The following is a 57,671-nucleotide window of genomic DNA, read 5'->3' as shown; positions in this document are numbered from 1 at the left end:
AAGCAAATCTAGTAGTCGTGGACCAAGATCAACAAAACCAGTCCGCTACTTTAGCGATTAAAACTTCCGACTTAAAGGCTACAACAATTGAAGGAGCCATTATTCCGAAACTAATCGACGAGTTGCCAATTATTGCCTTACTAGCTACTCAAGCAACGGGGACCACGCGAATCAAAGATGCAGAAGAATTGAAAGTGAAAGAGACCAATCGAATTGACGCTACCGCAGAAGAATTGCAAAAAATGGGTGCAGATATTACACCAACAGCAGACGGATTGATTATTAAAGGTCCAACACCACTTCACGGAGCAAAGGTGGACTCAAGAGGAGATCATCGCATTGGGATGATGCTGGCTGTGGCGAGTTTAATTGCTCAAGGAGATACAGAATTAGTTCGCGCAGAAGCAATCAACGTGTCTTATCCAGGATTCTTTGCTGATTTGGAAAGTCTTGTAGCTGGTGAGACGTCATGAGTATTTTACTAATCGGTTTTATGGGTGCAGGAAAAAGCACTGTAGGAAAGGCATTGGGAGAAGCAGTTGGAAAACCTTTTTGTGACTTGGATCAATTGATTGAAGAATCTTGCCAAATGACCATTCCCGAATTGTTTAACCAAAAAGGAGAATCTGCCTTTCGTCAAGCGGAGACCAAAGTTTTAAAAAAAGTCTTACAAAACGATTTAGTGATTGCCTGTGGTGGCGGTATTGTCTTAGAAAGTGTGAACCAGGAACTATTGGTGAATCATCCTAAGGTAGTGTACTTACAGGCGAAACCAGAAGCATTGTTTCACCGCATTCAACAAGATGAAAAAAACATCCGACCTTTGGCAGATGAGAAATCCATTGAAGAATTACAAACAATTTTAAAATCACGATTGCCATTGTACGAATCAGCAGCTTCTATTCAAGTGGACACCAGTGGTAAAAGCCCTGAGAGAATTACCGCAGAAATATTGGAAAGGTTGGGGGCATTATGAAAGTTGGTTATTTAGGTCCAGAGAATTCTTTTACCTATCAAGCAGCGACAACACGTTTTAAGCCCCAGGAATTAATAGCCTATCCTTCTATTCCTAATTGCTTAAAAGCGTTGGAAGCAGGGAATTTGGATTATGGCGTAGTGCCTTTGGAAAACTCCTTGGAAGGATCAGTTCATGCGACCATCGATTCTTTGTTTCATCGCCCTGGCTTACAAGTCAATGAAGAAATCATCTTGCCTATTAAGCAACAATTGTTAACGAAAGGCGAACGCTCCTTAAAACAAATCAAAAAAGTACTTTCTCATCCCCAAGCTTTAGCCCAATGTCAGGCCTTTTTAGAAGAAAGATTGCCAGATGTTTTGTTAGAGGCGGTTTCTTCTACGACTTATGCGGCGGAATATGTCCAACAACATCCTGAAGAGGCCATTGCGGCCATTGCTTCTAGAAAAGCTGCCAGACATTATGGATTGGAAATTGCCCAACAGGACATCCAAGACAACGCGGGGAACCAAACTCGCTTTTGGGTGGTGGCAAGACCAGAACAAAAAAGAGTAAATACTAAAGCTGTTGCAAAACAAACTCTCTTGATTACATTGCCGTCCAATCAACCAGGAGCATTGCATCAAGTATTGCAAGCTTTTGGCTGGCGGAATATTGATTTGAGTAAAATTGAATCCCGCCCATTAAAAACGAGTCTAGGAGAGTATTTCTTTGTGGTGGATTTGGTTTGTGACAAAGAAAGTTTGCTAATCCAAAACGCTATGGAAGAAATCCAATTATTAGGGGCCAAAGTGCGTAATCTTGGCGCTTATCCTATCACTCTTGTGGCGGAAGAGGGCGGTCTCTAAAAAAAGAGTAAAGTTTTTGTGATTCTAGCTTTTTTGATCAATCCTTAAGGTATCCTTAGAGCAATGATGATAAAGGAGCCAGCCCATGACCACTCGTAAAGAACGGAACAAACAGTTGCATGAAGAGCTTGCCAGAGAGTCTAAAGGAACCCTTTTTGCACGACGAAAATTAAACGATAATCCCCAAACTAATGAAGAAAACAGCTATCAGGAAACTAAGTATCAAGGAAATTCTCAGGAAAACCTTGATCGAAATTCCTATCAGCAGTCTTATGATTCCAATCAAATTCCTCATCCCGGAGATTATCAGCACTCAGGAAACCAGAAAAGTGGGTGGAATCGTTTTGGAAATGGTGGGGGAAATCAACCACCTAGAAATTTTTCAAATAATTCCTCTGTCTTTAAACCTAAAAAAGGAAAAAAAGCCAAAAAGAAAAAACGACATCCTATTTTAAGTGTCTTATTAAAGGTACTCGTTGTTTTAATTGTTTATTGTGTTGGGGCCTTTACACTAGGAAAAGTCACCGCGGATCAGCAAACGGTATTGTCTGAACAAGAAGCCAAGGCTTTTAATGGTGTTACTTCCAGCGATGGCTCCCATAACATTTTACTCTTAGGCAGTGATAGCCGAGAAGGTGAAACTGCACGAGCTGATACGATTATGGTGTTAAATCTAGATGGCCCTAGTCATAAACCAAAACTCGTCTCTTTTATGCGGGATACTTTGGTGGATATTCCTGGTTATGGCCAGACGAAGTTAAATGCAGCCTATGCCTATGGTGGAGCCGAACTGGTACGCCAAACATTGAGTCAAAATTTTGGCGTGGATTGTAAGTATTACACCATTGTGGATTTTCTTTCCTTTGAAAGCGTCATTGATACGCTATTTCCTAAAGGGGTAGAAATCGATGCAGAAAAAGATATGAGCGCTTATATTGATGTGGCCATTACAGCAGGAAATCAAATGATGGACGGCCATACGTTGTTAAACTACGCTCGTTTCCGGATGGACGAAGAAGGAGACTTTGGCCGCGTGCGTCGCCAACAACAAGTGATGAATGCCATTTTTTCCGGTATGAAAAATCCAGTAACTTTAGCTAAATTGCCTTATGCGGCCGGAAAAGTCATGGGAGAAGCGGCTACGGATTTACCAGTGACCTTCCTTTTGAAAAATACATTCTCCCTTGTAAAAGGCGTTGGCGGAGTCGATCGCTTGTCAGTACCAATTGATGATTCATGGAGTTATGGTACAGATGATTACGGTGGGAGCGTCTTAGTAGTTGACCAAGAACAAAACCAACAAGCAGTAGCAAGTTTTTTAAGTGAATAATTTCATGGGACGTTTTCTTAATTCTCTGAGAAAACGTCTTTTTGCGTACCTGTCTAAGAGAGATTTTGGCAGGGTTATTTCCAATCGCTATGCTTTGTGCTATATTTAATAATATGCTTTTAGCTGGAGTCCCAATTGTTAGGGCGACTTCAGGAAATCTTGAAACGAGGTTTTATTCCCAATGAAATTAGCAATAGTTACCGATAGCTCAGCGGTTTTACCTGAAGAAATCAAAAATCATCCTGATTTGTTTGTAATTCCGATTCCTGTGATTATTGACGGTCAGAGTTATAGTGAAGGGCAAGACATAGAAGCAGATGCGTTTTATGCTATGCTCAATACAAGTAAGGAATTTCCTAAAACTTCTCAGCCGGTGCTAGGAGAGGTTTTAGCATTATATGACAATTTGCAAAAACAAGGTTACGATACCATTATTAGCATTCATTTGTCGGCGGGAATTTCTGGATTTGTCAGCACTTTAGAAGCCATTAAAAATGAATTTCCCGGTCTAACCATTTTGCCTTTTGATTCTAAAATTACTTCCATGCCCATGGGAAATATGGTGAAGGCAGCTTTGGAGATGAATGATAAAAAAGCGAGTTTGGACGAAATCAAAACCCGCTTGGCATTTATTCGTGATAACGTGTACGCCTACTTAATTGTGGATGATTTAAACAATCTAGTTCGAGGGGGACGTTTGACCAATGGGGCGGCATTACTGGGTAGCTTATTGAAAATCAAACCCATCTTAACCTTTGTAGACGGAAAAATTGTTTTATTTGAAAAAATTCGTTCCAGTAAAAAAGCCTTTACTCGGGCGGAAAATATCGTAGGCGAACGAGCTGCCGCAATTGATCAGCCAGTGCAATTCTTTGTGATTCATGCAAATAATTTAGCGGTAGCCAAAGAAGAGCAAGCGAAACTACAAGAAAAGTACCCTGATGCCCAAGTCACTATTGGTCATTTCGGTCCGGTCATTGGTACTCATTTAGGGGAAAAAGCAATTGGCATTGCAATTTCACCTTATTAACTCAATTAAAGAGACAAAAAGAGGATGTTTATTGCATCTTCTTTTTCTTTTTTTGCCTGGGCTAAACGAATTTTCTTGTCTAAAAGTCCTTAAAAGACTGATTGTTTGGCACTTTTGAGAACTCTCGCTATAATTTAGATAACATGATTAAAGGATGACGTGAAATGAAGAATGATAAAGCACAAAAACCTGTTTTAATTGCCAAGGATTACCAAAAAATAGATGGACGACAAGCCCAAAGCTCACCTGAAAAAGCTCTGGTTCTGGGATTGTCATCAGATCATGAAGAGTTGTTGGGAAATTTATTACAAAAAAAAGAAGATCAATGGGAAACCCTAGATAGCCAATCGTTTACCCGAATTTTGGACATGGCGATTTTACTAGCTCAAGGAAATTTATACTTTCAAGAAGCTTACCGCTATGAAAAATTTTACAATCCAAAAGACCCTCAAGTGGAGATTATCGGCCTCCAAGGGGATCGGATGACCGTGGCAGTAGACACAGATAATCCCAATATTGATGAAGACATCCTCGCTTTTCATGATTTAATGCAAAAAGACGGGGAAATATTAGGCCAACGCTTTCGGACGTTAAAACGTCTTTTAGATGAAGCAGGCTATTAAGGAGGGCCTATGAAAACACCTTATGAAGTAACAGGCAATCGCCATTTTAGCAAATTAGAACGCATGATGATCTGGGAAAAACCTGCTAGTCACCAAACGGGAGAAGTCGAATTACGAGTAGCCAGTGAGATTAAAAACAATTGGGATGACCCGGAATTGAAGATTTTTAACGTACTCTTAGAAGGGGACGCGGGGTCAGGGAAAACCGAATTGGCAAAATCATTATCTTATCAATTGCAACTGCCTTATACTAAAGTGACTTGCTTTGCGGATATGGACAAATCAGATGTCTTTGGTGCCTTATTGCCTGTGACTGAAAATCGAGAAGAAGATGGCGAACTTTTAGAAGCTATCTACCAAACAGATAGTTTACAAGCTGTATTAGATTTAATCGCGGAGCATTTTTCATTACCTCCGTCCAGTGCAAAAGAAAAATTAGCTCAGTTGGTGGAACGAATTGAAAAAGAGCAAGGGACTTCTGTACAGTATCGCTTTTATCCTTCTGAAATACTGAGGGCCTTGGAAAAAGGCTATTTATTAGAAATTCAAGAACCTACCGTAATTCGAGATGCTTCTGTTATGGTGGCGTTAAACTCAGCGTTGGAAGTCAATGGGATGCTAAACACCCCTACAGGATTGGTTCGGCGCCATCCTGATTGTGTAGTAGTCATTACCACTAATCGGAATTACCAAGGAACCCGTCCGTTAAATGAATCGTTGCGGGATCGTATGCAGCACGCGGAAAAAATGAATTTACCTCCATTAGCTGTAATGATGGAGCGAGCGGCAGCAAAAACCGGCTTTACGGAAGAAGAACCTTTAGAAATCATGGCCAAAAGCATCCGTCTTTTAGAAGACACTGCCAAAGCTAATGCCATTAAAGGCGTAGCGGGGATGCGCTCTTACTTTTATTGGACCAATAGTTTGAAACAAGGTCAAAATCCTTTAGAAACGTTATATCCTAAAGTACTGTATAAGTTAACCACGGAACCAAATGAATTAAGTCTTTTAGAAGATGCTTTAGAAACCAGTGGTCTCTTAAAAGACTTAGCCAGTTGGTTTTATAGCAGGCCTCTACAAACCTTTAAAGAAGGACGTCACATAAGCCAAGAAGAAGCCGATGCTAGAAATATTACCACTGAAGCTGAAAATTTGGTTTTAGCTAGCAGTGAAAAAGAAGCACCAGTGGAAAAAGATTCTGAGAGTGAAGCAGCTACAGAGTTAAAACGTAATGAGGAAGAGAAAAAACCAGCCTCTGATTTACCAGAAATTGATAAACGAAATGATGCAGTTTCTCAAACAGACACCGGTACAGAAGCTGATGACAAAGGCGATTCGTTGCCGACTACAGGGGCTACAGCAGCCGAACTAGAAAAAGAAAAGCAAGAAAAGCGACAGCTCAACCAAGCTGCCCGGAAACTTTTTAAAGATACTATTCATGCTAAGGAAGGGTTGATCATTCACCGACCAAAGGCTACGGAGGCAAATCAAAAATTAGCCTACACATTACTGCAAGAAATCCGTCCCAAGGTAGCGCCGGTGGTTAAAAAGCTGAAGGAAATTTTGGAAAATGAAGAAAGCGTCAATTTTCGACGAGGCCAGTATACGGGAACTCGTTTTGATGCTAGCCGGGTGGCTTATGAGGATTTTCGGACTTTTGAAAAGAAAAATCCCCCTCAGGATGCGCCTAGTTTGGCGATTGCCTTGCGTATTGATGAGTCTGGTTCCATGGTTCGCCAAGGACGTTTAGAGGCAGCGCGTAAAGCTAGTTTAGCGGTTTTGGAGTTTTCAAAAGAATTGAACTTACCTTTAATGGTTTATGGGGATACGGCAGATCTTTCCAGTCGAGAGAAGACTTCTATTTATTCTTATAAAGAGTTTTCTGATGATTACCAAGGAGTGGCTGGAAAGTTGGCCGGGATAAAACCGCGACAAAATAACCGGGATGGGGTACCACTACGAATTTTAGCTGATAGTTTAAGTAAAGAAGCGGCAACTACAAAAGTTTTGTTCTCCATTTCCGATGGTCAGCCCAAAGCCATGCCGGATTATACGGGCAAAAAAGCAAAAGAAGACATTCAACAAGTAATTGCCGACTATGAACGTCAAGGAATCATCTTTTTAGCCGCAGCAATTGGGGAAGACCAAGAAATTATTCGAGAGATTTATGGCGAACACCGCTTTTTGGATATTACCGATTTACAGCGATTTCCAGAGGAGCTGGTAGGGTTGTTGGCCCGTTATTTGGATTAACTAATCCATAATTATATTATGTAAACTTGATAGCTTTTTTTGTAAATGTCAAGTCTTGTATTTGTTTTTTTATTCCGCTAGAGTTAATGTAGCGGAATAATTCTGAAAAGAGACGAGGGAGTAGTCCTGTCGTCTCTTTGATTTGTTCTCATAGGAATTTAGAAAAGAAAGGAAGAGATGTATGCTAAAAACCCTTTTAGCAAATGTGGGCAGTTACAAAAAAGACACCCTGCTCACGCCGTTATTTGTCACCGGGGAAGTCATCATGGATGTGATTATGCCGTTGATTATGGCAGCGATGATTGACCAAGGAATCGCCCAAAGTGACACAGGGTCCATTCTCAAGTATGGCGCTTTACTCTTTGTCTGTGGGCTTTTTGCATTATTTTGTGGCACTATGGGGGCTCGTCGGGCGGCGGTAGCTTCAGCTGGTTTTGCCCGGAATTTACGCCATAATATTTTTGCTCGGATTCAAGGTTTTTCTTTTGCCAATATTGATCGTTTTTCCACTTCCGGCTTAATTACCCGAATGACCACCGATGTGACCAACGTTCAAAATGCTTTTCAAATGATTATCCGTATGTTGGTGAGAAGTCCTTTGATTTTAATCTTCTCATTAACTATGGTGGGCTTTATTAATCCTCGGTTGATTTTGATCTATTTGGCTGTGGTGCCTTTTTTGGCCATTGGTTTAGCTTTGGTGATTCATTTTGCCCATCCTTTATTTATCAAGGTTTTTCGCACGTATGATCGTTTAAACAACGTCGTGCAAGAAAATTTACAAGGAATTCGGGTGGTGAAATCCTTTGTTCGGGAAAAACACCAAGAAAAACAATTTGGTGAAGTTTCCAACGAAGTATACAAAGACTTTACTCTGGCTCAACGCATTGTCGCTTTTAACATGCCCTTATTGCAGTTTGCTGTTTATACTTGTATGTTGCTTTTGTCTTGGTTTGGTGCCAAGTTAATCGTGGTGGAAGGTAGTTTGACTACTGGAGAGTTGGTTTCAATGTTCAATTACACCATGCAAATCTTAATGAGTTTAATGATGATCTCCATGGCCTTTGTGCAAATTCTCATTGCCCGAACTTCCGCCGATCGAATCGTGGAAGTCTTTAATGAGGAAAGTCAAATTACCAATCCTAAAAAGCCACGAATGACCGTTCCTGATGGTAGTATTCAATTTAAAGATGTCTGCTTTAGTTATGCTGACGATATGAATAAATTGGTGTTGGAAAATATTAATTTAGAGATCAAATCTGGCCAAGTTGTGGGAATTATCGGGGGGACTGGTAGTTCCAAGTCCACTTTTGTCCAACTGATTCCAAGACTTTATGACGTAACAAAAGGTGCCGTTATCGTAGGAGGACACGATGTGCGGGAATACGATATAGAGACGTTGCGTGACCAAGTCTCTATGGTGTTACAAAACAATGTCCTCTTTTCTGGTACGATTAAAGAAAATTTACGTTGGGGTAACGAAAATGCCAGCGATGAAGAAATTATCGCTGCTGCCAAAATTGCCCAAGCAGATTCTTTTGTCCAAGAATTTCCTGATAAGTACGATACCATGATTGCCCAAGGGGGGACCAATGTTTCCGGGGGACAAAAACAACGCTTGACTATTGCTCGAGCCCTGTTGAAGAAACCTAAAATTTTGATTTTGGATGATTCAACCAGTGCGGTAGATACGCGCACCGACCAAGAAATTCGCGCTGGATTAAAAGAAGCGATTCCCGGAACGACGACATTAATTATCTCTCAACGGGTGACTTCCATTCAAGATGCAGATTTAATCATTGTTTTAGATGATGGTAAGATTAATGGTTTAGGGACTCACGAAGAACTTTTGGCAAATAACCAGATTTATCAAGAAGTCTACGAATCACAAGAGAAAGGATTTGGTGAACATGTCGACTAATCCAGGAATCAATACTGCTTCACCAATCAGAACGTTAAAACGGCTCTTAAAACTGATGTTTAGTGATTATAAATTGCAGCTGGTTATGGTTTTTGTGATGATTGTGCTTTCGGCTTTTGCAAATGTTAGAGGCTCGTTGTTCATCCAAACCGTAATTGACCAGCACATTACACCAATGTTGGGTCAAAGCAATCCTGATTTTGCGGGGCTCTTACAAGCAATTATGCAAATGGCGCTGATTTATATCGTGGGGGTTGCGGCAGGGCTGATTTATAACTTTACGATGGTAAAAATCAGTGAAGGAACCCAAAAGAAAATTCGCGATCAAATGTTTACTCATATGGAGACACTTCCTATTCGCTATTTTGACAGCCATCCCCACGGGGACATTATGAGTCACTTTACGAACGATACGGATACTTTGCGTCAGATGATTTCTCAAAGTATTCCCAATTTAATGTCGGCGTTGATTACGTTTGTGTCTGTCTTTATTGCGATGTTTACCTTAAGCTTGCCATTGACCATCTTCGTCATGGTTTCGGTCTTTTTGATGCTCAATGTGGTTCGTTTTATCTCTAAACGCAGCGGGCGCTTCTTCGGTGCGCAACAACGAGATTTAGGGATTGTCAACGGCTATATTGAAGAAATGATGCACGGTCAAAAAGTGGTGAAAGTCTTTAATCATGAAGAAAAAGCCATGGCAGATTTTGATAAAGTCAATGATGCTCTGCAAAATAGCGCCACCCAAGCCAACGTAAATGCTAACCAATTGATGCCGATTATGATGAATTTGTTAAATGTGCAATATATTTTAATTGCGATTATCGGCGGTCTCTTTGCCATTAATGGAGTTAGTGGCTTAACAGTGGGGATGATTGCTTCCTTTCTTCAACTGAGCCGTTCGTTAAATGGCCCCATTAGCCAGATTTCTCAACAGATTAATTTTGTCATTATGGCTTTAGCAGGAGCAAATCGGATTTTTGATCTCCTTGATGAAAAACCAGAAGTCGATGAAGGATATGTGACGTTAATCAATGCCAAAGAAGAAAATGGTGTAATTACCGAATCTTCTGAACGCACCGGTTTGTGGGCTTGGAAACATCCCCATGCTGATGGTACTACCACTTATACGAAATTAACCGGAGACGTGGTCTTTGAAGATGTTGATTTTGGTTATGTACCGGAACATATCGTCTTACATGACATCAATATTTATGCCAATCCAGGACAAAAAGTCGCTTTTGTCGGTGCCACTGGTGCCGGAAAAACGACCATTACGAATTTAATCAATCGTTTTTACGACATTCAAGAAGGGAAAATTCGTTACGATGGCATTAACATTCAAAAGATTAAAAAAGACTCGCTACGTCATTCATTAGGAATTGTTTTGCAAGATACTCATTTGTTTACAGGAAGTATCGCGGAAAATATTCGTTTTGGAAAGTTAACCGCTACTGATGACGAAGTAGTGGCCGCAGCGAAACTGGCCAATGCGGACAGTTTTATCAACCACTTACCAGAAGGCTATGACACAGTAATTACGGGAGACGGTGAGGGACTTTCCCAAGGACAGCGGCAACTTTTAGCCATTGCCCGGGCAGCCATTGCCAATCCACCGGTGATGATTTTAGATGAAGCTACCTCTAGTATTGACACCCGGACAGAAAAAATCGTTCAAGAAGGGATGGATAAACTGATGCAAGGACGCACCGTCTTTGTGATTGCTCACCGCTTGTCCACCATTCAAAATGCTGATGTGATTATGGTATTAGACCACGGACGAATCATTGAACGGGGGGATCATAATTCTCTGTTAGCGGAAAAAGGCCTTTATTACCAACTTTACACCGGGAAAATCGAATTGGATTAACAAAAAGTTTCTGACTGAGGAATTGGTCAGAAACTTTTTTATACTCTGTTCAGCTTTTCCTATGCAAAATGTTATCCCTTTCAAAAAAAGAATTGCCGAAACCTCTTTGCCATGCTATGCTGAATATAAGAGCAAGTAAGGGAGGGATGACTTTATGGTTCGGATGACAAAAATAACAGAACAAGCAGATCAATTGAAATTGGCAATCTGTTTTTGTCATGCCATTACTTTCAAATAAAGCACGAATGGGGAAGTCTACCCAATTTTACGCTTTATTTTGAAAATAATAACTGACCATGAAGCAATCTCGCTGATGAAGAAATTCAATAGATAACGAGGTCATGGGATGCCATGGCCTTTTTTAATTGGCTAGTACTCCTCGGTCAGACAGGAGGAATTTATGTATATTCAAGGAAACCAATTCACCAAAAACTTTGGGACCACCCCAGTCTTTGATAAAATAGATCTTACATTACAAGTTGGAGACAAAATCGGATTAGTCGGACACAATGGCTGTGGAAAAAGCACGCTCTTACGGATTTTAACGGGAGAAGAAGGAGTAACCAGTGGCACTGTGGCTCGCCAAAAAGGTTTGAGCATTGGCTATGTACCTCAAAAATTAACGAGTTCTTCCATGCTTGTGAAAGATTATTTGCTCAATTCATTTCCAGAAATTGAAAATTTAAAGCAAGAATTAAATCGTTTAGAACAAGCTATGACAAAAACCGATGTTGACTTGGATCGTCTTTTAGCCCACTACGGTCGCTTACAAAGTCAATATGAAGACGCAGGAGGTTATACCTTAGAAGATCGGATCAGTAGCACTATGAAAGGTTTAGGACTGGAAGATAAATTGGAACAAGCCATGGACTCATTAAGTGGGGGACAACGAGTGCGAGTGGAATTGGCCCGGGTTTTAACCAATAATGCTCACGTCTTATTACTTGACGAGCCCACCAATCATTTAGATTTAGCGGGGATTGATTGGCTGGAAAGCTATTTGGCTCATACGAAACAAGCTTATTTAGTAATTTCCCACGATCGACAATTTTTGGACAATGTGACCAATCGTATCTTGGAAATTGAGGGAGAAGAGTTAATCAGCTATCCAGGAAATTATAGTCGCTATGTGTCTTTGAAAAAGGAACGCTTAGCAGCTCTTCAAAAGAATTTTGACTTGCAACAAAAAGAAATTCAGCGTTTGAAATTGATGATTCGCCGCTACCGCCAATGGGCTCAAGAAGGGGATAACGATGCCTTTTTCAAAAAAGCCAAAGAGTTGTCCCGTAGAGTTGAGAAACTGCAAGCACAGCTTAAGGCTCCCCCAAAAGAACCGAAAAAGCGCTTAGGTAATTTGCAACAGGCGACACGCTCTGGTAATGAAGCGTTGATTGCTAGAAATTTAGGCAAGATCTTAGGAGAACAAATCCTTTTTAGTGAGGCTAGCTTTACTTTATATCGCCAAGAGAGAGTTGCTTTAGCGGGGGATAATGGGAGTGGCAAGACCACCTTATTGCGCTGTTTGGTAGGTGAGTTACCATTAGACGAAGGAACACTTAAGCTAGGAGCCCAGGTGAAACTTGGTTATTTACCGCAAAAACTGGTCTTTTCAAAACCAAGCCAACAAATTTTGGAGTTTGTGCAAGAATTTCTGCCTCAAGACAGAGCCCGTCATATTTTGGCCCGCCATGGATTTTATGCTGAAGATGTTACCAAGCGGATTCAAGACCTCTCCGGTGGGGAACAAATGCGTTTGTATCTTTTGAAGCTCTTACAAGAACAAGTCAATTTTTTAATTCTCGATGAACCTACCAATCACTTAGATATTTACGGCAAAGAAGAATTGGAAGAAGTTTTAAGTGACTATCAGGAAACATTACTAGTCGTTTCCCATGATCGTTATTTTCTCAATAAGCTTTGTACAAAACACTTGGTAATTGAAAATGGCCAGATTCACAAGAAAGACTAAACAAACTGGATTAGCTTATCTCAGTCGATAAAGAAAACTATTGCTAGTTTAAGAGAAATGGTACAATTAAAAGTAACACATGCCTTGGAGGAAACAAGATGCAATCACGTTTTAAAAATTCCAAACTATTTTTCTGGACCGCCGAATGGGTGCTGATTATTATCGGAAGCTTTTTCTTACTTCAAATGCGAAGTTTTTTAAAACCCGTAATCACCATGGCTTCCACCATTATCTTACCCTTATTTGTAGCAGGGTTTTTGTACTATATGTTTGATCCTTTAGTTCGCTGGTTAGAAAAAAGAAGCTTGTCTCGCATGGTGAGCTTTTTAATCGTTTTTGCGACGGTGGTAATCTTTCTGGTCCTTTTAATTATGAATGTAGTGCCTCAACTGGTGAGTCAAGCTGTGCAATTGACGCAATCTTTACCTACTTATGCCGAAGAAGCCAATAACTGGTTGGTAGAAGTGGGGCAGAAAGAAGAATTTCGCAATTTCAATATTGAGCAACAGCTAGAGAGTATGAATCTTACGCTGAACAATATTATTAATTGGTTGATTACCAGCGTGACCAATAGTTTAAGTCATATTTTGTCTGTTTTGACGAAGTTTTTTGTTTTACTATTCACCGTTCCTTTTATTTTGATTTTTATGTTTAAAGACGGCTACCGCTTTATGGATAGTCTGGATGTATTCTTTCCCCAAAGCTTGCGCAGCGAATTACGAGCAACCGTTAAAGATTTGAATAATACGTTATCCGCCTATATCAGTAGTACCATGTTGGATGCTTTAATGATTGGGGGATTGAGTTTTATTGCTATGACGATTTTCCAACAACCCTATAGTTTATTGTTGGCTTTTATCTGCGGTTTAACCAATATCATTCCTTACGTGGGACCCTTTATCGGGGCTGTACCGGCGGTGATTGTGGGGTTGTTTGTTTCTCCTTGGCAAGCTTTGTATATGGCGATTTCCATTCTTGTAATTCAGCAATTGGATGGCAATTTAATCAAACCGTTGCTCTTTGGGAAGACTTTAAATATTCATCCCATTACGATTATTTTAGTATTGCTAGGTGCCGGCAGTGTCTTTGGAATTTTCGGCATGTTGGTGTGTATCCCGGTTTATGCGGTGATTAAGACCTTGATTATCAATGGTCATAAAATCTATCGGTTGAGAAAGCAAGAAAATACCATTTTAAATGATTCAATGGAAGAATAAAGTCATTTGGCACTATAAAAGAGCAGTCCGATTTCCTAATTACAGGAAGTAGGATTGCTCTTTTTGACTAGGACAAAAACTTTATTAAAATCATAGTAATAACACAGGTGCTTCCTTTTTTATCAGCCTAATACTCCATGGCGTTCGTAATGACAGGTTTTAGTAATCTTATTTTCTTCATCTACTAAAATTACTTGGGGGCGGTGTGTCGCTGCTTCTTTTGAAGTCAAAATCCCATAGGCCATAATGATAATTTTATCTTGTACTGCGACTTTTCTCGCAGCGGCACCGTTTAGACAAATTACACCAGAATTAGCAGGGCCCGCGATAACGTAGGTTTCAAATCGCTCCCCGTTATTGCAATCGACAATTTGGACTTTTTCATACTCTAAAAGACCACTTGCTTTTATTAGCGTTTCATCAATGGTAATACTCCCAACATAATCCAACTGAGCTTCCGTAACAGTAGCCCGGTGAATTTTACACTTTAACATGGTGATGTTCATTTTTTCTCTCCCTTGTTGGTAATAGTGAAGCGGGCATTGTCTATTAGGCGAGTTTGACCAATGTAGACAGCTAATAAAATCAAGCACTCTTTTTCAATCTCTTTGATTTCTTGTAACGTTTGCGGGTTGACGATTTTAAGATAGTCAATGACGGCTAAAGGGGACTCTTCTATTTTGGCGGTCATTGCCTGGTGAATTTTCGCTACCGGTTGCCGAGTATTGATCATCCTTTCAGCGAGCTTTAGACTTTGAGATAAAACCAGTGCTTCTCTCTTTTCCTGAACACTTAAATATTGATTGCGCGAGCTTTTTGCTAAGCCTGATGCTTCTCGAATAATCGGACAACTGTAAATGGTAACAGGTAGATTTAAATCCCTCACCATTTGTTCGATTACCGCTACTTGCTGAGCGTCTTTTTGACCGAAAAAGGCAATATCTGGAGTCACAATCCCAAAGAGTTTGGTCACTACGGTAGCCACACCTTTAAAATGAGTGGGACGGCTGTGACCTTCTAGCATTTGTGTAACGCCAAAACATTCCACATAGCTATTAAAACCTGCCGGATACATTTCGACTTCACTAGGACAAAAAAGCAGGTTACATCCTGCAGCCGCTGCTTTAATTTGGTCGGTGGGCAAATCGCGAGGGTAGCAAGCTAAGTCTTCTTCTGGAGAAAATTGGAGCGGGTTAACGAAAATACTGAGGACTACTTTGTCACATTGCTGACGAGCCGTTGTAATCAAACTTTGATGTCCCTCATGTAAAGCACCCATGGTAGGAACGAGCCCAATTGTTTTGCCTGCTTTTTTCCAAGTGCTGACAATTTGCCGAACTTCTACAATAGTGGTGACAGTCTGCATTTATCGTTCCTCCTGTTTCAGTATTTCGATGATTTTTTGATCAATGGGAAAAGTATGGGCGGCACTTGGAAATGCTCCAGTGGCGATTTCTTCTTGGTAAGTGGTAAAAGCTGCTTTATAAAGCGTACCAGCTTCTCCAAAACGTTTCACAAATTTCGGTTGTAAGTCTCCATACATTCCCAAAGCATCTTGGTAAACTAAAACTTGTCCATCCGTTTTATTGCCAGCGCCAATCCCAATAGTGGGGATGCTCAAACGCTGGGTAATGTAGTCAGCCAAATCACCAGGAATCCCTTCTAATACCACTGCAAAAGCTCCCGCTGCTTCTACGGCGAAAGCGTCTGCCACAATTTGCCGAGCTGCAGCTAGGGTTTTTCCTTGAATTTTAAATCCGCCAAAAGCATTAATGGATTGAGGCGTTAAACCAATATGTCCCATAACCGGAATTTGTGCTTTGACAATGGCCGCAATTACTTCGGCAAAAGCTACACCGCCTTCTAATTTCACCGCTTCTGCTTGGCCTTCTTTCACTAGGCGACCAGCATTTAAGACCGCTTGCTCCACTGAGACATGATAGGAGAGAAAGGGCAGGTCGGTGACAACGAGGGCTTTTTTTGCCCCCCGGCGTACCGCTTTCGAATGGTGAATCATATCCTCCATGGTCACTTGTAAGGTATCCTCATAGCCCAACATGACCATTCCTAATGAATCACCGACTAATAGTGCGTCGATATCAGCGTCATCCATGAGCTTTGCGGTGGTGTAATCATAGGCAGTTAACATACTGATTTTTTCTTGCTGGGCTTTTTTCTGAGCCAGTGTCATCACGGTTTTTTTCAAGAGTATAAAATCCTTTCCATAGTTGAATAGTCGGTTTCGGGATGCTTAATTTGAGCCAAGGTCAGTAGTTCTCGGGACAATAGGCAGTAAAGCAGGCTTTGTTGGTCATTTAACACTTCTAAATGACGCGTCACCGTCTGTACATCATTTCGCTCAATAGGCCCCGTCAAGGCTTTTGTGGCACCAACTGAAGCCAGTTGATTTATGTTTTGTTGTAATAATGTATGACTAGCACCGAAGACAAAACTTTCTGGCAAACCGCAATCTTTTAAAAGCGTGGTACCAGTTTGAGCTAAGGCGATGACCAAGTTACTTAAAAACACACAGCCGGCGTGGTAGCGAACTTTTTCTTTAGACGCTAGCGTATGAATCGGATTTTTCAAGCAGCTGAGTTCAGGTAAAATGTTCGCTACGTCCAGACCTTCTAAGGTAAAGGCAGCTTGGCTTAAACTTTGGAAAGACTGTGTGTTTCCAATTGCTAGCATGGGATGAAAAGAGTAGTAAAGAACGCCTGTAATTTTGGGTGTGAAGATTTCACAAGTTAGAGCACCGCTGCAATGAAAAACAACGTGTCCTGACGTTAAAAACGGCGCTATTTCCAGATAAACCGAGGAAATTTTGTCATCTGGCACAGTGAGAAACAGCCAATCACAGTCTTTAACCAATTCCTTTTTATCGCAATAGGATCTTGTATTCCAAGCACTTGCAGCTTTTTTTGCTGAAAGCAAAGTGCGAGAAGCATAGCCTTGTAGTGTAAAACCGTGCCGAGCCAAATAACCACCTAAAACATGTCCCACTTTACCAGCACCGATAAAACCGATTCTTTTCATTTCATCACCTCTGTTTTGTTTCCAGAATATCTTACCACAATTCTGTCAAGACACTAGCTGATTCTTCAATTTTGTTAAAAAAACCTAGCTATTTTGATGTAAAATCTCAAGAATAGCCGGTGCTTTTGACAATGTATGAAAGCCGTGCTATTCTTTTCATGATAAATGAAAAGGACTGGCTAAGTTGGATACGCAATAAAAGCTGTAGGCGGCAGTAGCGTCTACAGCTTTTTTAACGGTCACTAGAAATGAGGACACAATGTTAACCTTAGAAAATATTACCCAACAATTTGGGGATAAAATACTTTATGAAAATATCAGTGCACAAATTAATCGGGGAGAACATGTGGGGTTAATTGGTCGCAACGGAGCCGGAAAGAGTACACTAATTAAAATCATCACCGGAGAGCTTTTGCCAGATGAGGGTCGGGTGGTGTTTCCTAAAAACTTGCATTTAGGCTATTTGGACCAGTATGTCAATGTAGCAGAAGGCTTGACCATCCAAGGCTTTTTAGAAACAGCTTTTGCTGGGGATTTCGCCAAAGAAGCCCGCATTGGAGAGCTTTACACACAATATGGTGAAAGCTTAGACGATCGTCTGTTAGAACAAGCTGGTCAGTTGCAAAACGAGCTGGACCAAGGGGAATTTTACCAAATGCAGACGATTATTGATGAACTGGCTACAGGTCTGGGCATTACTATTCTCGGTATGGACACAAAGATGAGCAATCTAAGCGGTGGCCAACGCTCGAAGATTATCTTGGCGAAGATGCTCTTAGAAAAGCCGGATTTATTAATTCTCGACGAACCAACGAACCATTTAGATGATAATCACGTTACATGGTTAACTCAATTTCTAAAAGAATTTACAGGGACCTTTTTGGTAGTTTCTCATGACCGCGCCTTTTTAAATGAAATTACCACCCATATTTTGGATATCGAATTTGGTAAATTAAGCAAATACACTGGGAATCTAACGAGAGCTTTAAAACAAAAAGAATTGCAACAAGAAACTTACTTGCGGCAATACGAAGCTCAAAAAGAACACATTAAGAAAACCGAAGCTTATATTCGCAAATACAAAGCCGGCTCCCGTTCGACCATGGCTAAAAGCCGGGAAAAACAACTAGCCAAAATCGAACGGCTCACACCACCTAGTGATGCGCCAAAACCTCATTTAGCCTTTGATTATGCGCCAATCGTCACCACGTTAGCCTTGGAAACAGATCAACTGGTAATTGGCTATGAAAAGACCCGTCCGCTTTTAGCGCCGATTAATTTAACCATTCGCTATGGAGAAAAAATCGCGATTCGAGGGTTTAATGGCATCGGGAAATCCACATTGATTAAAACTCTCTTAGGGATGATTCCGTCTTTAGAAGGGGAGTTTCATTATCCGGAAAAAACTTCATTTAACTATTTTTCCCAAGAATTAGACTGGCAAAACCCATTGCAGACCCCATTACAGTTTATGAGCGATCGTTTTCCAAAAGCTTCAATAAAAGAATTACGCCAACACTTATCCCGGGCTGGTTTAACCGCAGAATTAGTCCAAGAGTCTTTAAAATATTTAAGTGGTGGCGAACAAACCAAGGTCAAATTAGCAGAAATGACCATGAAAAAAAGTAATTTCTTAATTCTCGATGAACCTACCAACCACATTGACCAGGAATCGAAAGAAAACTTACAAGAGACTTTACAAGCTTTCCCCGGGACAGTTTTGGTAGTTTCCCATGAAAATGGCTTTTATGAAGACTTTGTGGACCGAGTAATCGAATTAAGCGCATAAAGAGGAGGATCATTTATGAAAAACATTCAATTTATCGCCACCGATATGGATCATACTTTACTAACCAGCACAGGGGAACTACCCCCTGGTTTAATCGAAACCGTAAGAGAGTTAAAACAAAAAGGCATCACTTTTGCTGCGGCTAGTGGGCGACCGTTGTATACATTACTGGATACATTTCAAGAATTGCGTCATGATATGAGTTTTATTGCCGACAATGGAGGACTGATTCTCCATGAAGACAAAGTTATTTTCAATAGTGAGCTGCCTCAAAAAGATTACCAAAAAATGGTTGCCTTTGCCCAAGAATCTTCGGGAATTCCTGTCATTTGTGGTATGAATGCAGCTTATATTGAAAGCAAGTATCAAAATTACGAGGCTGTTTTCCGCACATTTTACACTCAAATTGAGTTTGTGGAAGATTTAAGTCAAGTGGAAGTTACCGCTGATAAATTCACCCTCTATTTCCCAGAGCAAAACAGTCAAGACAACTTTGCTGCTATTTTTGAGCCAACTTTTGGTGGAGATTATTCTGTAGTAGTTAGCGGACCGGAATGGATCGACATTATGAATAAAGGTGTGGATAAAGGTAGTGCTATGGAGATTATGAGTCAAAAACTAGCCATACCTTTTGATAATATGATGGCGTTTGGTGACACCTACAATGATGTGGGGATGCTAAAACAAGTGGGACACAGCTATATTATGGCCAATGGAACCCCGGAAGTTGCGAAATTTGCGAAATACACCGCGCCATCAAATGACGAGTATGGCGTGTTGCAAGTATTAAAAGAAGTACTTACTAGTAAACAGTAGAATTGATTTTAAAAAGAGTGATTCGTCAAAAATCGGCGGATTGCTCTTTTTGTTTTTTTGCAGTGGTTTTTGGGAATTGCTTTACAAGTATCTGACTCACTTGGATTTTGATTCCCGTTAGTGGCCATATCGAAGCAGGAGGGTCATCTAGTGACTTGAAAGCCGGTTTGATGGCGTATTTGCGAGAATAGTAGCAACTGAATTAGCACTACATTAAGAAAGTACCACTAGGCTAGCAAATCTTTCGCAAAAAAGTTATACTTGTACTAACAGGAGGTGTGAATTATGGAAGTGAAAGTCAAAAAAATTGGCAACTCAGTAGGGATTATTTTTCCTAAGGTTGCTCGGATGCAAGCAGGAGAGGAATTCACATTGCGCATGAGCAAAAGTGGCTACATACTCACACCTAAAATCAAGGATATTTACCATACCGATGAATTTTGGGGAGATGTCCGCAGTGAGTTAACAGCAGAAGATCGCGCTTGGGATGAAATGAAAAGCCTTGAGACTGAGGTCGAAGAATAATGAAAATTCCTCAGCAAAGAGACATCATTTTCATTGATTTTGACCCTTCTTTAGGAAAAGAAATCCAAAAACGTCGTCCGGGCATTGTGGTAACCAATAATGAATTCAACAAACGCACGGGCTTTTGTTATGTGTGTCCTATTTCCTCAACGAAAAGAAAAGCACCATTGTATGTAGATTTGATTGTAGAAGGGGAGACTAGTGGAATTAGCGGTCAAATTTCTGTCCATCAAATGCGTTCAATGGATTATACGAAACGTAAATTCCAAAAAGTCGCAGTTTGTGATTTGGCGACTTTCTCTGCTGTGTTAGAAAGAATTGAAGCTTTCGTTTCTTTAGAAAATTAATACACAATATACTAAAAATGCACTCAGGATACTGTCCGAGTGCATTTTTAGCATGTCATTTGAGTAAAAACGTCCATAAGTAACCAACTAGAATTTACCCTAAGCCACTGAGTAGCCGCCAAATAAAATAAATCAACAATAAGACAAAAGGGAGATTAATCCACCAGACCGCACTGGAGCCGATTTTATGAAGCACTCGATCAAGACGTGTGTTCCGTTGTACCTTAGTACCGGATTTCACTTGGGAAAAGGCTGGAATACTAGCCTTAATGCGACAATATTCCTGATAATCCTCTTTGTTTAAGGCTTCAAAAAAAACATTTGCTTCTGATTGGAAGTCGAGAAAGTAACAGCTGAAATTCTGACGGTGCATTTTTTCATCAAAATATCGTCGCTGATATTTTTCTACATAAATTGATTGAATACTTTCATAGGGATAACTAAAATATTGCTTTTCTTCCAAAAACTCTACAACTACTAAAAAGAGAATTCTTCTTTTCGTAAAAATCATCAGTCGGTTGCCACGGGTATCATGAAAAGTGTTCACGTAATCTCTTGCTTTTTTGGTGCGGGCGTAGGAGAGACCGTTGATACCAGTATTCATAAAGGCAGTATTATCAGTATTTGTTAAAGGCAAATAAGCTAAAATCTCTTCGTCTTTTGGTAGTTCCGGACGTAGTTTTTCAGAGATTTCTTTCATCAGGATGTAGTACTTGCTTCGTTGGTAGAGGGTCTTGGCATCATCTTGGGCTAATACATTCCCCAACCGCTTATTTTCTTCAAAAACCACTTCTTTAAATCCCATGAAGATCACTCCTTTCTGATAAAACTTCTTTTAACTTGCTGCGTCCTCGTGAAAGTCGATTGTAAATTACTCCTTGATTAATCCCTAGTAAATCAGCAATATCAGCAGGGGATTCTTGATAAAAATAATAAAGCAAAAAGATATGCTGATCTTCTTTTGATAAACAATCCACTAATTCCAAAAATTCCTCTTGGGCCAAAGGATCAGCAACAGCATAAGCGATTTGTCTAATGCTTTGATTACTGAGCTCATCATTTTTTAAATCTCGCTGCAACATACGTTTTTTATCAATGGCTTTACTACGGGCAATCATCAATACCCACGTAGTAAAAGACGCTTTCTTGGAATCATAGGTGTTAATTTTTTCCCAGATTCCGTAAAAGACTTCATTTTCCACCATTTCCCACTCGTTTTGTTCATGACTCTCCCTAAGAATCGCGTGAATCGTCCGCAAAATTGCCTGTCCATATTCCGCAACCAGATTTTCAAGTCCAGCAAAATCACGCTTTTTCAACTGAGTAACCAACTCATCCTCCATATCGACACCTCCCATTACGCGATAGCAATCCTTTAATCTATTCATTTATTATACGTTGGAAAAACTCTTTTTCTATCAGCAAAAGAGTTTTTTTATAATGTTTCTTCTTAACATCCTAAAAAGAAGGGAAAAGGAGTGTTTTCATGAGGTTAAACACAAGTAAGCAACAAAAGCGGGGGAGATATGGTATACCTAAAAAATGGACTTTCTGATGTTTATTGTTTGTGTAATCGCTTGCGATTAAGTTATATAGGACTACATATTAAGCAATACAGTAAATAATTACGGTTAATGCCAACTATCGTGGATACTAGAAGCCGATTGTTCTAAAAAATGATTTATGCGTTTGATCACTAACGTAGTTATGCCTATAGTAATTAGATAAATTTCCGTTTTTCATCAGCAGTATTTATTAATCACATAACCTGTAATGCTTTAATTTTTATACTTGCTGCAACAAGTAGCTTATCAGCTACAAAAATACGATTAGAAAAGAAATGAATACTGAGAACAGATTATTTTTATTGTTTAACAATTATCCATGGGAAGATTTTGAAAATAATGGAGGGATTGTAATAGATTTTAGTGGATATAATGAGTTGAAAATAAAGTTAAGCTGGATTTATTGAAGCTTGCTACTTCGTTTAATATATATTATGTTAACTAAAATGTTAAATTTTTGCTTTAGTGATTGGAATTAGGATTTTCTATCACTCCCCTGTTTGCAGACCTCCTGTTGGCAATTTGGATGCTAACAACTCGAATTGAGTACAAAAAATACATTTTAACAGTAATTTTTATTGTTTTCCCTACTGATACGGTTAAAAATTAATCTTTTAGATCAATTAAATCGAGATAATTATTCAATGATATAAATATTTGGAATTGATTCTTCAGCATCCTTTTCATAATTAACAATTAACTCAATAATTAGCCCAGTTATGCGTTTGGGATTATCTATAAGTTAATCTGCATAAATTACAAGATTCTTTCATAATTTGCTACATAAACTTGCTGAACTTTAAAAATCATCCATCCTTAAACACCTAATAACTGCACTGATGAGTGTATAGAAAGCTTTGTCAGCTTAAAATCATCTTTCAAGAAACAGATAAGTCTGAACTTCAGAATCATTTAATAAAATCAGTTATTTGCTGTTAGTTCCATTCATTAGTAAATTGCGATTAAATAGCGGTTCTTCTATTTATAAAAGTCCACGATTACTCTACTAGTAACTTCCCCATAATCTCTAGATGGTGCATGATAACACTTTTTCTCATGACACCCATTCCAGGGAAATGCCCTGCTTGATACGCTTTTAGCAAAAGATTTAACCCTAATGTTTCCGGTAAGCGTCCAGATTTTGTCCAAGTATCGACCTCAACAAGCATCTGTAAAAATTTCTCTTTTTGAGACAAGGCTGTTTCCTCAGGGTCTTGAGGTGAGACGAAATGATGCACTCGCAGTTCTCTACCATCTCCAGGATAGACCAGATGTAAGCACAAATCGCGATCAGGGTAACCTTGCTCGTAATAAATGCGGCTGTCCAATGAAAAATCACCAAATCCGCTAAATCCTTGTTTTCTATAGGTTAAATGGCTCCGAGTAAAAACTTCATCTTGATACTCACGATAATAACTGTTTCGAGGTAGCCGAGTAAAGGGGTCTTGTAACGAAATCACCCCACCAGTTTTTGTTAATTGGCGCAAAATCCTCATTTCAAAAGGAGCCGCAAATTGCCCCTTGAGATACTTCTCTGGTAGTTCCTTCACCCCTTGAGCGGAATTAGCAAAGTACAAATCATCTGGATGAAAATGAAATTCTGCTGGATTAGCTGTTATAATATGACCCCGGTGTCCCTGGGATAAGTCTTGTAACAGGGCAAGGCCTGTTTCTGTCAAGAAATCGCCCGCTTGAGGATTGTCGATTAAATAAAAAGGATGATTCTTTTGACGGAAGACTTCTAAGGTTTGTAGTAAAGTTTTAGACTGTTTCACCGGCTCAATAACGGGAATGACAGTTTTGGCAAGACGATCTTCTTTTACCAATTCTTTTAAGGCTAGAAGATCAAACTGTTTTCCTCGTAAATACGGATAGTACATCGTTATTCCCCTTCTTCTAATCGAGCCAACAGTTCCTTGTAAGCTTCTTGGTAGGCGTCCAGCTCTTCTTTTAATGCTTCGACAGCTTGATCTTGGGTATCTGCTAGAAAACGATCGTAGTAATTTACCCCGCCACCATAAAGATCGTACTCCGGCTGACGGCGTTTTAACTCCTTGTAAAGTTGGTCTGTGCTGAAAACCCGCACTCCCCGTTCGGTTTGTTTGGCCTTGCTTACTTCTCTGGCCTGGGCATTCATTAAACGATACATTAATTCATTTTCGTTTACTTGCAGTTCTTGGTAGCGAGCTTTTTTTGCTGAAACGAGATAACCTGGCAAACCTTGTTCTTCTGGATTGGCATAGCCATGGTAAACTAAGACGCCTACATGCTCAGGAATCTCTTTTTCCACTTGAAGATAGAGGCTTTCTGGTAAGACGAAGTAATTGTAATGGCCCACAAAAGACAGTTTCGCATGGGAGCGAAAATCCCCTTTGGAAACTTTCAATTCAAAGCAACGCCACTCATACTCTTTATCGGAAAGCAAGCGCAGACTTAACGTGTCCACAATCCCTAAATCATCCGGCATGACCACTTCTTCAACTACGACTTCCCCTTTTTCTCGGCAATAAGCGTATAAAGTCTCTTCTAAAGCTAGGGTTAATGGGGTCTTCATCAGATTCCTCCTAGGATATACTCGTTTATTTATCATAGAACAAACATTCGTATTTTGCTAGAAGAGTGTATGATTTTTAGTAATTTCTAAGGAATACTAATCTCAATAAAAAATTTTACACCTTAACTAAATGGGATTACTCGCTAAATAGTGACTTTCTTGATAAAATGCCAATGAGAAATGAGGGATTTTAATGACTAGAAAAAATCAGCGACGCCGTCAAAGTCACCAGCAGCTTCCAGAAGACAGTGCTGCTTACGAAAAACACCAAAAAGAATTTGCTAAAATTCAAATTAAAGAAGAGGAACGTTTAAAAGGCCATTTAGAAACGTTTAATGATGGAGTCATTGCCATTATTATTACGATTATGGTCTTGGAAGTCCCCCTCCCCTCTGATTCGGGAGTAGATTATTGGACGTTCATTCGTTCTATTGTGATTTTTTTGATTAGCTTTTTCATTGTGGCTAATTTTTGGTATCAGCACCATCGTAGTTTTGGAATGATTACGCGGGCTCGACGGAATATTTTATTAACGAACTTTTTATTTTTAGCGGCATTATCCATCCTACCGCTGATGACCAAATGGATTATGCAAGAACAAAGTAGTTTTGCTATTATGAATTTCGGGATTGTTTATTTCGTGGTTAGTCTGACGGAATTATTGCTTTACCGCTTTGCCTTTGTCAATCATTACGGAAAATCCGATACCGCTTTTCATTTTTCCAATCGGATTACGCTGATTCGAATTTGGGGGCAATTGTTACTAAATCTAGCCCTTATTTTAATTGCCATTCCGTGGCCAGATGTGACCATGGTTTTGTATCTCAGCTTGCCAATTTTGGCCTTTTTCTTTCCCGACCAGTTCACTCAACGGCGGCAGAAAAAAGTCCGCTTAAAAGCCAGTTTAAAAGAAGGACAACCAGTAAAGCGGGAACAGTCAGAGTAAGACTGCTCCCGCTTTACTGGTTGTTATTGCGAAAATGACTCGTTGTTCTTGTAAAACATGGCATTTACAAAGTTTTACGAGCTTTTTCCTTTTATAAACCTAACTGTGTTTATCTACCACGTCAAAGATATGATCAATCAGTTCCATAACTTTTAGCACTTCTTCATTTTTAACGATAGGTGCCGCATTTTTTACAACTACATCGTAGAAATTTTGATAGAAGCTTTGAGTAAGAGTGACACCTTTTGGCAAGTTTTGAGTAACTGTAGCTTCTTCTGATGGTGGTGCCATGGTTTTGGTGAGGCCAACTCCTGCTTGGATTGGCTTAGGTGCCGCTACTTCCGCATTTGTTGCTACTACCATTTTACCGGAAAGATCCCAATCACTGATTTCTGCTGTTCCTTTAGTCCCTTTAAGATACCAACGAGGCAATTTAATATAATTAGTCGTCCCTACTTCGGTAATCACTTTTAAGCCATTTTCAAAGGTCAAATAGGTGATATAGCCATCATCGCACTCTTCCCCTAAAATATAGCTAAAATCGGCCTCGATGTTTTTCAATGGACTGTCCACCAGCCAAAGAATTTGATCCAATAAGTGAATTCCCCAGTCTAAGAGCATCCCTCCACCGTGTTTTTTGACACGCCGCCAGTCACCGGGAATGCCATTTGCCCCGTGAACCCGGGACTCAATTTGAAAGATATCCCCGATTTCTCCAGAATTCACTAATTCTTTCACAATCAAATAATCTGGGTCCCAACGGCGGTTTTGATGAACCATAAAGACTTTGTTACATTTTTTTGCTACTTCCATGATTTCTCGCAATTCTTGGGCATTCATAGTGACCGGCTTTTCGCAAACTACGTGCTTACCTGCTTGTAAAGCGGCAATGGCGATTTCTTTGTGACTATCATTAGGAGTCGCAATTAAAATACAGTCCACAGCAGCATCATTTACTAGTTCTGCTTGGCTCTTGTAGGTTTTCAAGCCAGCTGTAGCAGCTAACTCTTGACGATCAGCTTTAAGATCATAGACTCCAACAAGTTCAAATAAATCACGCTCTGCAGGTAAAATTTGATTAAAATGGTAAGAACCCATACCGCCATAACCAATGACTGCAATCCTTAATTTTTTCATTTTGTTCACTCTTTTTCTGTTAAATTTTTAGGTTCGTTGGATAAAACAACTCAAATTAAGTCCACCACATTTCAGAAGGTTGTTCTTTGATCATAATGGAGCGCAAATTGGTAATTGCTCGATTCAAGCCTTCATCCACGGACATAATTGGATCTTCATGCTCAATGCTTAAAACATAATCATAGCCATAAATTCGCAAGGCGCTAATCATATCAGACCACACCTTCAAATCATGACCACAGCCCACGGAGCGGAATGTCCAAGCCCGGGTTTTGACATTGCTATAAGGCTGCATATCCGTTAAGCCATGCATATTGATATTGTCTTGATCCAAATAGGTATCTTTGGCGTGGAAGTGATGAATCGCCCCTGCTTCTCCTAAAATCTTCACCGCAGCTACCGGGTCAATTCCTTGCCACCACAAGTGAGAAGGATCTAAATTACAACCGATAGCTTTCCCGCAGGCGTCTCGAAGTTTTAACATGGTGTAAGGCGTATGGGCCAAAAAGCCACCGTGAAGTTCAATCCCGATTTTTACACCCGCGGCTTGGGCTTCGGTATTGACGGTTTGCCAATAAGGAATCAATTTTTGTTCCCATTGGTAGTTGTAATTGTCATCGTATTCCGTGGGCCATGGCAATGTAGGCCAGTTAACTTGAGTGTCAGTAGGATTGCCACCAGAAACGCCCGAAAAACCATTGACCACTTCTACATTCATTAAACTCGCCAACTTGATGGTTTTTTTTAACAATTCATCGGCTTCTTGAGCGGTTTTGGCAATTGGTGAGATTGGATTATGGTGACAGCTTAATGCTGAGATTGACAATCCTTTATCGGCTAATTTTGCCAAATATTCTTTCCGGGCTTCAGAAGATGCTAGCAGTTTGTCAATGTTTAAATGGGCATCCCCGGGAGAACCACCGGTACCAATTTCTACCATTTCTAAACCTTTTTTGGCTACCACCTCAATCATTTCTTCAAAAGACAGTTGGTTAAACAAGGGGGTGAATACACCTAGTTTCATAAGTTAAGACTCCTTTTTTTTATTATTTTTCCAAAGCGTCAAAGTGACCGTAAGCAGGCTGAATATTATCAGTAGCTTTTGCCCAGTTGACTGCGTTTATTATGACTTGTTGGACTTTTTTGTTGTAATAGCTGTTATAGGTTTCGTGACCGGGTTGGAAATAAAAGATTTTCCCATTGCCTCGGCTAAAGGTACAACCACTGCGAAAGACTTCGCCACCGGGAAACCAGCTGACAAAGATTAATTCGTCTGGCGCGGGAATATCAAAGTGTTCCCCATACATCTCTTCTTGTTCCAGTTCAATACATTCCCCAATCCCTGCTACAATCGGATGACTAGGATTGACATTCCAGATTCGGGCATGGCGATCATCTTCCCGCCATTTCAAATCACAGCTAGTCCCCATTAACTTTTTAAAGATTTTGGAGAAGTGACCGGAATGGAGCACGATCAATCCCATACCCTCTAAAACTTTTTGATGTACTCTTTCAACGATTTCGTCTGCTACTTCTTCATGGGCTTTATGCCCCCACCATATTAAGACATCTGTTTTTTCTAACACTTCCGCGGTTAAACCGTGTTCTGCTTCATCCAAGGTGGCAGTGGTCACTTCAAAGCCGGCTGCTGTCAAAAATTGGCTAATTTGTCCGTGAATGCCATCTGGATACATGGCTTGGACTTTGGCATCGGTTTTTTCATGGCGAAATTCATTCCAAACGGTTACTCTGGTCATTGTTTTCCCTCGTTTCTATTTTCCGAAATTATTTAAAAAAGTAAGGTTGTCCTGTTTTAGAAGATTCGTAAATTCCTTCTAAAATTTGAGTTACAACGAGAGCTTCTTCTGGTTTTACCACTAGTTCGGTATCGTGAAGAATGGCATCAATCCACATTTTTGCTTCCACTTCGGCAGGATCAGAGCCGGTGCCATCGTAAAAATCAACGCCACCGGTTTCTAACTCAATGGCATTGTTAAATAAATGTCCCCGCTTTTCGCCGTTTAAGGTTAGACCATCGTTCATATCCGCCCCGCCTTTTGTCCCACAAAGCGTAGTTTTGGCTTCTTTAACGTCAAGAGAATTTAGCGCCCAAGCTGATTCTAAAAAGATACTGGCGCCGTTTTCCATCATAATAAACCCAAAGGCCGAGTCTTCCACGGTGAATTTTTCCGGATCCCAAGGGCCCCAAGCGTTTGCTGCATCTTTCGTGTCAGCAAGCTTACGATAGGCTTTCCCCACTACATATTTTGGCTGGTAGTTACCCATCATCCATAAAGTCAGATCCAAAGCATGAGTGCCAATATCAATTAATGGACCGCCCCCTTGCGCTTCTTCATCTAGGAAAACGCCCCATGTAGGCACTGCCCGACGGCGAATTGCGTGTCCTTTGGCAAAGTAAATTTCCCCTAAGTCCCCATCTTGGCAAGCTTCATGAAGATACATTGAATCTGGTCGATAACGATTTTGATAGCCAATGGTCAACTTTTTACCAGTACGTTTGGCTGCTTCAATCATTAATTGAGCTTCTGCTGTGGTTTTGGCCATGGGTTTTTCACACATTACATGACAGTCAGCTTCTAAAGCTGCCACAGTGATTGCGCTGTGGGAAGAATTGGGCGTACACACGTGAATCACATCTAACGCTTCATTAGCTAACATTTCTTGGTAATCTGTATAAACACTGGCCTCTGCCCCACCGTATTCCACCGCAGCTTTTTCTGCCCGTTCTTCAATCAAATCACAAAAAGCAACCATTTCAACGTCTGGGATGGTTTTTAATGCCGGCATATGCTTACCGTTAGCGATTCCGCCACACCCGATGATTCCAATTTTTAATGTCATAATTTCTGTACCTCCTAGTTTTACAATCACTTTCTTAACGAAGTCCTGTTTTCTCCATTGTTGAAAGCGTTATTTTCTTTGTTGCTTTTATTATAGTGAGGCAAGTGGCAAAATTCTTCCCGTAAATCTCACCAATCTTCCCGAATATTGCGCTAATTGGAAACGCTGTCGAAAATTGGCAATAAAAAAGACACCTCTCAATCGAAGTGTCTAATATTCAAAGAATTGAAATCAACCCTTGAGAATATTCTTCTGGTATTTCAATGGGGAAATACCCACCGCTTCTTTAAAGACATGGTGAAAAGTCTTTACGCTGGCAAACCCGGCTTTCTCTGCCACCTCTACCATGGGAATCTTTTCGCTAGCTAAGATAAATTTTGCTTGATTGACTCGGTAATCCGTTAAAAATTGACCGAATGTTTGCCCGGTGTTTTTCTTGAAAAAACGAGTGAAGTAATAAGGAGAAAAACCGACTTCTTTGGCTACTTCTTCTAAGGTTAAACTTTCTTGGTAATGATTTTCAATCAAGTCAAAAACCACATTTAGCTGGTCCAAAGTTTCTTGGTATTTTACTGCTGCTGGTTGCGTGATGGAAACTCTTTCTTTTTTTGAGGGGAGTTCCCGATAAAAATCTGCCACTAGTAAATGCAACAAAGCAATGATTCGAAACCGCTCTCCCGTAGTATCCTGTTCTTGAGCCGAAAACAAAGCCAATAATAAGTCTGTCATCCTTTTAGCAAAGTCAGCCGGCCAGTTACGGCTTAAGGGCTCTCCTTGTTCAAACAATGCAAATAAGGTAGGATCTTCCGGCCGTCTTAAATTCACTTCATCAAACATCAATAAATCAAATTGAAAAACACAACGTTCACTATCAGGAGAAGCTAAAAAATAATGGGGCTGACCACTGGGGAAAAAATAGGTCTCCCCTTCTGCTAATTCGATTAATTTTTGTCCTACTCCAATATTGACTTTGCCTTTTTTCGTGTGAATAATTTCAATTTCTTTATGGAAATGGGGATAGGTAATCGCCCAACCATCATTTAAAAAAGCCCGGAAAGGAAATTCTTGTTTTAAATGGGTGATTTCTAAATAATTACTCATGGTCCTCCTTCTTTCCAATCAATAAAATATCTGCCAAAAAACTCTCACCAAAGCGGTCTTTTCCTCGTAGCCATTCTTTACCAAATTCATCAATTTGCCCGTGGAAGTCTTGGGCTTCTGTTAATGTGAATTCTACTAAGTCGATTTGATTGGCTAATTGTCGGTAGGTTTGACTGTTCATTCCCAGATTGGCAAACAAACGGCGAGCATAAGTATCCGCTACAAACACCACTTGATCAAAGACATAGAGTAACAAAACATCCGCTGTCTCTTCGCCAATACCGTGCAATTGCAATAAGACTTTTCGCAAATTTTCTCCATAATAATCAGCAATTTTTCCATAATTAAAATCCCAGTTGTCCAAAAAAACAAGGAGTTCTTTAATTCCACGACTTTTATTTTGATAAAAGCCACTGGGGCGGATCAAGTCCCGGATTTCGCCTTGAGACAGTTGACAGAGTTGCTTTGGGGTAAAGTCTGTAGCAATTTTTAAATTTTCCAAAGAGCGAGCTGCATTTTGCCAGTTCGTATTTTGCACCAGAATCGCTCCTAGTAAAATCTCTACTTTGCTATTTGCTGGCCACCACCCAGAGGGACCTTGATGGAAAAGCAGCCTTTGATAGATTTCTTTGATTGTTCTTTCTTGCATCAAAAACACCTCATTTTATTATACGAAGAAAAGCTGTTAAAATAAAGGACACAATCATATGCTAGGAGGTGTCCTGATGTGTGGACGCTATCTCTTTGATCCTGATACCGGAGAGTTAAACGAGTATTACAAAATGGCTTTTCAAATCAAGCAAGACGACCTTAAAATAGGTGAGATTCCTCCTTCTGAAGAGGTCATTACACTAGGTCTTGGGGAAGATCACAAACTCCGGGTGGCTCTGACCACTTGGGGATTTTCCAATCATCAAAATAAACAACTTTTGATCAATGCCCGTAGCGAAACTCTAGAAGAAAAGCCCACTTTTCGCAATGAATTTCCCTTTCATCGTTGCCTCTTTCCCATGTCCGGCTTTTATGAATGGAATAAAGCAAAAGAACAGCTTTTGTTCACATTGCCCAAAAAAGAAGTGATGTATGTGGCAGGGGTGTATCGAGTAAAAGACGGTCGCATTGAATCGGTCATTTTAACTACAGCTCCAAATGCTACAGTGGAACCCATTCACAACCGGATGCCGTTAATTATTGCTAAAAAAGATGCTCGCTCTTGGCTGGAAAATACGAAGGCGGCACGCAAATTACTGCATAAAGTAGATGAAACCCCGTTGATCATTACCCCTGTTTCTAAAAAAGAACAGACAAATCCTCAAAATCAGATGGAGTTGGAGCTGGAATAAGCACTTTCTCAAATTGAGACAAATGAAAAGAAAGTGCTGTGACAAAAGTCGTATTCCAGTCCTCCGAACCGAACATTACTATACGTGAGACGAAAGCAAAAGACGAGACTCTTTCATGAAGGAACATAGGAAGAGTCTCGTCTTTTCATTTCTAAAAATTTCAAACGGTGACTAACCTTGATTTCATCAAGCTAAGTCACCGTAATTCACTTTTTCTCTGAACACGTATGGTAATGTTTCTTCTACGGACTGAAACACGACTTCTTCACGATTAATTTTCAAACGTACATTTATTTGACTTAAAATCAAAACGTTCGCTATTTTTTGTTTATTAGTTACTTATGTCACATCCCCTTTCTTTTGCTTACGATTCACCTTTGGTAATGTTCGGTTTGTAAGACGGTAATGCGACTACTGTTACAGTGTCTTTTTCCTATTAGCCAATCATCACCGATTCATCTGGATATTTAAAGTTACCCTCTTTTTCTGGACGACGAACTAAGGAGAAGACAACAGTCATAATACCAACTCGGCCGATAAACATCAATGAAATAATTATCACTTTGCCAATCATCGTTAAATCCGGGGTGATTCCCATGGTCAAACCAACTGTTCCAAAAGCAGAAACCACTTCAAAGGCGATATATTCTAACCCTAGTTGATCCACATTGGGAATTCTTTCCGTTACCGATAAGATCATCGTAGCAAAAATACACAAAGACAAAGTAATGAAAAACAAACTCATCGCACGATTCACCACATCATCTTTAATGGTCCGGTTGGCGAACTCTGCATGACTACGACCTTGGAAGATGCTTTTGACTTTTAATAGCAATACGCCAAAAGTGGTAGTCTTCAACCCTCCCGCTGTGGATCCAGAAGTCCCGCCGATAAACATTAAAATCATGGTCAAAATCAATCCCGCATGACTCATTTGGAAGTAGTCAATGGAATAATATCCCGCAGTTCGCGGAGTCACTGCCATAAACATCGTATTGGCAAAGCGACTAAAAGGATTGTCACTGTCAATCAATGAAGTATTCAGCCCTTCTGTGATAAAAAAGCCCAATGTGCCAAATGCCAATAAACTACCGGTAATCAGTAGCGCAATTTTAGAATGCAAGGTCATGCGCCGTTTTTTTCGCAATCCCATGAGATCATACCACACCAAAAAGCCAAGTCCGCCAGCAATAATCAAAAACATGACTACAAATAAGACCCAAGGATCTTCTTGAAAAGGCACCAAGCTGTCGCCAAATAAATCAAAGCCGGCATTACAAAAACTGGAAATGGCGTGGAAAAAGCTAAACCATAAACCTTTTCCCCAACCATAGCGTGGTACAAAATCAATGGCTAATGCCGCCATCCCTAAGCCTTGAATCAGAAAAGCCGTTTTCAAAATATAGCGCATTAAACTGACTTCCCCACTCATGGTTGGCGTATTTAAAGAATCTCGCAAAATCATCCGTGTGCTTAAATTAATCTTTTTGCGGGAAATAAAATAAAAGATAACAGGAATCGACATAAAGCCAAGTCCGCCAATTTCAATTAAAGTAATAATCACCACTTGCCCAAAAAGACTCCAGTGTTCTGCGGTATTTAAGGTGGTCAGTCCCGTAACACAGGTAGCAGACGTAGTGGTAAACAAAGCGTCAATAAACGGCGTGATTTTCCCGGATTGACTGGAAATGGGTAATGTTAATAAAATGGCCCCTAATAAAATCAAACTGGCAAAGCCTAGACTGATCAATTGAGGGGTGGTTAAGTCATAGCGACGGTACATTTTTCTTTTCATAAAGATCCCTTCTTGGGTAAAAGTATAAATCAATCATAGAGAAGTTTTAGAAAAGAATCAAGACAAAGGACAAAAGAAATCCCCGCCTCGTTCACCGTGATTTCCTGAACGAGACGGGGATGGTTGGGTTTAAAAAAATGTACAACCTTAGCGATTCATATTTTTAATCTTAATCATTCTGGTAACTTCTGCTCGTTCGTTTTCTTCCAGCTTCATCTTGATAAAATAAATGGTTTCTTCCAATTCTGGGATGGTCATATATTCCAAAGCATTTACCCGACGACGCGTTTTTTCTATTTCTCCTGCCATTAGTTGGCAAGTCTTTTCCACTTCGGTTAAGGCCAATAACTCAGGCAAAACATCAGTAAAACGAGAGATGGAATTATCCAGTGGGACGTTGGAGTTTAAATAGCCGTATTCAATAGGCGAAGCCACCAAGTCCTCATCGTAACTAAAGTTCATTACGGGAACTTCTACACTCATGATATTTTTTTGATCCAGTTCTAACTCTACTTGAGCGGCTGGCAAGATAAAGAGTTCCTCAATAAACGAACTGTTTAACGTAGCGCTAGCCAAGCGAAAAGAACGCATCGCACTGGTCATCATCGTTTCGACTTTTTGGCGCATGGTGTTGTTTTGTTTCACCAGTAAGATAAACTGGCGCATGAGCTCGTCTTGTTTGTCTTTTAAAAGCTTATGCCCTCGTTTGGCGGTTTTCAGCTGCTTTTGCAGACGAGCCAGTTCCATTCGAGTTGGATTCACATTCAGCTTTGCCATGGGCTACACCCCTTTATCCGGCAAATATTCATCAATCATGTCGTCTTTAATCCGTTTTAATTCAGTCCGAGGCAGAATACTCAAGAGTTTCCAGCCTAGATCTAAGGTTTCAAAGATGTCTCGATTAGTATTGTAGCCTTGGTTGACGTATTCTTCTTCAAAGCGTTCTGCAAATTTGGCGTAAATCTTATCAACCTCAGATAAGGCAGAATCCCCTAAGACTACGGCGAGTTCTTTGGCTTGTTTCCCTTGGGCATAAGCTGAAAAGAGTTGGTTCATAGTCGCCGCATGATCGCCCCGGGTTTTGCCTTCTCCGGTCCCTTTGTCTTTTAGACGAGACAAGGAAGGTAAGACATCAATTGGTGGTTGAATCCCGCTCTTGTACAATTCCCGGGACAAGATGATTTGTCCTTCTGTGATATAGCCGGTTAAATCGGGAATCGGATGGGTTTTATCATCTTCCGGCATGGTTAAAATCGGAATCTGAGTCACTGACCCCTTCAAGCCTTTGATTCGTCCGGCCCGTTCATACAAAGTTGCCAAGTTCGTGTACAAATACCCCGGGTACCCACGACGACCAGGAACTTCCCGCCGTGCAGCAGAGATTTCTCGTAACGCTTCACAGTAGTTGGTCATGTCGGTCATGATCACTAAGACGTGCATGCCTTTTTCATAGGCCAAGTACTCCGCCGCAGTCAAAGCCATCCGTGGCGTTGCAATCCGTTCAATGGCTGGATCATTAGCCAAGTTCATAAAGACCACAGAACGATCAATGGCACCAGTTTTTCGGAAGTCTTCCATGAAGTACTCCGCTTCTTCAAAGGTAATCCCAATGCCCGCAAAAACTACGGCAAAATCATCATCAGCATTTAACACTGTAGCTTGCCGAGCGATTTGGGCTGCTAATTCTTTATGAGGCAAACCAGAACCGGAGAATACCGGTAATTTTTGGCCCCGAACCAAGGTGTTCAAATGGTCAATGGAAGAAATTCCCGTTTGGATAAATTCATCGGGGTAATCCCGGGCCATGGGGTTAATCACTTCCCCATTGATATCCAACATTTTTTCAGGAAGGATTTCAGGCCCATTGTCTTTTGGACGCCCTAATCCATCAAAGACCCGACCAATCATATCTTCTGAGACACCCAATTCAAGTGGATGACCTAAAAAGCGTACCGCCGAATCTCGCATATTAATTCCAGAAGTACCTTCGAAAATCTGCACTAAAGCTTTGTCATCTTGTAATTCCAAAACTTGGCCTTTTCTTAGTTCACCATTTTGCATCCGAATTTCGATCAGTTCTTCATATTTAACTCCAGTGACCCGGTCCACTGCCATTAGAGGGCCGACAACTTCACCGATTGTTTTGTATTCTTTAATCATTGGTCATGCCCCCTTTTTGAATAATATTTTTAATGGTAGTCTTGATTTCTTGTTCCAAGTCGGTGATTTTGGATAATTCTGTTTCGGGGATGTATTTCATACGAGCCAGTTTATCTCGTAAAATCACTGTTCCATCCATAATTTCATTTAAATAAGAACCTAATTCCAAAGCATTGGTCGCTTCTTGACCAAAGATTAGGATATTACTTAACATTTGGAATTGTTTTTCTCGAGACGTAAAGGTGTCCACATCGTCAAAGGCGTTTTGTTGCAAGTAGTCTTCTCGAATGGATTTGGTTACTTCCAATAATAACTGGTCTTTAGCAGACAATGAATCAATCCCTACAAGACGAACGATTTCTTGTAATTCTGATTCTTTTTGCAACATGCGCATGGCATCGCGTACTAAAGCCGACCAATTCACTTGCATTTGTTGGTCTAAGTATTGGCCCACTTCATTGGAATACAAGGAATAGCTTTGCAACCAATCAATAGATGGAAAATGGCGTTGCTGAGCTAATGTGGAATCTAACCCCCAAAATACTTTTACTACCCGTAACGTATTTTGAGTGACAGGTTCGGAAATATCCCCACCAGAAGGCGATACCGCAGAAATAGCGGTGATACTCCCGCCACGCCCCTCTTGACCTAATGTGATGACTTTACCGGCCCGTTCATAGTATTCCGCCAAACGAGAACCGAGGTAAGCAGGATAGCCTTCATCTCCAGGCATTTCTTCCAAACGGCCACTCATTTCCCGTAATGCTTCTGCCCAACGAGAAGTAGAATCTGCCATAATCGCCACCGAATAACCCATATCCCGGAAATATTCCGCAATGGTAATCCCCGTGTAAATGGAAGCTTCCCGAGCAGCTACCGGCATATTGGATGTGTTGGCGATTAAAATCGTCCGTTCCATTAATGATTCGCCAGTATTCGGGTCAATCAGTTCAGGGAATTCATTCATAACGTCAGTCATTTCGTTGCCTCGTTCCCCACAACCTACGTACACCACCAAGTCCACATCTGCCCATTTGGCAATTTGGTGTTGGACGACAGTTTTACCCGCACCAAATGGTCCTGGTACCGCCGCAGCTCCTCCTTTTGTTACAGGAAAGAAGGTATCGATAACCCGTTGTCCGGTAATCATCGGTGCTTCAGGATTTAATTTTTCTTTGACTGGTCGCGGACGACGCACGGGCCATTTTTGCAACATAGTGAATTCTTGGTCTACCTCGCCGTTGTTGATCACAAAGACGGTTTCATCAATGGTATGTTCCCCAGGATAAACAGCGGTTAGTGTTCCTTTCACGCCAACGGGGACCATAATTTTATGTTGGATAATTTTTGTTTCTTGCACAGTTCCGATAATGTCGCCAGTGGAAACTTCTTGTCCCACTTTTGCTATCGGTTCAAACTGCCATTTTTTCTCGTGATTCAAAGGTTTGATTTGTACCCCCCGAGCTAAGAAATTGCTGTGGGTTTGTTGGAGAAATTGATCTAGAGGACGTTGAATCCCATCAAACATCTGGGAAACAATCCCCGGAGCCAACTCCACTGAAAGAGCTTCTCCTGTGGAACGGACTGGTTCACCTGGTCCAATGCCGGCGGTTTCTTCATAAACCTGAATGGAAGCCACATCGCCTCGCATTTCGATAATTTCCCCAATCACGCCTAAATCTCCTACATAACAAATATCTTGAATACTTGCATGGCCCATATTTTCTGCCATTACTAATGGACCTGAAACTTTCACAATATTTCCGATTTCCACGATTTCAGCTCCTTTACAAGATGTTTTGACCAACGGCTTTTTCCACATTCTGCTGGATGGCTTCTAGGCCAATTCCTAAGCTACCGTCATGATTGGGAATCAAAACGATGGCTGGTTGCAGTTGGGTTTGCAAGCGGTCAATTTCTTCTTTGATCGTGCTGGCACAAGTTTCGGTGATATAGATTATCCCGTATTCTTCTTTTACCAGTTGTTTTAATGCTTTTTGAGTTGCTTTTTTATCTGTGGCAAAATACACGCTGAAGCCAAATAATTTAAAAGGCAGTACGGACTCTTTGTCCCCAATTACCCCAATTTTATAGGCCATAGGTCATCCGCATCCTTTCTCTAATCTGATCTTTGGTAAAGCCGCTGCGTTTGCCTACTAAGATTAAACGTAAATTTTTCACTTCGATATCTTTGCTGTTTAAAAAGGCTAAAAGTGGCAATGGACCAAAGGCAGTGGTCTGGGCACCATCTAAAAGTTCCGTTAAGTAATCGTCTTTTAAAAGATCCAAGCGAGCATAATTGATTTCTTCGCTTTCAAAGACTGACTCAAGTAAATCACCATATTCTGAAGCTTTAATAAATTCCACAAAAGCGGGTAAACCTTTTTCCGCAAAGCCCATTAAAGTATCTTTAGGAATACTTCCCGAGCTAGATAAAACCGTAGACATAAAACCTTTTGTTCGCTTTTGGGCTAAACAGCGCAGTGCCGTGGTGAGATTGGTTAAGTCGATAAAAGTGATGATTTCTCTTGTTAAGACTGGCTCATCCAACTCGTCAGCTAAGCGCCGTTGCTCGGTTAAAAACTGACGATCATAAATCACGTCAATTCCTTGCATGATGTTGGATTCTTCCATATAATCACGAACTTCTATAATACTTTTTAAAAGACTTTTTGGTAAAACTGAGGATTTACCAGTTTCTACGGCGTTTTTTAATTCTTCCGCTTCATAAATGCCATCGGGCAAATAAAGCCCATCGTAATTGTTCTTTGTATAAAAAGCTTTTGTCAATACTTTGAGATTGTGAAAGGTATAGCGCATCGTATAAATCCACACAAGGTCTGGATTCGGTGCCGCTTCTGCTAATTCAGAAAAGGTAGTCAGTAGTTCTTGATCCAAAGACTTTTCAAAGTTTTTTTCGAAATTTTCCGTCAAGTACGACCCATAGACCGTACCAGAGAGAATTGTTTCAATCTGCTTAAAGTCATTGGCTTCAATTAACTGTTGAAATATTTCTGGGGTTAGCAGTTCATTTTCTTTCAGACGAATCAGAGGATTGAGTTGGTGATATATCGGTTGTGACACGTACCTTCCTCCTTTTAGTTTCCAATTAAGAGAATAGTTTTTTCGATAGTTCATTGCCAGCCTGATTGCGGACTTCTTGTAATAAATCCCGATACAAGAAATTGTATTGCACACCATTGACATCGACCAAAAAGCCAGCTGAACTAGTTTGACTCCCTTTGCCTAGACTTAGTGGATAAGAAAGATTCAATGACTGAATAAAGTCTTTCGTCAATGCTTCTGTGACCTTGGGGCCTGCTGGTAATAAAACAGCGGCTTCCTTTAAATCCAAAGCTTTTAAATTATGCTTGGCGAACCTTTGAATCGCTTCTTTGTCCCAAGCCTTCATCTGGTCATAGGCTTCTTCAAAAAGCTGATCTAAGTAGTCCTGTTTTTGGACTAAGGTTTCTTGACGTACATCCATTTGTTGACGAGAAGCTAATTGTTTGAACTTTTGCTCTAACGTTTTACTTTGTTTGGTCAATTGTTCTTCGTGGAGCACTTTTGCTTTGGCTACTTCTTTTTCATACCAAGCAATAATTTTTCCTTCTTCTTCTACTTTTTGCTGATTGCGCTCTTGAGCCGCTTTACGGTCAATTTCCGCGATTATGTTATCAATTGCATCCATCTAAATTCCTCCTTTGTCTGCAAACTGGCCTTTAGATTTGGCCTAAGAGCAAGAAGGAGATAACAAAGCCTAAGATGGCGTACATTTCTACCATTACTGAGTACATTACCCCTTTAAAGAAGTGTTCTGGTTTTTTCGCTAAGATTTGAATACCAGCGGATGCGACTTTCCCTTGGGCAATTCCTGAAAACAAACCAGTAAAGGCTACAGGAGTTGCGGCAATCAAGTATTCCAAACCAGTGATAGCACTCATATCTTTAGTCAGTCCACCATAAATCATAAAGGCGATAACGAAACCGTACAAACCTTGAGTACCTGGCAATAGCTGTAAGATCAATGCTTGACCGAATTTTTCCGGTTGACTAGTGGTTAAAGCAGCAGCAGCTTCCCCGGTCATGCCCACCCCTTTGGAAGACCCAATTCCAGAAAAGATTGTTGCTACGGCCATACCGAAGATTGCAAAGAACATCCCACCATTTTCAATCAAAAACTTAGTCATTATCATTTCCTCCATTTTCATCAATAAAATTCATGTATTTTTCTGCTGGTTTCAATGGTCGAAAAGCACGACCACCACCAGTATAAAACTTGCCAAAGAACTCTACATATTGCAGACGAGCCGCATGAACGTAAGCACTTAATAAAGACAAGAAGATATTTAGCCCTTGTAAAACAACGATTAAGACAATTCCGGCGGTAAAGCGCGCTGCTGGTGGCATATAGCCTACTAACATATTAAATGCCGCAGCGATACTCCCTCCAGAAATTCCCAAAGCCATCAAGCGGCTATAACTAACAAAATCGCCAATATAGCTAGTAATGCCGTAAAGGTCATAGAGTCCCATAAAGAGCCCACCGACTTTGGATTTAGCCCCTATCACTGAAGTGACAAGCACCGCTAAGGCTGAGATGATTGCTAAAATTGCACCAATCATCGTTAACGCATTGGATTTCACCACCAAAGCACCTAATGCAGCAATTAAAATTCCCGCTAAAATTCCTTGCCAAGAAAAGCCTTGATTGACTGCGACCACATACTCTTTTTTGCGCATATTTTCTTTGCCGGCTAAAAACAGACCGGTAAAGATTTGGATACCGCCAAAAACCATGGATAAGCCGAAGATTGCCATAAAGTCTTTCGAAGGTGAAAGCAAGTACACTGGCATTTCCACCCCAAAGGAGCTGCCATAAATTAAGCCCCACACAATGGTAGACAAGGATAAATATTGAAAGAGTTTTAAAAAGCGTTGGGTTCCTTTTGGCAAGGTCAAAGCTTTAAGTCCTACAGTAGTAGCCACTAGCATCAACAAACCATAACCGAAATCCGCCACCATCATCCCAAAGAAAACCAGATAAAATGGCATCATCCACGGTGTAGGATCGATTTCGTCATATTTAGGAATGCTGTACATTTCCGTTAACATTTCAAAAGGTTTCACGATGGCATGGTTTTTTAGCTTAGTTGGTGTTTTATTAGTCGCGATTTCTGCTTCAGTGGGTTCTTCTAGAGACACATATACTTGTTGATTGGGAAGCGCCTGATGCAAGACTCTTTGAAGCGTTGGGACTTCATCGGCACCAATCCACCCACGAATCACCGCTAAATAGTGGGATTCCACAATGCCAGCTTTAGCCATTTCTCGTTGGTATTTAGCTAAAAGAACTTCTTCAGCTTGTTGGAGATGGTACACTTGGCCTTTTTTTTCTCCGATTAACTTTGCTAGAGACTTGCGTTCTTCTGCAAGTTTCGTTAAGGCTTCTTTTGCTTCTTTTAAAATTGCTTTAGGCGTTCCCGGGTAAGGTTTGTTTTCCACCCGCGCCCCAAAGTCTTGCATGATTTGGTTGATCAAATGGCCTTCATGACGTAAAAAAAGTAAAGCAAAAGCCGTTTCTTTTTGATCGTTACTGATAAATTCACTATAAAAAGTAGGGGTTTGTTTTAGCTGTTCTTGAAAAGCGTCCCATTGATCATTGGGAATCAAGCCTAACAAGTAAGTTGCATTTTTTACTTTTTGGATTTGATCGATATCCAAGTTTTGCCAGCTAGTGCCCCAATCTTCTTGGGCTTGGTATTTTTTGGTTTCTGCCAGATTATCATCCCAGCGCTTCTTCAAATCACCAATTAAAGCCAGCTCTTTTGTTAATTGTTCTTCATCAAAAGTCTTTTCAAAGTCTCCAAATGAAGTCACGCCTCGTTTTAGTTCTGTTACTTTTTCCTTAGCAGAACCGTGATCGCGAATAAAGCGAACAAATTCTTGAATTTGTCGGATCAAAGACTCGGTATTGCTGTTTTCATCACTGTGTTGTTGGCTGTCAGAAAAATACTTTGCCAACCACTCCTGGTTATCAGTGTCTTCATAAATATCGTCCACTTCTACTTGCTGGGTGCCTTGGAGCAAGCGCAAAATCTGATCTTGTGCTTGTTTTTCACAGATGATGGACAGCTTTTTCATTTCTTTAACCGCCATATGTGCTTGTCACCCTTTCAATGATATCGCTCACCAGTGTTTCGTGACGCTGTTCATAAAGTTGCTGGAAAGACTGGCGTTCTATTGTGGCTTCTTGTTCCAGGCTGGCTTTTTCTTGATCCAGTTTTAGTTGCAAGTCCTGTTCTTGCTCTCTTTTACTGCGGCTACGTTTTTCTTTCATATCCGTCACCAGACTGGCTAATGAACGCTCTTTTTCGTGGCGAAGTTGTTCTAAGTCTTCTGAAAGATTTTTCTGTGCTACTTCATTTTGCTTTTCAGCGGCACTGATGCGTTCCAATGCTTCCTTCAAATACAATCCCTCCTTACTAAAAAAGCGCACTCCCACTATAGAAGTACGCTTTGAATAAACGGTACTCCAAAAACGTTCTTCTCACCCCTTGAAGAACTTGATCCTTGAAGAACTACCCTCAACCGTTTTGTTTTATAAAATTATCAACAAAATAATCATAGCAAACTTAGATTGAGATAGCTAGCATTTTCCGTAGTTTTTTGCGAAAAAATGGAATCTTTATTTGCTTGGTTTATCCCTAGCGATGTTTTTTTATTTTTAAATAGAAGTAAAAATAAAATGGGTTTTCCGCAATTCAAGTTATCCTATTATCCCATAAATAGGCTTTTTTCAATAGTCAGAGGTTCTGAGTTTTCTCCAAGGCTTAATCTACACTACTTTTTTCAAATGGTGCTACAATAAACAGTGAAAAGAGGAGATCAATCATGGCATTGACAATTAAGCAAACAGAAGATTATCTAACAAGTAAGGTATCCGGTATTACGGTAATGGATGTTTCCATCGAGTATCCTGAAGCAAAAGAAGTCCTCTACATTGAAGGAGAACTGGATTACTTCGTCTTTATTAAAGCCGCGGAAACTTACCAATTTACAGATGGTAAGAAAAACATCAAATTAGACAGCAAAGAAAATCCTGACGCTCCCTTATCTGAAGAAGAATTTTTGGAACGAGTGGTCAAGATTATTTTAAGTGAAGAATAGTTGATTCAATTAAAAAGCCTTCCTGATTGCTCCTCGTAACAGAGCAATCAGGAAGGCTTTTTAACGAGTTAAGGCAATGGTTAGCGGCTACTTTTACTAAAAGAGCGGGCCGCATATCCCTTACGATACAACCCGTAGACAATGCTACCATAAACAATCAGAAATGCCCCCAGACCTAAAAAGGCTAAGCAAAGTACCGGCCCTAAGACACTTTGGTAAAAGACACTGGGCATTAAAAAAGAAAAGATACAAGCAGAAACGCCTAAAACGAGTGACCAATTAAAACTCCGTTGAAATTTGTGAATTTGATTTCCTTGGGCCTCCCAGGCATCTTCGGTAATTCTGCGATTGCCCATGACTTTATAGGCTTTATGAAAATTGATTCCGCCAAAAATAAAGAAACAAGCTCCCACAATACCACTTAAGAAGAAGAAGAAAATTCCTGTACCATCTCTTGTATAACTAGAAAAAGCGACAAAAGCCAGGGCACAAAAGAAACTCCCCACACCAATGGCCATTTTTAAAGCAAAACGGCGCACTTCCTGCCAATAATCTTGCATTTCTACTAACTCAATCGGGTCTTCTTGATAAAATTTAGCCGTTTGCGCCACTGTATCTTCTTGTTCCACGTCTAACTCTTGTAATAATTCATCAATAGAACCAAACTCGCTAATTACCGCACCAATGGCTTCATGTTCACTTTTCCCCTCTGCTAATAGCTCATTGTAATGATCTTCCATAATGGCCCTTAAGTCTTCCTTGGCTTTTTGGACTGCTGGGGTTTGAGGTAAATTTAAAAACAAGGTATTTAAATAATCGTTAAGTACTTTCATCGTCTCGTCTCCTTTTTAAGCGTCTTGGGTAAAGCTTGTAAAAAGCTGTCTACAATAGTTTTCGTTTGTTGCCATTCCTGCTGCTTTTCTGCTAAATAATTGACTCCTGTAGTGGTCAATTGATAATAAGTGCGCTTTTTTCCATGGGTGACTTCTCCTGGATAAGAATGGAGATAGCCATTTTTTTCCAAACGGGTAAAAGCAGAATACAATGTAGTTTCTTTAATGGTATAGACTTCATTCGTGCGTTGACGGATTTCTTTGGCAATTTCATAGCCATAAGAATCCCCTTCTGCCAGCACAGCCAGTATTAAGGCATCGTTATAACCCCGTAGTCCATCACTAGAAATCATGGCCTGCCTCCTTTTACAATTACTTCATCTGTCGTATTAATTATAGGCTAAGTACTACGACAGGTAAAGTAAAAAAAGCGAATTTCTTAAAAGAAATTCGCTTTCCTCTTATTCATAATCAAAATAGGCGTATCGATTGGTTTCTTTGATATAACCAGATTTACTCCAAGCACCGACTTTTTGGTTTTCTGCTTGGTCTTGCACTTGTTCTAGTTCAGATTGATAGGTGTCGTTACCGGCATTGATGTAACGCACTACGCCTAACCCTTCTTCAATCAAAGAATTTTGTAGTAAATCATCTCCTACAAAGACATAGGCTAAATAGCGGTCATACTTGTCTTTCACATCCCCTGAATCAAAAACTAGACTCACATTCCCTTTTGCCAATTCCGCTTTTGTAAAATTGCTGGCTTCTTTGCCATAAGGTTGGACCGGCATATCTTTTTTAACACTTTCCGGGGTGTCCACCATTAAAAGGCGCAGGCGGTATTCTTTATTTTCCGAATAAAAAACAAAGGTGTCCCCATCCACACTGCGAATATTGTCCACGGCAATTTTTTCAAACCGGGGAGGATCAGCTAAATTCACATCCGACACTTCTTCACTGACGGCGCTCTTAGCTAATACTGCTAAGTTAGGAACTTTTCCAGTAGCTTCATAGCCGCTGGAGTTGGTTACTTCTTGGCCTGTATCCCTACTGTTTTTTGACTCGTCTGGACTGTCTGTCAACAATTGGAAAGCGCCAAAGAGAATCACCACAATCGTCCCAATTATCCCACTGATTTTCTTCACTAAAACCATCCTTTTCTATTGCATTCGCTCCATTATAGGACAGCTGCTATTTTTCGTCAAAAAATACCCTATCTGATTTAGGCTTTTCTAATCAGATAGGGTAACGAATCCTTTATTTTTCGGTGGTTAAAGCGTCAATGGTCAAATCTTGAATGGTTGCCACTGTGGTATCCGCAGTTAACGCAGCACTAAAGGTGACTTGATCCCCTTCTTTCATAAAAATAGCAAAGGGACTGTTGTTGGAGTTCACACTATAAACCGTTTTGTCCTCTTCTAAAAGAAAAGAAATCACAGTAGAGCTGCTACTTGGCAAAATCACTACTCGTTCGACGATCCCTGTTTTTTTCGTTAAGTCACTCGCGTCGGAGCTTTGGTTATTGCTACCTTTTGTGGCTAGTTCAATTCGATAAGCATCTAATGCGCTTTGGGCGTTTTCCGCATCTACGACGATATCATTGTCCACTGCATTGATATAGACGTATTCCTTAAAGATTCCTTTTGTGTCCATTAAGGAAACAATCCACGTCGGTACGCCATCGATATTGTACAAGACCGGCATTTCTGCTTGCCATTTTTTCTCTGGGTAGATTTTTGATGCAATGGAAATCGCTCCATCGCTGTCCATAATCCCTACTTCAGGATCACGGTAGTAAGTGACTTCACCAGTCCGAGCATCGATTAATGAATAACCTAAAGCCGAATCTTGGTCGTCATCGCCACTGGTGAAATCGGTAAAATAGTTTAACTGTCCTTCTTTGCTTAACATTGGTGTAATCTGGCCACTGGCATATATTCCGTTATCAGTGGGGATTTTCACATCTTTTTTAGCTCCGAAGATAAACTGATTCCACCAGCCATTGCTATAGCGTCCGAAAAACTCATTCATGCTGTTAGCAGCCGCCGAAGTAATCGGTGCATCGACAAATTTTGGTGCTTTGGCATTGTCGTAAAGCTTCACATCTCCAGTTTGGGCATTTAAGACGGCGGTTTTAAATTCATCATAATGCATCAAGCCACTAACCCCATATTCTTTGTACAAAGTTTGCACGTAATGAGGGATTCCTGCTTCGTCGATTTCCAAATTGATTTTGCCGTAAGAAGCATACCCAGGGAAAGCAGCGTAAATCCGGCGGGCGGCATCTTTTCCAAAATAAGCAGAAGGCGTATAAACTAAAGGTTCTTTTACAAATTCTGGCTGGGCGTTAATATCGGTAGCGGAAATTTTAAAATAGCCTGGCACTTCCCCAAGCTTCAGCCATTTGAAAAAGCCGGTATATTCCACCGTAGCCACATACACGTATTCCCCATTAATGGTTTGGGCGGTGATACCATCTAATGTGAACATATTGGAGTTAGGAATTACCGAAAACTTCTGCAACATCTTTCGCTTGGCCATATCTGGGGCGATAGCAATCGGTGTTTCCTTAGTAGAAGTTAAGACTTCTGCTTTTTCTTCGGTTTTCAAAGGAATCGAATCATAGACTTCATCAATGGCGGTGATGCTACTGATTTTAGAAACCAAAAACAAAATTACCATTAATGTACAAATTCCCCCAAAGATTTTCCCTAGTTTCCCCATTTTTACATTCATCACAGGTTTAGCTTGCTTACGATTGGCTTTTGGCGGGAAAAGGTCTCTGGCTTTTTGCACGCTTTGGCCTAGCCCTAAGACAAAAAAGGCCAATAAAATCGCTACAAAAGCCCCCCATAAGTTATACCACAATAAGGAAGACAAGGTTTTACTTGGCAAAACTGCGTATAAAAAGCCTCCTAATAAAAGTAATTCCCCAATGGTTAAAATCACTAGACTCTTAACTTGTTTGCCTTTGTTTAATAGGGCAACTAGCAAGTTCACTAAGATTATCCCCATACCAAACAATAAAGTTACTACCAAAAAATCAACAATCATCCCAATCACTCTCTCTTTTCTAATCTATCCTCATTATCCGCTATCGAAACGGATTTACATCAGTCCTTAGTCTGATTTCAAGTTTTGCATTACCAAAACCCTCATACACTTCCTTTAAATTTTAAGGAAAAGGGCGCAAACTTTGGTGTCTGCGCCCCTAATAAAGATTTTAGCGAATCACTGCATTTAGTTTTTCCGTCAAAGCTTTGGTTACTTTTTCCATCGCTTTATTGATGGTTTCATCGGTTAATGTGGCTTCAGGATTCACAAAAGTTAAGCTGTAAGCCATAGATTTATGTCCGTCTTCAATGTTTTGTCCTTGATAGACATCAAACAAAGTAATGTCTGTTAAGTATTTTCCGGCAGAATCTTTGATGACGGTCATCAATTCTCGGTTCGTCACAGTATCTGCCACTAATAAGGCAATATCCCGTTTGACTGCTGGGAATTTGGAGACGGTTTGGTACACTAAAGGTGCTACTTGGGCAGCCAACAAAGCGGCTAAGTTGACTTCTGCTACATAGGTTTCTGGCAGGTCGTAGGCTTTGGCCACTTTCGGATGCACTTGGCCGATAAACCCGATTTGTTCTTCTCCTAAGAAAATTGCGGCAGAACGGCCCGGATGTAAATCCTTCAAATTGCTTTTCTCGTAAGTGATTTGCTCCGCTACACCAAATTTTGCAAAAACATTTTCTAAAATCCCTTTAACTGAAAAGAAATCCACTTTGACACTAGCAGTTTGCCAATCTTTTGTTAGCATTTCCCCAGTTAAAGCCAAGGCCAAGTGTTTTTCTTCTTGAGGAAGGTCATGTTTTGGATCATTTTCTTGCTGGAAGACGCGGCCAATTTCATAAAAAGCAAGATTTTGATTTTTCCGAGAAACATTGTAAGCAATATCATCTAACAAACCTGAAATCAAGTTTAAACGCAAAACTGCTCGTTCTTCCGTCATTGGCCAATCCAAACGCGTCAATTGACTGTCTTGCCATGTGAAACTTTGGGATTTTTCTTCTGTGGTCAAAGCGTAGCTGATGGCTTCTGTTAACCCAGCGCCTTCTAGCGTAGAACGCAACGCCCGGGTTTTTGACTGCTCAGGAGTTAAGCTGGCAGCTACCGTTTCCCCACTTGGTAACGTGGTGGGAAGCTTGTCATAGCCATAAATCCGCGCGACTTCTTCTAATAAATCAGCTGGTATATGAATGTCCCAACGTCTCGGTGGCACACTGACAGTATAAGTTTTATCAACTTCTACATAAGGAAAATCCAGTGCTTCAAAGACTTGGTTCACATCAGCAGTCGTCAAGCTCGTGCCTAAAGAACGATTAATATGGTCTAGTGTAATGGAAACCACAGCGTTTTCCGGTTGTACTTCACTTCCGACGACTGCCCCGGTTAACACGTCACCACCGGCTAATTCCGCCATCATCGCTGCTGCAACGTCACAAGCTAGCCCTACATCTGCTTGGTTAATGCCTTTTTCAAAGCGGGCAGAGGATTCACTGCGCAAGTTAAATTGACGAGAAGTTTTACGAATGGACAAACCATCAAATAATGCCGCTTCTAAAGCAACGGTAGTAGTACTTTCGGTAATTTCAGAATCCAAGCCTCCCATGGTTCCAGCTAGTGCTACAGGAGTTGTCCCGTTGGTGATTATAATGTTTTCTGGCGTTAATTTCCGCGTTTCGCCATCTAATGTAACCAGTTCTTCTCCTTCGTGCCCCCGACGCACAAGGATTTCTTGACTACCTAACTTATCGTAGTCAAAGGCATGTAAGGGTTGGCCGAATAACAACAAGATATAATTGGTAATGTCCACCACATTGTTAATCGGGCGAATGCCTTCATTCATCAAACGGTTTTGCAACCATTGAGGACTTGGAGCAATTTTCACATTTTCAATAATGCGAATTTGATAAGCCGGTGCGTCGTTTTCATCGGCTACACGAACGTTAATCTTATCAGCTGCTACTCTTGGAACTTCCACTAATGCGGTTTTTGAAAATTGTGGTTTTTGATTGTAAATGGCGCCCACTTCATAGGCTACACCGCGAATAGACAACGCATCTGCCCGATTTGGGGTAATGGACAATTCAATAATAGCATCATCCATTTCCAAATATTTAAAGACTTCTTCGCCGGGGATGGCATCTTGTGGCAAATACTGAATGCCTTCCGCGTATTCTTTGGGAATCACGCTGTCGCTATAGCCGATTTCTTGTAATGAACAAATCATACCGTTGGAGACTTGCCCTCGCATTTTGCCTTTTTTAATTTTCACATTACCGGCAATGCGACTGTTGGGCAAAGCCACGATTACTTTAATGCCTGCTTTTACATTTGGTGCCCCACAGACGATTTGGGAAAGTTCCTCTTCGCCGATATTCACTTGGCAAATAGACAAATGATCACTATCCGGATGGGGAACGCATTCCACGACTTCTCCCACCACGATTTTTTTCAAGCCTTCAGATGGATACGTGATCCCTTCCACTTCGATACCGGTAACGGACATTTTATCTCCTAATTCTTTTGGTGAAATTTGGGATAAGTCCAAGTATTCTTGTAACCATTTATATGAAACTAGCATTGTGATTCCCCCTTGAACTGACTCAAAAAGCGCAAGTCATTTTGATAAAAATTACGGATATCATTCACGCCATACCGCAACATGGCTACCCGATCTGGCCCTAATCCAAAAGCAAAGCCAGAGTAAACTTCCGGATCAATGCCACTCATCTCAAGGACTGCTGGATGGACCATACCGGCACCAAGGATTTCGATCCAGCCGGTGTGCTTGCATACATTACAACCGGTGCCCCCGCATTTAAAACAACTTACATCCACTTCTACAGAAGGTTCAGTAAAAGGGAAGTAACTTGGCCGCAGACGAATTTTACGATCTGCTCCAAACATTTTTTGCATTAAGACTTCTAACGTACCTTTTAAGTCCGCCATGGTGATATTTTTATCCACTACTAAACCTTCGATTTGGTGGAATTGATGGCTATGGGTGGCATCATCGGTATCCCGGCGAAAAACTTTCCCAGGAGAAATCATCCGCAATGCTCCTTTGGAAAAGTCGTGTTTTTCCATTACCCTAGCTTGAACTGGTGACGTGTGGGTCCGAATCAAAGTTTCTTCGGAAATATAAAACGTATCTTGCATATCTCGAGCGGGGTGATCTTTAGGCAAATTCATTCGTTCAAAGTTGTAATGATCGGATTCCACTTCATTGCCTTCCACTACTTGATACCCCATACCAACGAAAATATCTTCAATTTCTTCCATGATTTGTGTTAAGACATGACGAGTACCTTGAGGAACTTGTTTGCCTGGCAAAGTGACATCAATGGCTTCTTCTTCAAGAGTCGCTTCAAGAGCCGCTTCTTCCAAGACTGCCTTTTTTTCTTCAATTCCTTGACTTATTTTATCTCGAATTTCATTGGCAAAAGCCCCTACTTGTGGCCGCTCTTCTGGAGATAAATCCTTCATCCCCCGCAAGACTTCCGTGATTGGGCCTTTTTTTCCCAGCGTTTCCACTCGAATTTGATCCAGCACCTTTAAGTTTTCTGCTGCAGCAATCTGCTCTAAAGCAGTTTGCTGTAGTGTTTCTAATTTGTCTTTTAAAGACATCTGTTTCACTCCTTTTTGATTATGACAAGTTCACAAAAATCAGGATTGCTTTTTTAGTGACAGTATCAATCGCTGACTACAAAAAAACACGACAAATCATCCCTAAAGGAACGATTCATCGCGTTACCATCCTAATTCGCAGTTTTTACTACGCACTTGTTTACTTAACGATGGCAAAACCACCGGCTTAATAAAATTAAGCAAGCTCAGGAAGTGAACTTCATTTTTCGATACCAGAACCTGCTTTCAGTCTGGGACAGGTCTCCCTTTTCTGGCTCAGCCAAACTACTCTTTTCCTTCAGCGCTTTTTATTTATCAGATTGAACTTAGTTTACAAAAGATTTTGCAGAAAATCAACTGCATTCCTCCACCGTAATCCATTTTTCGCTCCATTTTTTAACATCAGCTAAGGCCTCTCCTAGTGCAAAGCCTTTTTCCGTCAAACAATAGAGATTGTCTTCTTTAGCCAAAATCCCTTCTGTAGTCAACTCTTTTAAGCGTTCTACCAAGACTCGATCGCTCACTTCCGGAATTTTTTTTGCTAAATCTACAAATCGTTGAGAGCCATCTTCCACAAAGACTTCAATAATCAAGCCATTCCATTTTTTGCCTAAAAAGGAAAAAGTCTTCTCAAATTTGGGACAAAGAGCAAAATCTTTCACCTGCACACGTTCCATATAAATCACCTCAGAGGCATTATAGCACAATGCTTATTTATTGTAAGTTTATCCGCCTAGATTTTGGCTTTTTATAAAGAAATCACTTTTTTCTGAGATAGCCAAATCAAATAGACTTGTTTCACCGGTTTTTGCAAAGCTTCGGTTAAGGCTTGTTTGTATAAAGCCAACTGCCCTTGATACCGAGCCACCATCACTGCTTCATCACCATTGGCCACATAATCGGTTTTAAAGTCATAGAGAATCACTTCTTCTGGCAAATTCAAATAACCATCAATAATCCCGTGAATTAACAAATCGTCTTTTGTCTCATCATAGTCTTTAAAAATACTTTTCGCATCTTTTAACATAGCAAAGGGTTGTTCCCGGTGTAAAAATTGCGCTTGCTTTTGAAGACTTTGTCCTAATTCACTAGTTAAGAACCAGTAAATCCCTTCAAAATCAACCTTTTCAGCTAATTCTGCACTTATGACACCTTTTTTCACTAAGGTTTGACTGAAAGACTGCAACGCTGACAGACTGACAACTTGCTCCATGGGCCACAGTTGTAAGACTTGGTGTGTGGCCGAACCGATTTCTCGTCCTGAAATCGTCGCTTCTTCCCAAAACTTTGGTTTGGCTAATTCATTACTCGTAAAGCGATAACGATTTTGAGCTTGCTCTTGGGCGCTGTGCCATTCCATTTGATTTTCTTCACTGTTGTCAGGGTCGTCAAAAAGACGTTTAATTTCTGATACAGACTGATAACCGGTAGTCATGGTAGCTTTGGGATGAGGATAGACATAATCCAAGCGTTGTTTTAATTGAACAAAATCAGCTTCTTGCTCTAAAAGTGCTTGACGCAATACCGCTTCTTCTTTTGGTCCAGTATTTTTGGGTAATTGGTCAATGGCTGTGGTCAACAGTTCTTCTGTGTAAAAATGAATTTGGAAATCAGCCTCAGCTATTACTTTATAGCTACCATCTGCTGCATCAGGAAAATACTGGGTCATCTTAGGATGGCGCCACAAAGTTCGACCGACCCAATTCATCAACACACCACTTGCCTGCATTCGTAAAGTAGGATTTAATACCAGTTCTTTTTGATTGGCCGCCGCACTCCATTTTTTCTGGGCATCTTCTTGATTTTTATAAGAACCTACTAAATAGAGTTTTTGTTCCGCCCTGGTCAGTGCTACATAGAGTTTACGCATTTCTTCAGAAAAAGCTTTTTGCCGGCGAATTTGAAGGATGGCTTGATAAGGTAATGTTTCAAACTCTACTTGTCGATCAAAATCCACATACTTAATCCCAGCACCAAGGTTTTCTTCAAATAAATAGCGAGGTTTGAAATCTTGTTGGCTCATATTCCGCGTCATATCCAAAACAAAGACGAAAGGAAATTCCAAACCTTTACTGCCGTGAATCGTCATCACCCGCACGGCATTTTCCACGGGTGCTGACAGTGGTTTAGCTAAATCTACTTGTTTTTCCTGCATTTTTTCCACCATGCGGATAAACTTGTATAACCCTCTAAAACTGGAATTTTCATAGGTTAGAGCTCGATCTACTAGAGCCAAAAGATTAGCATAGCGCTGGCGCCCTGAGGCTAGACCTAAGCAGTAATCCAAATAGCCAGTATCTTCATACAAGCGCCAAATCAATTGAGTCAAACTTTGACTTTTGGAAAAATCTCGCCAAGTGTCCAACTGTTCCAAAAAGGCAATCACTTTTTCTTGTAAAGCTAATTCCCCTTGCTGGCTATAGGCTTCTAGTGCCACTAAGAAGCTCCCATTTTTTTGCTGGGCACGAATGGTGGCTAATTCCGGTTCCGTAAAACCAAAGAGTGGCGAACGTAAAACCCCTGCTAAAGGAATATCATTATCTGGATTGTCAATAATCGTCAACAACGCAATCATCGTTTGGATTTCCGTAGTTTGAAAATAATTTTCCCCATCACTGATTTCCAGTGGAATTTGCAACTCTTGGAAGCAGTCAATAATAGCGTCATTATTATTTTTAGTAGGGGTCAATAAGACGATGTCCCGATAAGTCACTGGTCGTTCTTCTTTTAACTCTTTGTCGTAAATCAAAAATCCTTGGGCAATGAGTTGGGCAATTTTCACTGCCACCATGTAGAGTTCTCCTTGGGTCTTGTTTTCCACTAGGCCTTTTGCTTCAGGACTTTCCGTTTCATAAAGTAAAAGTTCTGTTTCAAAGCCATTTTTTTCAGGAAAAGCGGGAAAAGCAGGGATTAATGCCGCTGCCTCATCGTAGGGAATCTGTCCCACTGCTTGGTCCATAAGCTGTTTAAAAACCAAATTGGTAAAAGTCAAAACTTCATGACGGGAGCGGAAGTTCTCCGCTAAGACAATGCGTCGGCCCCCATCTTCGTTTGCAAAGGCTAAGTACTTATCAATAAATAGTGTGGGATCGGCTAAACGAAAGGCATAGATGGACTGTTTCACGTCTCCTACCATAAAAAGATTACCAGGCACAGGATTGGTCTCCTCTTGGGAAACTTGACGCACATAATACAAAATGGCTTCTTGCAGGCGATTGACATCTTGGTATTCATCCACCATGACTTCGGTAAAGCATTGACGGTAATAACTGCTGGCCACTTGTTCTTTTTCATTGCCTTTTAAAATGGCTAAGGTATAGTGCTCCAAATCATTGAAATCCAGTAATCCTTTTTCCAATTTTCGCTTGCTGTAGGCTTTTAAGAAAGCACTTGTCAATTGGGAGAGACACTGCACTAATGGTTCAGATTTTGCCAATAAATCTAAAGTAACTTCTGGAGAATAAGGCATGATTTCCGGTAAACTTTGCAATAACTCCCGCCCAGATTTTCGCAAGGCTAAAAGCACTTGGGAGGCTTCTTTGTTTTCGTTGCGTTTTGGCATGAGTTTAGCTGACAAATCCATGCTAGCCAACTGCAAAGAAAAGGCATCTAAATCGTCAGCTAACAAGGCTTCTTCTAATCTTTTTCCTTGGGCAATTTCCAGTTGAATTTTGTCCCAGTAATTTTTAAAATCCGGTTCTCTTTCCATCATTTCAACGGCTTGCCCATATTCACTTAGGGCCAATTCAAGGGTAGCTTTAAGCTGTGGCTTGATTTGATTTTGATACAAAGGATTTTCCGCCAAGTTACCGTTAGACTGATAGTTCACCACTAAATTTTGCAACCACTCTTTAGGATCGGGACTGGCCACGGCAAATAAATACAAACGCATGACTAAGTCTGTCAATCCTTCATCGGAGCGATCATTGGAGAAATTTTCGACTAATTGATAAAACAAAGGATCTCCTGTGGCATACCAAGTTTCTCGTAAACTTTCCCAGACTTCTTCTTTTAACAATAAAATCTCTGTTTCATCCGTTAACATGCGAAAGACCGGATCAATCCCAATTAAATAATAATAACGACGGATTACGGTTAAACAAAAGGCATGGAGCGTGGAAATATTCGCACTAGGGAGCAGGGTCAACTGACGAGCGTAGTGAGCTTGTTTAGCTGGATCGCTTTCATCAGCTAGTGCTTTTTGAATGGCTTGCTGGATTCGTTCTTTCATTTCTCTAGCGGCAGCTTCGGTAAAAGTCACAATTAACAAAGAATCAATATCTGTCCCGCTTTTTAGTTTTTCAATTACCCGGCGGACTAAGACCGTGGTTTTCCCGGAACCAGCAGAAGCCGAAATCAAGAGATTATCGCCACCGTCAAAAACAGATTGCCACTGTTTGTCTGTAAACTGCTCATTCTCTGGTTTTAAAGGGATTGGCTTCGAATTATTCATCCTTTAATGCCTCCTCCATTTCATTTAATAAACGTTCTTTGTCTTGATTTTTCAAGCGATGATAGTCGTTTTCTTCCAGTAACACATCAAAGCCACAGAGACTACGAAACGGACAAAAGCTACAAGCCCGTTGCCCATTTGGACTTAAATAGGGATTTAAGCCGATTTCCCCAGAAACGATGGTATCGGCGGCTTGCTTCATCTTTAGACGATTGTAGGCTTGCAAAGTGCCGATTTCTTCTTCTGTATAAAAGTTTTTGTTTTGCGCGACGGGTTTTAAAATCCCTTTCACATTTCGGGTAATAGGATACAATTGAGAAGTCTCTTTTTCCGTTAACGTAGTATCCAAAGCTTCTAAAAGTTCTTCATCTTTGGCGTAAAACCCTTTTAACTTGTATTTTTCCAAAGGGCGCTGTTTTAACCATTCCTCTGGCGATTCAATAGGATCGTGAATCCGTAAATAATACGCTCCTGCCGGATGAACCTCTTTCGTGCCGATTAGTTTGTCGGCATCCCGCAATGCCACATCCAAATAAGTGATCAGCTGCATAGCTAACCCGTAATAAGCTTCCAATAAATTAAACTGCTTGTCTCCAGATTTATAATCCACCACTGCAAGCCAGGTCTCATTGGCTTTTTGTAAGGCGTCCACTCGGTCAATCTTTCCTCGTACGTGGAGTTTCCCACCTTTTTGTAAGTCCAACTCTAAGCCCGGAATTCCCTTTTTACCGGCAATTTGTCCAAAGAGGACTTCGGTTTGGACTGGTCGCATTTTCGTGCGTTTGCCTTGTTCATGTAAGGTCCAAGTCATTTTTTTAATGGTTTTTTCCAAACGATAACGCAGGTATTCCATGCGGGCGGAACTTTGCAACACTTGGTATTGCGGTTCCAAAAAGAGTTCTTGTAAGAGACTATCAATCACTTGTCTGCGGGTATCGTTATCCAAATTGGCCACATCATAATTTAGTTGGGCTACAGCTTTTAAGAAGCGATCTAAAGAATCATGGAATAAACTTCCGGTCATCAAGGTGTCCATCCCATATAACTCCCGCTCTTTTAAGCCTAACCCATAGGCCGCAAAATAACGGTATTCACATTGATAAAAACTTTCCAAACGGGACACAGAAGCATAAAGTTCCGTACCGTACACTTCTTTTGCCAAAGCAGGCGACAAAGGAATCGGTTGATTTAAATGACTACGCCCAGAAAAAGCCCGCTGAGCCAATGTAGCCACTGGACTTTTCTTTAAAGCTTCTTCCACCCATTGCCAAGTAGCAGGTACCAAGCGATTTTCCTGGTCACATTGACGGTAAAGATTGTTTAACTGACCAATGGCACTGCGATAACTAGCCAGATGTTGTCCCGGATCAGAATCCGGTGTCAAAAGGCCTCTTTCTTCTAAAGGCAGTTTCAGCCAAGTTTGAAAACGACGCAAATAAGGAGAAATCTGGATATTTTGCTGAGTATCATAATTGGCAGCATAGCTTAAATACAACTGATCTGTGGCAGAAAGAAATAGTTTATAAGCAATTAGTGGCGAACGGGTATTTTGTTCCCCGGTCCCTTCTTTTATAAACTTGTCTTCTGGCAGTACTTGATTTAAACGGCTACGCTCTTCGTCAGTTAATAAACTTGGATTTGTTGGTGTTTGCGGAAAATTGGTTTCATTTAACCCTATGGCAAAGGTTACTCTACACTGTCTAGGCCGTGTTAAAGTCAGTTGGTTAATTTGAATTTGATCAATGGTGGCAGGAATTTTCCCATAGGCGGTATTTTCCAAGCCGCTACTAAAAACTTCCCGAAAAAGCTCTAAATCAAAGGAATCTTCCCCATAAATTTCCACATATTCATCCATTAACGTCATTAATGCGCCCCAGGTCTGCTCGTGATTACGGGCTACTTCTAGCTCTCCCGCTGCCACTGCTTGATCGCGCCAGTACAGTAAATTTGTTTCCACACCAGCTTCGATTAAAAAGCGATAGAGTAAAACACAAGCAGCCCGACCTGTTTTGGCCTTTTGCAACTGTTCAATAAAATGACCTACAAGATCACGAAAGGCTTGCCGCAAGCGATTGGATCGCTGGGATAACTGTCCGCTATCCAAGGTTAACGAATTTTCAAAATCGAAGGTAATCACTGGCCAATCTTCTTTAGCCAACCAATAATAACCCTGGAAATTGTTTTTCAAAGCCAAGTTTTCCGTTACATCCACATCACGTCGGAAGACATTTAAAGCTTGTTGCCAATTTTGATTACTGCCTGCTTGGTAGCTTTGAGGCAAAAGCAACTCACTTTTTAACAGTTGCAAAATATCTTCTAAGCGAAAATGGTAGCGGGGTAAATCCAAAAGCGTCCGCAAAAATTCCACTAAAGGATGCTGATCCATCGTAGCCTTTTGGTCAATGTAAAAAGGCAAACCTGCTTCTGCAAATAAATGGGGAATCAATTCTCCATAAGTCGCTAAATCGTTGGTTACTAGCTGAATGTCTTTTAAGCGCAATGTACGGTCTTGACT

52 protein-coding genes (1 of these 52 running past the window's edge) are annotated in these 57,671 nt (G+C 40.6%); 19 read left to right on the top strand and 33 right to left on the bottom strand.

The window, feature by feature from the left end; translation table 11 throughout:
- From aroA to AB5754_RS02040, 11 genes are all read left to right on the top strand, one after another.
- Positions 1 to 473 carry the 3' end of a 3-phosphoshikimate 1-carboxyvinyltransferase gene (gene aroA, locus AB5754_RS02090; protein WP_368251531.1) on the top strand. 820 nt of this gene lie to the left of the window's left edge, so the window shows 473 of its 1,293 coding nt (coding positions 821–1,293); its start codon lies off the left edge, out of view; it ends in the stop codon at positions 471 to 473.
- A complete protein-coding gene (locus AB5754_RS02085; RefSeq protein WP_368251530.1) occupies positions 470 to 976 on the top strand; it encodes a shikimate kinase in 507 nt (168 codons plus the stop codon). The genes aroA and AB5754_RS02085 overlap by 4 nt, the downstream gene beginning before the upstream one ends.
- The gene (pheA, locus tag AB5754_RS02080) at positions 973 to 1,824 is read left to right on the top strand and encodes a prephenate dehydratase (RefSeq protein WP_368251529.1); all 852 of its coding nucleotides are present in this window, start codon (positions 973 to 975) and stop codon (positions 1,822 to 1,824) included. The genes AB5754_RS02085 and pheA overlap by 4 nt, the downstream gene beginning before the upstream one ends.
- 85 nt (positions 1,825 to 1,909) lie before the next feature.
- Positions 1,910 to 3,154, top strand: a complete 1,245-nt coding sequence (locus tag AB5754_RS02075) for an LCP family protein (RefSeq protein WP_368251528.1) — start codon at positions 1,910 to 1,912, stop codon at positions 3,152 to 3,154.
- Between the two features lie 181 nt (positions 3,155 to 3,335).
- Positions 3,336 to 4,184 carry a DegV family protein gene (locus tag AB5754_RS02070; protein WP_368251527.1) on the top strand — a complete coding sequence of 283 codons (849 nt, stop codon included), beginning with the start codon at positions 3,336 to 3,338 and terminating at the stop codon, positions 4,182 to 4,184.
- Positions 4,185 to 4,348: 164 nt separating this feature from the next.
- Positions 4,349 to 4,807 (top strand): DUF6530 family protein, encoded by a 459-nt coding sequence (locus AB5754_RS02065; RefSeq protein ID WP_368251526.1) that lies wholly within the window; start codon positions 4,349 to 4,351, stop codon positions 4,805 to 4,807.
- Between the two features lie 9 nt (positions 4,808 to 4,816).
- On the top strand, positions 4,817 to 7,060 hold the full coding sequence (locus AB5754_RS02060) for an AAA family ATPase (protein WP_368251525.1): 2,244 nt from the start codon (positions 4,817 to 4,819) through the stop codon (positions 7,058 to 7,060).
- A gap of 181 nt (positions 7,061 to 7,241) precedes the next feature.
- Positions 7,242 to 8,981 (top strand): ABC transporter ATP-binding protein, encoded by a 1,740-nt coding sequence (locus tag AB5754_RS02055; protein ID WP_368251524.1) that lies wholly within the window; start codon positions 7,242 to 7,244, stop codon positions 8,979 to 8,981.
- Positions 8,971 to 10,851, top strand: a complete 1,881-nt coding sequence (locus AB5754_RS02050) for an ABC transporter ATP-binding protein (RefSeq protein WP_368251523.1) — start codon at positions 8,971 to 8,973, stop codon at positions 10,849 to 10,851. Before AB5754_RS02055 ends, AB5754_RS02050 begins: the two co-directional genes overlap by 11 nt.
- A gap of 400 nt (positions 10,852 to 11,251) precedes the next feature.
- Positions 11,252 to 12,820 (top strand): ribosomal protection-like ABC-F family protein, encoded by a 1,569-nt coding sequence (gene abc-f, locus AB5754_RS02045; RefSeq protein ID WP_368251522.1) that lies wholly within the window; start codon positions 11,252 to 11,254, stop codon positions 12,818 to 12,820.
- Positions 12,821 to 12,918: 98 nt separating this feature from the next.
- Positions 12,919 to 14,037 (top strand): AI-2E family transporter, encoded by a 1,119-nt coding sequence (locus AB5754_RS02040; RefSeq protein ID WP_368251521.1) that lies wholly within the window; start codon positions 12,919 to 12,921, stop codon positions 14,035 to 14,037.
- A 122-nt stretch (positions 14,038 to 14,159) separates the two neighbouring features.
- Here AB5754_RS02040 and panD read toward each other — a convergent pair whose 3' ends face one another.
- The 4 genes from panD to AB5754_RS02020 are packed head-to-tail and all read right to left on the bottom strand — an operon-like array spanning position 14,160 to position 17,073.
- Positions 14,160 to 14,543 (bottom strand): aspartate 1-decarboxylase, encoded by a 384-nt coding sequence (gene panD, locus AB5754_RS02035; RefSeq protein ID WP_311834536.1) that lies wholly within the window; start codon positions 14,541 to 14,543, stop codon positions 14,160 to 14,162.
- Positions 14,540 to 15,403: a pantoate--beta-alanine ligase gene (gene panC / locus AB5754_RS02030; RefSeq protein ID WP_368252245.1), complete on the bottom strand. Its 864-nt coding sequence runs from the start codon at positions 15,401 to 15,403 to the stop codon at positions 14,540 to 14,542. The genes panD and panC overlap by 4 nt, the downstream gene beginning before the upstream one ends.
- Positions 15,404 to 16,243 carry a 3-methyl-2-oxobutanoate hydroxymethyltransferase gene (gene panB / locus AB5754_RS02025; protein ID WP_368252244.1) on the bottom strand — a complete coding sequence of 280 codons (840 nt, stop codon included), beginning with the start codon at positions 16,241 to 16,243 and terminating at the stop codon, positions 15,404 to 15,406.
- The gene (locus AB5754_RS02020) at positions 16,240 to 17,073 is read right to left on the bottom strand and encodes a Rossmann-like and DUF2520 domain-containing protein (protein ID WP_368252243.1); all 834 of its coding nucleotides are present in this window, start codon (positions 17,071 to 17,073) and stop codon (positions 16,240 to 16,242) included. The genes panB and AB5754_RS02020 overlap by 4 nt, the downstream gene beginning before the upstream one ends.
- Positions 17,074 to 17,332: 259 nt before the next feature.
- Here AB5754_RS02020 and AB5754_RS02015 point away from each other — a divergent pair, with 259 nt between their 5' ends.
- The 4 genes from AB5754_RS02015 to AB5754_RS02000 all read left to right on the top strand — a co-directional run bounded on the left by AB5754_RS02015 (position 17,333) and on the right by AB5754_RS02000 (position 20,550).
- Positions 17,333 to 18,862 (top strand): ABC-F family ATP-binding cassette domain-containing protein, encoded by a 1,530-nt coding sequence (locus AB5754_RS02015; RefSeq protein WP_368259450.1) that lies wholly within the window; start codon positions 17,333 to 17,335, stop codon positions 18,860 to 18,862.
- Positions 18,863 to 18,877: 15 nt separating this feature from the next.
- Positions 18,878 to 19,678, top strand: a complete 801-nt coding sequence (locus AB5754_RS02010) for an HAD family hydrolase (RefSeq protein WP_311834531.1) — start codon at positions 18,878 to 18,880, stop codon at positions 19,676 to 19,678.
- Between the two features lie 285 nt (positions 19,679 to 19,963).
- Positions 19,964 to 20,203, top strand: coding sequence for a hypothetical protein (locus tag AB5754_RS02005; protein ID WP_368252241.1), 240 nt, complete (start codon positions 19,964 to 19,966; stop codon positions 20,201 to 20,203).
- A complete protein-coding gene (locus AB5754_RS02000) occupies positions 20,203 to 20,550 on the top strand; it encodes a type II toxin-antitoxin system PemK/MazF family toxin (protein ID WP_368252240.1) in 348 nt (115 codons plus the stop codon). Before AB5754_RS02005 ends, AB5754_RS02000 begins: the two co-directional genes overlap by 1 nt.
- A 94-nt stretch (positions 20,551 to 20,644) precedes the next feature.
- On the opposite strand, the gene AB5754_RS01995 is transcribed toward AB5754_RS02000, so the two are convergent.
- The 4 genes from AB5754_RS01995 to AB5754_RS01980 all read right to left on the bottom strand — a co-directional run bounded on the left by AB5754_RS01995 (position 20,645) and on the right by AB5754_RS01980 (position 24,669).
- Positions 20,645 to 21,355 carry a hypothetical protein gene (locus AB5754_RS01995; RefSeq protein WP_368259449.1) on the bottom strand — a complete coding sequence of 237 codons (711 nt, stop codon included), beginning with the start codon at positions 21,353 to 21,355 and terminating at the stop codon, positions 20,645 to 20,647.
- Positions 21,345 to 21,893: a sigma-70 family RNA polymerase sigma factor gene (locus AB5754_RS01990; protein WP_368252238.1), complete on the bottom strand. Its 549-nt coding sequence runs from the start codon at positions 21,891 to 21,893 to the stop codon at positions 21,345 to 21,347. Before AB5754_RS01990 ends, AB5754_RS01995 begins: the two co-directional genes overlap by 11 nt.
- Positions 21,894 to 23,113: 1,220 nt before the next feature.
- Positions 23,114 to 23,995 (bottom strand): sce7725 family protein, encoded by an 882-nt coding sequence (locus AB5754_RS01985; RefSeq protein ID WP_368252237.1) that lies wholly within the window; start codon positions 23,993 to 23,995, stop codon positions 23,114 to 23,116.
- 2 nt (positions 23,996 to 23,997) lie between these two features.
- The gene (locus AB5754_RS01980) at positions 23,998 to 24,669 is read right to left on the bottom strand and encodes a hypothetical protein (protein ID WP_368252236.1); all 672 of its coding nucleotides are present in this window, start codon (positions 24,667 to 24,669) and stop codon (positions 23,998 to 24,000) included.
- Between the two features lie 193 nt (positions 24,670 to 24,862).
- On the opposite strand from AB5754_RS01980, the gene AB5754_RS01975 reads away from it, so the two are divergent.
- A complete protein-coding gene (locus AB5754_RS01975; protein WP_311834524.1) occupies positions 24,863 to 25,615 on the top strand; it encodes a TMEM175 family protein in 753 nt (250 codons plus the stop codon).
- A 99-nt stretch (positions 25,616 to 25,714) separates the two neighbouring features.
- On the opposite strand, the gene AB5754_RS01970 is transcribed toward AB5754_RS01975, so the two are convergent.
- The 6 genes from AB5754_RS01970 to AB5754_RS01945 form a co-directional block, all read right to left on the bottom strand.
- The gene (locus tag AB5754_RS01970; protein ID WP_368252235.1) at positions 25,715 to 26,752 is read right to left on the bottom strand and encodes a Gfo/Idh/MocA family protein; all 1,038 of its coding nucleotides are present in this window, start codon (positions 26,750 to 26,752) and stop codon (positions 25,715 to 25,717) included.
- A 55-nt stretch (positions 26,753 to 26,807) separates the two neighbouring features.
- Positions 26,808 to 27,776 carry a sugar phosphate isomerase/epimerase family protein gene (locus AB5754_RS01965; protein ID WP_368252234.1) on the bottom strand — a complete coding sequence of 323 codons (969 nt, stop codon included), beginning with the start codon at positions 27,774 to 27,776 and terminating at the stop codon, positions 26,808 to 26,810.
- 22 nt (positions 27,777 to 27,798) lie between these two features.
- Positions 27,799 to 28,509 (bottom strand): ThuA domain-containing protein, encoded by a 711-nt coding sequence (locus AB5754_RS01960; protein WP_368252233.1) that lies wholly within the window; start codon positions 28,507 to 28,509, stop codon positions 27,799 to 27,801.
- 28 nt (positions 28,510 to 28,537) lie between these two features.
- Positions 28,538 to 29,614, bottom strand: a complete 1,077-nt coding sequence (locus AB5754_RS01955; protein WP_368252232.1) for a Gfo/Idh/MocA family protein — start codon at positions 29,612 to 29,614, stop codon at positions 28,538 to 28,540.
- A 231-nt stretch (positions 29,615 to 29,845) separates the two neighbouring features.
- The gene (locus AB5754_RS01950; protein WP_368259448.1) at positions 29,846 to 30,715 is read right to left on the bottom strand and encodes an AraC family transcriptional regulator; all 870 of its coding nucleotides are present in this window, start codon (positions 30,713 to 30,715) and stop codon (positions 29,846 to 29,848) included.
- Positions 30,708 to 31,364, bottom strand: coding sequence for an endonuclease III domain-containing protein (locus tag AB5754_RS01945; RefSeq protein WP_368252504.1), 657 nt, complete (start codon positions 31,362 to 31,364; stop codon positions 30,708 to 30,710). The genes AB5754_RS01950 and AB5754_RS01945 overlap by 8 nt, the downstream gene beginning before the upstream one ends.
- A 76-nt stretch (positions 31,365 to 31,440) precedes the next feature.
- On the opposite strand from AB5754_RS01945, the gene AB5754_RS01940 reads away from it, so the two are divergent.
- Complete coding sequence (locus tag AB5754_RS01940; RefSeq protein ID WP_368252503.1) at positions 31,441 to 32,058, top strand: SOS response-associated peptidase; 618 nt, start codon at positions 31,441 to 31,443, stop codon at positions 32,056 to 32,058.
- Positions 32,059 to 32,494: 436 nt separating this feature from the next.
- Here AB5754_RS01940 and AB5754_RS01935 read toward each other — a convergent pair whose 3' ends face one another.
- The 10 genes from AB5754_RS01935 to AB5754_RS01890 all read right to left on the bottom strand — a co-directional run bounded on the left by AB5754_RS01935 (position 32,495) and on the right by AB5754_RS01890 (position 42,482).
- Complete coding sequence (locus AB5754_RS01935; RefSeq protein ID WP_311834516.1) at positions 32,495 to 33,853, bottom strand: TrkH family potassium uptake protein; 1,359 nt, start codon at positions 33,851 to 33,853, stop codon at positions 32,495 to 32,497.
- A gap of 147 nt (positions 33,854 to 34,000) precedes the next feature.
- The gene (locus AB5754_RS01930; protein ID WP_368252473.1) at positions 34,001 to 34,630 is read right to left on the bottom strand and encodes a V-type ATP synthase subunit D; all 630 of its coding nucleotides are present in this window, start codon (positions 34,628 to 34,630) and stop codon (positions 34,001 to 34,003) included.
- Between the two features lie 3 nt (positions 34,631 to 34,633).
- Positions 34,634 to 36,013 (bottom strand): V-type ATP synthase subunit B, encoded by a 1,380-nt coding sequence (locus tag AB5754_RS01925; protein WP_368252472.1) that lies wholly within the window; start codon positions 36,011 to 36,013, stop codon positions 34,634 to 34,636.
- Entirely contained in the window at positions 36,006 to 37,787 is a 1,782-nt protein-coding gene (locus AB5754_RS01920; protein ID WP_368252471.1) for a V-type ATP synthase subunit A, read from the bottom strand. Before AB5754_RS01920 ends, AB5754_RS01925 begins: the two co-directional genes overlap by 8 nt.
- Before the next feature lie 13 nt (positions 37,788 to 37,800).
- Positions 37,801 to 38,112, bottom strand: coding sequence for a V-type ATP synthase subunit F (locus tag AB5754_RS01915; protein ID WP_368259447.1), 312 nt, complete (start codon positions 38,110 to 38,112; stop codon positions 37,801 to 37,803).
- Positions 38,102 to 39,097 carry a V-type ATPase subunit gene (locus tag AB5754_RS01910; protein ID WP_368252292.1) on the bottom strand — a complete coding sequence of 332 codons (996 nt, stop codon included), beginning with the start codon at positions 39,095 to 39,097 and terminating at the stop codon, positions 38,102 to 38,104. The genes AB5754_RS01915 and AB5754_RS01910 overlap by 11 nt, the downstream gene beginning before the upstream one ends.
- A gap of 25 nt (positions 39,098 to 39,122) precedes the next feature.
- A complete protein-coding gene (locus AB5754_RS01905; RefSeq protein ID WP_368252293.1) occupies positions 39,123 to 39,704 on the bottom strand; it encodes a hypothetical protein in 582 nt (193 codons plus the stop codon).
- A gap of 31 nt (positions 39,705 to 39,735) precedes the next feature.
- The gene (locus AB5754_RS01900) at positions 39,736 to 40,203 is read right to left on the bottom strand and encodes a V-type ATP synthase subunit K (RefSeq protein ID WP_311834509.1); all 468 of its coding nucleotides are present in this window, start codon (positions 40,201 to 40,203) and stop codon (positions 39,736 to 39,738) included.
- On the bottom strand, positions 40,196 to 42,172 hold the full coding sequence (locus tag AB5754_RS01895; RefSeq protein WP_368252294.1) for a V-type ATP synthase subunit I: 1,977 nt from the start codon (positions 42,170 to 42,172) through the stop codon (positions 40,196 to 40,198). Before AB5754_RS01895 ends, AB5754_RS01900 begins: the two co-directional genes overlap by 8 nt.
- Entirely contained in the window at positions 42,162 to 42,482 is a 321-nt protein-coding gene (locus AB5754_RS01890; RefSeq protein WP_368252295.1) for a hypothetical protein, read from the bottom strand. Before AB5754_RS01890 ends, AB5754_RS01895 begins: the two co-directional genes overlap by 11 nt.
- Positions 42,483 to 42,907: 425 nt before the next feature.
- Here AB5754_RS01890 and AB5754_RS01885 point away from each other — a divergent pair, with 425 nt between their 5' ends.
- Positions 42,908 to 43,183 carry a hypothetical protein gene (locus AB5754_RS01885; RefSeq protein WP_311834506.1) on the top strand — a complete coding sequence of 92 codons (276 nt, stop codon included), beginning with the start codon at positions 42,908 to 42,910 and terminating at the stop codon, positions 43,181 to 43,183.
- Between the two features lie 80 nt (positions 43,184 to 43,263).
- Here the strand turns inward: AB5754_RS01885 and AB5754_RS01880 are convergent, their stop codons facing one another.
- The 6 genes from AB5754_RS01880 to pheS form a co-directional block, all read right to left on the bottom strand.
- A complete protein-coding gene (locus AB5754_RS01880; RefSeq protein WP_368252296.1) occupies positions 43,264 to 44,016 on the bottom strand; it encodes a permease prefix domain 1-containing protein in 753 nt (250 codons plus the stop codon).
- Positions 44,013 to 44,369 carry a PadR family transcriptional regulator gene (locus AB5754_RS01875; RefSeq protein WP_368252297.1) on the bottom strand — a complete coding sequence of 119 codons (357 nt, stop codon included), beginning with the start codon at positions 44,367 to 44,369 and terminating at the stop codon, positions 44,013 to 44,015. The genes AB5754_RS01880 and AB5754_RS01875 overlap by 4 nt, the downstream gene beginning before the upstream one ends.
- Positions 44,370 to 44,477: 108 nt before the next feature.
- Positions 44,478 to 45,161, bottom strand: a complete 684-nt coding sequence (locus tag AB5754_RS01870; RefSeq protein ID WP_368252298.1) for a thermonuclease family protein — start codon at positions 45,159 to 45,161, stop codon at positions 44,478 to 44,480.
- A 112-nt stretch (positions 45,162 to 45,273) separates the two neighbouring features.
- Positions 45,274 to 47,070, bottom strand: a complete 1,797-nt coding sequence (locus AB5754_RS01865) for a DNA-binding protein (RefSeq protein WP_368252299.1) — start codon at positions 47,068 to 47,070, stop codon at positions 45,274 to 45,276.
- A 169-nt stretch (positions 47,071 to 47,239) separates the two neighbouring features.
- Positions 47,240 to 49,657 (bottom strand): phenylalanine--tRNA ligase subunit beta, encoded by a 2,418-nt coding sequence (pheT, locus tag AB5754_RS01860; protein ID WP_368259446.1) that lies wholly within the window; start codon positions 49,655 to 49,657, stop codon positions 47,240 to 47,242.
- A complete protein-coding gene (gene pheS / locus AB5754_RS01855; RefSeq protein ID WP_368252300.1) occupies positions 49,651 to 50,703 on the bottom strand; it encodes a phenylalanine--tRNA ligase subunit alpha in 1,053 nt (350 codons plus the stop codon). Before pheS ends, pheT begins: the two co-directional genes overlap by 7 nt.
- Before the next feature lie 56 nt (positions 50,704 to 50,759).
- Here pheS and AB5754_RS01850 point away from each other — a divergent pair, with 56 nt between their 5' ends.
- The gene (locus AB5754_RS01850; RefSeq protein ID WP_368252301.1) at positions 50,760 to 50,894 is read left to right on the top strand and encodes a hypothetical protein; all 135 of its coding nucleotides are present in this window, start codon (positions 50,760 to 50,762) and stop codon (positions 50,892 to 50,894) included.
- Between the two features lie 162 nt (positions 50,895 to 51,056).
- Here the strand turns inward: AB5754_RS01850 and AB5754_RS01845 are convergent, their stop codons facing one another.
- From AB5754_RS01845 to AB5754_RS01835, 3 genes are all read right to left on the bottom strand, one after another.
- On the bottom strand, positions 51,057 to 51,380 hold the full coding sequence (locus AB5754_RS01845) for a helix-turn-helix domain-containing protein (RefSeq protein ID WP_311834498.1): 324 nt from the start codon (positions 51,378 to 51,380) through the stop codon (positions 51,057 to 51,059).
- Between the two features lie 71 nt (positions 51,381 to 51,451).
- Positions 51,452 to 55,156 (bottom strand): helicase-exonuclease AddAB subunit AddA, encoded by a 3,705-nt coding sequence (gene addA / locus AB5754_RS01840; protein WP_368259445.1) that lies wholly within the window; start codon positions 55,154 to 55,156, stop codon positions 51,452 to 51,454.
- Positions 55,149 to 57,671, bottom strand: a 2,523-nt coding sequence (locus AB5754_RS01835; protein ID WP_368259444.1) for a PD-(D/E)XK nuclease family protein, incomplete at its 5' end; no start/stop codon positions are given. The genes addA and AB5754_RS01835, both read right to left, overlap by 8 nt.

It is taken from the genome of Enterococcus sp. 2201sp1_2201st1_C11_2201SCRN_220225 (assembly GCF_040925905.1).
GTDB classification, from domain to species: Bacteria; Bacillota; Bacilli; order Lactobacillales; family Enterococcaceae; genus Enterococcus_C; species Enterococcus_C asini_A.
Note: the sequence above shows the minus strand (reverse complement) of the source record. Positions and strands in the feature narration are given on the sequence as shown.

Bases quoted from the DNA above. Each gene is read 5' to 3' on its own strand.
- AB5754_RS02085 (WP_368251530.1), top strand. From the start codon at position 470: ATGAGTATTTTACTAATCGGTTTTATGGGTGCAGGAAAAAGCACTGTA.
- pheA (WP_368251529.1), top strand. From the start codon at position 973: ATGAAAGTTGGTTATTTAGGTCCAGAGAATTCTTTTACCTATCAAGCA.
- AB5754_RS02075 (WP_368251528.1), top strand. From the start codon at position 1,910: ATGACCACTCGTAAAGAACGGAACAAACAGTTGCATGAAGAGCTTGCC.
- AB5754_RS02070 (WP_368251527.1), top strand. From the start codon at position 3,336: ATGAAATTAGCAATAGTTACCGATAGCTCAGCGGTTTTACCTGAAGAA.
- AB5754_RS02065 (WP_368251526.1), top strand. From the start codon at position 4,349: ATGAAGAATGATAAAGCACAAAAACCTGTTTTAATTGCCAAGGATTAC.
- AB5754_RS02060 (WP_368251525.1), top strand. From the start codon at position 4,817: ATGAAAACACCTTATGAAGTAACAGGCAATCGCCATTTTAGCAAATTA.
- AB5754_RS02055 (WP_368251524.1), top strand. From the start codon at position 7,242: ATGCTAAAAACCCTTTTAGCAAATGTGGGCAGTTACAAAAAAGACACC.
- AB5754_RS02050 (WP_368251523.1), top strand. From the start codon at position 8,971: ATGTCGACTAATCCAGGAATCAATACTGCTTCACCAATCAGAACGTTA.
- abc-f (WP_368251522.1), top strand. From the start codon at position 11,252: ATGTATATTCAAGGAAACCAATTCACCAAAAACTTTGGGACCACCCCA.
- AB5754_RS02040 (WP_368251521.1), top strand. From the start codon at position 12,919: ATGCAATCACGTTTTAAAAATTCCAAACTATTTTTCTGGACCGCCGAA.
- panD (WP_311834536.1), bottom strand. From the start codon at position 14,543: ATGAACATCACCATGTTAAAGTGTAAAATTCACCGGGCTACTGTTACG.
- panC (WP_368252245.1), bottom strand. From the start codon at position 15,403: ATGCAGACTGTCACCACTATTGTAGAAGTTCGGCAAATTGTCAGCACT.
- AB5754_RS02020 (WP_368252243.1), bottom strand. From the start codon at position 17,073: ATGAAAAGAATCGGTTTTATCGGTGCTGGTAAAGTGGGACATGTTTTA.
- AB5754_RS02015 (WP_368259450.1), top strand. From the start codon at position 17,333: ATGTTAACCTTAGAAAATATTACCCAACAATTTGGGGATAAAATACTT.
- AB5754_RS02010 (WP_311834531.1), top strand. From the start codon at position 18,878: ATGAAAAACATTCAATTTATCGCCACCGATATGGATCATACTTTACTA.
- AB5754_RS02005 (WP_368252241.1), top strand. From the start codon at position 19,964: ATGGAAGTGAAAGTCAAAAAAATTGGCAACTCAGTAGGGATTATTTTT.
- AB5754_RS02000 (WP_368252240.1), top strand. From the start codon at position 20,203: ATGAAAATTCCTCAGCAAAGAGACATCATTTTCATTGATTTTGACCCT.
- AB5754_RS01995 (WP_368259449.1), bottom strand. From the start codon at position 21,355: ATGGGATTTAAAGAAGTGGTTTTTGAAGAAAATAAGCGGTTGGGGAAT.
- AB5754_RS01990 (WP_368252238.1), bottom strand. From the start codon at position 21,893: ATGGAGGATGAGTTGGTTACTCAGTTGAAAAAGCGTGATTTTGCTGGA.
- AB5754_RS01985 (WP_368252237.1), bottom strand. From the start codon at position 23,995: ATGTACTATCCGTATTTACGAGGAAAACAGTTTGATCTTCTAGCCTTA.
- AB5754_RS01980 (WP_368252236.1), bottom strand. From the start codon at position 24,669: ATGAAGACCCCATTAACCCTAGCTTTAGAAGAGACTTTATACGCTTAT.
- AB5754_RS01975 (WP_311834524.1), top strand. From the start codon at position 24,863: ATGACTAGAAAAAATCAGCGACGCCGTCAAAGTCACCAGCAGCTTCCA.
- AB5754_RS01970 (WP_368252235.1), bottom strand. From the start codon at position 26,752: ATGAAAAAATTAAGGATTGCAGTCATTGGTTATGGCGGTATGGGTTCT.
- AB5754_RS01965 (WP_368252234.1), bottom strand. From the start codon at position 27,776: ATGAAACTAGGTGTATTCACCCCCTTGTTTAACCAACTGTCTTTTGAA.
- AB5754_RS01960 (WP_368252233.1), bottom strand. From the start codon at position 28,509: ATGACCAGAGTAACCGTTTGGAATGAATTTCGCCATGAAAAAACCGAT.
- AB5754_RS01955 (WP_368252232.1), bottom strand. From the start codon at position 29,614: ATGACATTAAAAATTGGAATCATCGGGTGTGGCGGAATCGCTAACGGT.
- AB5754_RS01950 (WP_368259448.1), bottom strand. From the start codon at position 30,715: ATGAGTAATTATTTAGAAATCACCCATTTAAAACAAGAATTTCCTTTC.
- AB5754_RS01945 (WP_368252504.1), bottom strand. From the start codon at position 31,364: ATGCAAGAAAGAACAATCAAAGAAATCTATCAAAGGCTGCTTTTCCAT.
- AB5754_RS01940 (WP_368252503.1), top strand. From the start codon at position 31,441: ATGTGTGGACGCTATCTCTTTGATCCTGATACCGGAGAGTTAAACGAG.
- AB5754_RS01935 (WP_311834516.1), bottom strand. From the start codon at position 33,853: ATGAAAAGAAAAATGTACCGTCGCTATGACTTAACCACCCCTCAATTG.
- AB5754_RS01930 (WP_368252473.1), bottom strand. From the start codon at position 34,630: ATGGCAAAGCTGAATGTGAATCCAACTCGAATGGAACTGGCTCGTCTG.
- AB5754_RS01925 (WP_368252472.1), bottom strand. From the start codon at position 36,013: ATGATTAAAGAATACAAAACAATCGGTGAAGTTGTCGGCCCTCTAATG.
- AB5754_RS01915 (WP_368259447.1), bottom strand. From the start codon at position 38,112: ATGGCCTATAAAATTGGGGTAATTGGGGACAAAGAGTCCGTACTGCCT.
- AB5754_RS01905 (WP_368252293.1), bottom strand. From the start codon at position 39,704: ATGGATGCAATTGATAACATAATCGCGGAAATTGACCGTAAAGCGGCT.
- AB5754_RS01900 (WP_311834509.1), bottom strand. From the start codon at position 40,203: ATGACTAAGTTTTTGATTGAAAATGGTGGGATGTTCTTTGCAATCTTC.
- AB5754_RS01895 (WP_368252294.1), bottom strand. From the start codon at position 42,172: ATGGCGGTTAAAGAAATGAAAAAGCTGTCCATCATCTGTGAAAAACAA.
- AB5754_RS01885 (WP_311834506.1), top strand. From the start codon at position 42,908: ATGGCATTGACAATTAAGCAAACAGAAGATTATCTAACAAGTAAGGTA.
- AB5754_RS01880 (WP_368252296.1), bottom strand. From the start codon at position 44,016: ATGAAAGTACTTAACGATTATTTAAATACCTTGTTTTTAAATTTACCT.
- AB5754_RS01875 (WP_368252297.1), bottom strand. From the start codon at position 44,369: ATGATTTCTAGTGATGGACTACGGGGTTATAACGATGCCTTAATACTG.
- AB5754_RS01865 (WP_368252299.1), bottom strand. From the start codon at position 47,070: ATGATTGTTGATTTTTTGGTAGTAACTTTATTGTTTGGTATGGGGATA.
- pheT (WP_368259446.1), bottom strand. From the start codon at position 49,657: ATGCTAGTTTCATATAAATGGTTACAAGAATACTTGGACTTATCCCAA.
- pheS (WP_368252300.1), bottom strand. From the start codon at position 50,703: ATGTCTTTAAAAGACAAATTAGAAACACTACAGCAAACTGCTTTAGAG.
- AB5754_RS01845 (WP_311834498.1), bottom strand. From the start codon at position 51,380: ATGGAACGTGTGCAGGTGAAAGATTTTGCTCTTTGTCCCAAATTTGAG.
- addA (WP_368259445.1), bottom strand. From the start codon at position 55,156: ATGAATAATTCGAAGCCAATCCCTTTAAAACCAGAGAATGAGCAGTTT.